Annotated in this window: 47 protein-coding genes (2 of these 47 cut by a window edge); 10 read left to right on the forward strand and 37 right to left on the reverse strand. The window is 50.5% G+C overall.

Going from position 1 to position 57,671, the window contains the following annotated elements; all coding sequences use genetic code 11:
• The 9 genes from F4Y39_16965 to F4Y39_17005 form a co-directional block, all read left to right on the forward strand.
• On the forward strand, positions 1 to 135 hold the end of the coding sequence (locus F4Y39_16965; protein MYC15414.1) for a phosphoadenosine phosphosulfate reductase family protein. Its footprint begins 678 nt before the window's first position; the window shows 135 of its 813 coding nt (coding positions 679–813); its start codon lies off the left edge, out of view; it ends in the stop codon at positions 133 to 135.
• 334 nt (positions 136 to 469) lie between these two features.
• Entirely contained in the window at positions 470 to 1,837 is a 1,368-nt protein-coding gene (locus F4Y39_16970) for a hypothetical protein (GenBank protein ID MYC15415.1), read from the forward strand.
• 3 nt (positions 1,838 to 1,840) lie between these two features.
• On the forward strand, positions 1,841 to 2,890 hold the full coding sequence (locus F4Y39_16975; GenBank protein ID MYC15416.1) for a DGQHR domain-containing protein: 1,050 nt from the start codon (positions 1,841 to 1,843) through the stop codon (positions 2,888 to 2,890).
• Positions 2,891 to 3,196: 306 nt separating this feature from the next.
• A complete protein-coding gene (locus F4Y39_16980; protein ID MYC15417.1) occupies positions 3,197 to 3,751 on the forward strand; it encodes a hypothetical protein in 555 nt (184 codons plus the stop codon).
• A 271-nt stretch (positions 3,752 to 4,022) separates the two neighbouring features.
• A complete protein-coding gene (locus F4Y39_16985; GenBank protein ID MYC15418.1) occupies positions 4,023 to 4,772 on the forward strand; it encodes a hypothetical protein in 750 nt (249 codons plus the stop codon).
• Positions 4,773 to 4,781: 9 nt separating this feature from the next.
• Positions 4,782 to 5,270, forward strand: a complete 489-nt coding sequence (locus F4Y39_16990; GenBank protein MYC15419.1) for a hypothetical protein — start codon at positions 4,782 to 4,784, stop codon at positions 5,268 to 5,270.
• Between the two features lie 98 nt (positions 5,271 to 5,368).
• The gene (locus F4Y39_16995; GenBank protein MYC15420.1) at positions 5,369 to 6,211 is read left to right on the forward strand and encodes an amidohydrolase family protein; all 843 of its coding nucleotides are present in this window, start codon (positions 5,369 to 5,371) and stop codon (positions 6,209 to 6,211) included.
• A 19-nt stretch (positions 6,212 to 6,230) separates the two neighbouring features.
• A complete protein-coding gene (locus F4Y39_17000; protein ID MYC15421.1) occupies positions 6,231 to 7,364 on the forward strand; it encodes an FAD-dependent oxidoreductase in 1,134 nt (377 codons plus the stop codon).
• Between the two features lie 12 nt (positions 7,365 to 7,376).
• Entirely contained in the window at positions 7,377 to 8,693 is a 1,317-nt protein-coding gene (locus F4Y39_17005) for a hypothetical protein (protein MYC15422.1), read from the forward strand.
• On the opposite strand, the gene F4Y39_17010 is transcribed toward F4Y39_17005, so the two are convergent.
• The 16 genes from F4Y39_17010 to F4Y39_17085 all read right to left on the reverse strand — a co-directional run bounded on the left by F4Y39_17010 (position 8,679) and on the right by F4Y39_17085 (position 33,489).
• The gene (locus F4Y39_17010) at positions 8,679 to 11,960 is read right to left on the reverse strand and encodes an AAA family ATPase (protein MYC15423.1); all 3,282 of its coding nucleotides are present in this window, start codon (positions 11,958 to 11,960) and stop codon (positions 8,679 to 8,681) included. The genes F4Y39_17005 and F4Y39_17010 overlap by 15 nt on opposite strands.
• A gap of 28 nt (positions 11,961 to 11,988) precedes the next feature.
• The gene (locus F4Y39_17015; GenBank protein ID MYC15424.1) at positions 11,989 to 12,981 is read right to left on the reverse strand and encodes a sigma-54-dependent Fis family transcriptional regulator; all 993 of its coding nucleotides are present in this window, start codon (positions 12,979 to 12,981) and stop codon (positions 11,989 to 11,991) included.
• Positions 12,982 to 13,098: 117 nt separating this feature from the next.
• A complete protein-coding gene (locus F4Y39_17020; protein MYC15425.1) occupies positions 13,099 to 14,529 on the reverse strand; it encodes an SPASM domain-containing protein in 1,431 nt (476 codons plus the stop codon).
• Between the two features lie 513 nt (positions 14,530 to 15,042).
• Positions 15,043 to 20,025, reverse strand: coding sequence for a protein kinase (locus tag F4Y39_17025; protein MYC15426.1), 4,983 nt, complete (start codon positions 20,023 to 20,025; stop codon positions 15,043 to 15,045).
• A 102-nt stretch (positions 20,026 to 20,127) separates the two neighbouring features.
• A complete protein-coding gene (locus F4Y39_17030; GenBank protein MYC15427.1) occupies positions 20,128 to 21,594 on the reverse strand; it encodes a hypothetical protein in 1,467 nt (488 codons plus the stop codon).
• Between the two features lie 109 nt (positions 21,595 to 21,703).
• Positions 21,704 to 22,543 (reverse strand): CPBP family intramembrane metalloprotease, encoded by an 840-nt coding sequence (locus F4Y39_17035; protein ID MYC15428.1) that lies wholly within the window; start codon positions 22,541 to 22,543, stop codon positions 21,704 to 21,706.
• Positions 22,544 to 22,571: 28 nt separating this feature from the next.
• On the reverse strand, positions 22,572 to 24,041 hold the full coding sequence (locus tag F4Y39_17040) for a hypothetical protein (protein MYC15429.1): 1,470 nt from the start codon (positions 24,039 to 24,041) through the stop codon (positions 22,572 to 22,574).
• Positions 24,041 to 24,931, reverse strand: a complete 891-nt coding sequence (locus tag F4Y39_17045; GenBank protein ID MYC15430.1) for an ABC transporter ATP-binding protein — start codon at positions 24,929 to 24,931, stop codon at positions 24,041 to 24,043. The genes F4Y39_17040 and F4Y39_17045 overlap by 1 nt, the downstream gene beginning before the upstream one ends.
• Positions 24,921 to 25,313, reverse strand: coding sequence for a GntR family transcriptional regulator (locus tag F4Y39_17050; GenBank protein MYC15431.1), 393 nt, complete (start codon positions 25,311 to 25,313; stop codon positions 24,921 to 24,923). The genes F4Y39_17045 and F4Y39_17050 overlap by 11 nt, the downstream gene beginning before the upstream one ends.
• Before the next feature lie 110 nt (positions 25,314 to 25,423).
• Positions 25,424 to 27,550, reverse strand: a complete 2,127-nt coding sequence (locus F4Y39_17055) for a hypothetical protein (GenBank protein ID MYC15432.1) — start codon at positions 27,548 to 27,550, stop codon at positions 25,424 to 25,426.
• 31 nt (positions 27,551 to 27,581) lie between these two features.
• Positions 27,582 to 28,469, reverse strand: coding sequence for a prephenate dehydratase (pheA, locus tag F4Y39_17060; GenBank protein ID MYC15433.1), 888 nt, complete (start codon positions 28,467 to 28,469; stop codon positions 27,582 to 27,584).
• On the reverse strand, positions 28,462 to 29,406 hold the full coding sequence (locus F4Y39_17065; protein ID MYC15434.1) for a histone deacetylase: 945 nt from the start codon (positions 29,404 to 29,406) through the stop codon (positions 28,462 to 28,464). Before F4Y39_17065 ends, pheA begins: the two co-directional genes overlap by 8 nt.
• 27 nt (positions 29,407 to 29,433) lie before the next feature.
• On the reverse strand, positions 29,434 to 30,183 hold the full coding sequence (locus F4Y39_17070) for an ankyrin repeat domain-containing protein (protein MYC15435.1): 750 nt from the start codon (positions 30,181 to 30,183) through the stop codon (positions 29,434 to 29,436).
• A 14-nt stretch (positions 30,184 to 30,197) separates the two neighbouring features.
• A complete protein-coding gene (gene mnmA, locus F4Y39_17075; GenBank protein ID MYC15436.1) occupies positions 30,198 to 31,250 on the reverse strand; it encodes a tRNA 2-thiouridine(34) synthase MnmA in 1,053 nt (350 codons plus the stop codon).
• 30 nt (positions 31,251 to 31,280) lie between these two features.
• The gene (locus tag F4Y39_17080) at positions 31,281 to 32,108 is read right to left on the reverse strand and encodes a phytanoyl-CoA dioxygenase family protein (GenBank protein ID MYC15437.1); all 828 of its coding nucleotides are present in this window, start codon (positions 32,106 to 32,108) and stop codon (positions 31,281 to 31,283) included.
• Positions 32,109 to 32,127: 19 nt separating this feature from the next.
• Positions 32,128 to 33,489: a hypothetical protein gene (locus tag F4Y39_17085; protein ID MYC15438.1), complete on the reverse strand. Its 1,362-nt coding sequence runs from the start codon at positions 33,487 to 33,489 to the stop codon at positions 32,128 to 32,130.
• A gap of 97 nt (positions 33,490 to 33,586) precedes the next feature.
• On the opposite strand from F4Y39_17085, the gene F4Y39_17090 reads away from it, so the two are divergent.
• Complete coding sequence (locus F4Y39_17090) at positions 33,587 to 34,792, forward strand: mandelate racemase/muconate lactonizing enzyme family protein (protein MYC15439.1); 1,206 nt, start codon at positions 33,587 to 33,589, stop codon at positions 34,790 to 34,792.
• Positions 34,793 to 34,851: 59 nt separating this feature from the next.
• On the opposite strand, the gene purT is transcribed toward F4Y39_17090, so the two are convergent.
• From purT to F4Y39_17195, 21 genes are all read right to left on the reverse strand, one after another.
• Entirely contained in the window at positions 34,852 to 36,033 is a 1,182-nt protein-coding gene (gene purT, locus F4Y39_17095) for a formate-dependent phosphoribosylglycinamide formyltransferase (GenBank protein MYC15440.1), read from the reverse strand.
• A gap of 13 nt (positions 36,034 to 36,046) precedes the next feature.
• Positions 36,047 to 36,241 (reverse strand): DUF433 domain-containing protein, encoded by a 195-nt coding sequence (locus F4Y39_17100; GenBank protein MYC15441.1) that lies wholly within the window; start codon positions 36,239 to 36,241, stop codon positions 36,047 to 36,049.
• Positions 36,242 to 36,309: 68 nt separating this feature from the next.
• Entirely contained in the window at positions 36,310 to 37,347 is a 1,038-nt protein-coding gene (locus F4Y39_17105; GenBank protein MYC15442.1) for a Gfo/Idh/MocA family oxidoreductase, read from the reverse strand.
• Between the two features lie 2 nt (positions 37,348 to 37,349).
• Complete coding sequence (locus tag F4Y39_17110) at positions 37,350 to 38,072, reverse strand: lysophospholipase (protein MYC15443.1); 723 nt, start codon at positions 38,070 to 38,072, stop codon at positions 37,350 to 37,352.
• 18 nt (positions 38,073 to 38,090) lie between these two features.
• Positions 38,091 to 39,329, reverse strand: coding sequence for a glycoside hydrolase (locus F4Y39_17115; protein ID MYC15444.1), 1,239 nt, complete (start codon positions 39,327 to 39,329; stop codon positions 38,091 to 38,093).
• Between the two features lie 9 nt (positions 39,330 to 39,338).
• Entirely contained in the window at positions 39,339 to 40,757 is a 1,419-nt protein-coding gene (locus F4Y39_17120; GenBank protein MYC15445.1) for a sulfatase-like hydrolase/transferase, read from the reverse strand.
• A gap of 3 nt (positions 40,758 to 40,760) precedes the next feature.
• Positions 40,761 to 41,516, reverse strand: coding sequence for a phytanoyl-CoA dioxygenase family protein (locus F4Y39_17125; protein ID MYC15446.1), 756 nt, complete (start codon positions 41,514 to 41,516; stop codon positions 40,761 to 40,763).
• 17 nt (positions 41,517 to 41,533) lie between these two features.
• On the reverse strand, positions 41,534 to 43,102 hold the full coding sequence (locus F4Y39_17130; protein MYC15447.1) for an arylsulfatase: 1,569 nt from the start codon (positions 43,100 to 43,102) through the stop codon (positions 41,534 to 41,536).
• Positions 43,103 to 43,266: 164 nt separating this feature from the next.
• Entirely contained in the window at positions 43,267 to 44,133 is an 867-nt protein-coding gene (locus tag F4Y39_17135; protein ID MYC15448.1) for a decaprenyl-phosphate phosphoribosyltransferase, read from the reverse strand.
• A gap of 68 nt (positions 44,134 to 44,201) precedes the next feature.
• Entirely contained in the window at positions 44,202 to 47,777 is a 3,576-nt protein-coding gene (locus F4Y39_17140) for a hypothetical protein (GenBank protein MYC15449.1), read from the reverse strand.
• Positions 47,778 to 47,825: 48 nt separating this feature from the next.
• Positions 47,826 to 48,791, reverse strand: a complete 966-nt coding sequence (locus tag F4Y39_17145) for an ATP-binding cassette domain-containing protein (GenBank protein MYC15450.1) — start codon at positions 48,789 to 48,791, stop codon at positions 47,826 to 47,828.
• Positions 48,788 to 49,750, reverse strand: coding sequence for an ABC transporter ATP-binding protein (locus F4Y39_17150; GenBank protein ID MYC15451.1), 963 nt, complete (start codon positions 49,748 to 49,750; stop codon positions 48,788 to 48,790). Before F4Y39_17150 ends, F4Y39_17145 begins: the two co-directional genes overlap by 4 nt.
• Positions 49,751 to 49,835: 85 nt before the next feature.
• Positions 49,836 to 50,567 carry a hypothetical protein gene (locus F4Y39_17155; protein ID MYC15452.1) on the reverse strand — a complete coding sequence of 244 codons (732 nt, stop codon included), beginning with the start codon at positions 50,565 to 50,567 and terminating at the stop codon, positions 49,836 to 49,838.
• Complete coding sequence (locus F4Y39_17160; protein ID MYC15453.1) at positions 50,564 to 51,394, reverse strand: hypothetical protein; 831 nt, start codon at positions 51,392 to 51,394, stop codon at positions 50,564 to 50,566. The genes F4Y39_17155 and F4Y39_17160 overlap by 4 nt, the downstream gene beginning before the upstream one ends.
• Entirely contained in the window at positions 51,394 to 52,050 is a 657-nt protein-coding gene (locus F4Y39_17165) for a hypothetical protein (protein MYC15454.1), read from the reverse strand. The genes F4Y39_17160 and F4Y39_17165 overlap by 1 nt, the downstream gene beginning before the upstream one ends.
• A 14-nt stretch (positions 52,051 to 52,064) precedes the next feature.
• Entirely contained in the window at positions 52,065 to 53,270 is a 1,206-nt protein-coding gene (locus F4Y39_17170) for a hypothetical protein (protein MYC15455.1), read from the reverse strand.
• A 22-nt stretch (positions 53,271 to 53,292) separates the two neighbouring features.
• Positions 53,293 to 54,411: a hypothetical protein gene (locus F4Y39_17175; protein ID MYC15456.1), complete on the reverse strand. Its 1,119-nt coding sequence runs from the start codon at positions 54,409 to 54,411 to the stop codon at positions 53,293 to 53,295.
• An 84-nt stretch (positions 54,412 to 54,495) separates the two neighbouring features.
• Positions 54,496 to 56,283: a methylaspartate mutase gene (locus F4Y39_17180; GenBank protein ID MYC15457.1), complete on the reverse strand. Its 1,788-nt coding sequence runs from the start codon at positions 56,281 to 56,283 to the stop codon at positions 54,496 to 54,498.
• Positions 56,276 to 56,629 (reverse strand): hypothetical protein, encoded by a 354-nt coding sequence (locus F4Y39_17185; protein MYC15458.1) that lies wholly within the window; start codon positions 56,627 to 56,629, stop codon positions 56,276 to 56,278. The genes F4Y39_17180 and F4Y39_17185 overlap by 8 nt, the downstream gene beginning before the upstream one ends.
• Positions 56,592 to 57,023 carry a hypothetical protein gene (locus tag F4Y39_17190; protein ID MYC15459.1) on the reverse strand — a complete coding sequence of 144 codons (432 nt, stop codon included), beginning with the start codon at positions 57,021 to 57,023 and terminating at the stop codon, positions 56,592 to 56,594. The genes F4Y39_17185 and F4Y39_17190 overlap by 38 nt, the downstream gene beginning before the upstream one ends.
• Positions 57,001 to 57,671, reverse strand: the 3' portion of a protein-coding gene (locus F4Y39_17195; protein MYC15460.1) for a lipoate--protein ligase family protein. The gene runs 103 nt beyond the window's last position; only the last 671 of its 774 coding nucleotides appear in the window; its start codon lies off the right edge, out of view; the stop codon is at positions 57,001 to 57,003. Before F4Y39_17195 ends, F4Y39_17190 begins: the two co-directional genes overlap by 23 nt.

Here is a 57,671-nt window from a genome sequence, read left to right on the forward strand (position 1 = left end):
GAATATGAACAGGTGAAGGATGGAAAGAAATTTACCTGGGTGGATGGGAAAACCTTAGACGACATTGCAAATCAGCCGCTCAAACCTTTGCCCGTGATTGATGAGACGGAGGGTTGTGCGATTTGTCATTTGTGATATTTCTATGGTGCAAAGACCATTTATACACGTGGAGATATATAACCTATGTCGAAAGAGGCTGTCCCTTCGTTAAAAGTCGGCACAGGATGGATAGAAATTGAAATCATTTCCGAGCCCGATGTAGTCTTATCATTTAGGGGTTACGCACCTATTCTGCGAGTTCGGAAGTCTAGGACAGGCGTTGAATATCTACTTTACATCTCAGCGAAGTCATTAGCGGAACCTCTTGAAGAGCTTAGAAAAAACAATGTTGGTATCTTTAAGGGTATCCGATTACGAATTCGTAAAGAGAGTATGGAAAGGATGTCGAAATATGAAATTGAGGTAGTAAATGATTAAGTTGAACCTACGACGAACCTGGTATGAAATTTCTGAGTATCTCAATAGTAATGATCCTAATCCACTGAGGATAGCTGAACTGGTCAACCGCGTTCCACCATGCTGCTGGACCTTTGAATTCACCTTTGAAGGTACTAAACGAACCAATGTGTGGATCGACTGCGATTCCACGATTGCTGATGATGACGCTCGACTATTGATCAATGGTTCATTAGAGGAAGTTTTTTTTACTGATACCCTCTATTTGCGCCAAGCAGGAAGATATCTCGCTGAAGATACCTCCAAACTCCTCCAGGAGCCACCATCTTCAAATCTAATTACACTTAGGAATTTAGACAGGAACGCGGACTATCTCCTGGCCCTAAAGGGCTTCTGGCAGTCCAATTCTACACCACCAGAGATACAGCAGAATCCGGATATTCGTTCGTATTTTTTAGAAAATACTTGGCTGGGATCACCGGATTTCGCAGATTCCGATTATTATATTCGCTGGATAGTATTCGGGACAGAGGAGTTGATCCGCCCGGAGAACCGGTATGAAACTAAATTGGGATTCGCAGATAATTTCACTACTCAAGCAAATTTGTACAATACAAACGGAGATCATATAGGTCAGGCTAGTTTTCAGACCTCTCCATCTCTTGAGGATGATGAGATATATAATACGTTCGGTCCACTTGTCCCGAAACCGAAGAACTGGCTGAATAGGAGCCGTGGGGATCCTCGTTGGATTATCGAGATTGGTAGTCAAACACTTAAGCAGGCCGTCGTCCAAGGAAAGCCCACAACCAAGCACATTAACGAGTTAGTTGAGTCTGTTGAGAAGGCTAAGGTTTCAGTTATTGATTCAGACTGTTTCCAAAATTACAAGCAAGATATACGACGAAAACAACTAATCATAGCAGCAAATAGGCTGAAAGAAAGGCAAAAACGGGCACAGACAGGAAATAAAGTCATCTTTAAAGACAGACCAGTGATGCTCGTTCCTTCAAATGAGAATGAAGTTCTTGTTTTGCTATGCAAACTAGAAGCCCTTCATGCACTCCCCTTTCATGAGTTCTTCTTGTGGGAATACACATCTCGTGCAGGAATAGATGCAATAGCCTCATACCAAATAAAAGAGACTGACGTTCAATATATGTTTAAAGCCATCGAAGTAGAGTATCATTTTGAGAACTTCTTCGATCATGGACATCCTCATAACCAAGTGGACCTTGTGATCTGTTGGGATTTTCGCGATGGCGAGGTACCTTTAGAATTACGTCAACACAGTGAATACCTATTCGAGTATCGAAACCATGAATCTTTTTTTATACTCGTACTATCTCATATACCAAACCTTCAAGTCGAGAGGAGTTAAATAATGAGCAATGAGATTACCGGAGTTGGCGAGATTACCGAAGTTATTGAGAAAACTCAAGGGGAACGAAAATATCTATTTGGCACAATAGGCTCTGACAAAATTAAGAATGTGACCTTTGTTCCAGTTATTGAGCGTAGTACTAGAACGTATCTAAATGAGATAACAGAAGAAGGCTATCAACGGCCTGGCTCATTATCTCGAATGAGGGCCTTTGCCAATTTCCTCAAAGACAACCCTAACAGCGTAGTTCCGCCGGTACTTCTTTCTGGGCGCGGAAACTGGAAATGGCAGCCTGGAGAACAGGAACAAGATTTGGGGCGGCTTATAATTCAAGACAAGGCTGCGGTCATTGACGGTCAGCATCGCCTAGGCGGTTTTGTATTTCTGTATGAAGACTCCGAGGTTGTACGTGACATATCTTTTATTCTTCTTCCTGATCTCACTGTTAAGGAGGAAATACAAGAGTTTGTCGTCGTCAATAATTCCCAAAAGGGAGTGCCCAAACCTCTGACAGCGTATCTGGAAGACGAGGAGAAAGCGCAGGTTGGATGGGCACTCAATCAAGACTCCGACAGCCCGTTTAAAGGAAGGATCACACGGGTATCTCTACAGCGGAATCATCTCTTCGCGCTCCATAGCGTGGCGAAGCAGGTTGTGCGTCTGTTCTCAATTGGGAGCATTCAAGACTTAGATGTTGATCAAAAGATCGAATTCATGTCCCGGTTTTGGACAATAATTGCTGATCAACTCCCAGATGAATGGTCGGATATTGAAAAGCTTGACGATCGTGAGACAAGAGGACGGAGAGACTTCGAGTATAAGCTCTTGGAACTCACAGGACTCATCGCCTGGGCTCACACTGGCGCACATATTTTTTCACGTAGTTATAGCGAGGCAACAGGTATGAATTGGGATAACGTGAGCCGTCTAGTGGAGGCTACGTCAGGAATTGACTGGCGCAAGACTGGAGAATACGAAGGTAGGACTGGGGAGGCTGCGGGAAGGGTTATGGCAGATGAGATGATTCGTATGTTGCCGGCTGAAGCCTGATGATAAGTAGTATTTATAAAATGTTTCATTGACCTATTTCTCACTCTCATTACTGCAAGGAAATAGGATGGGAAGACCGTATATAATAGGGCAAACCAACCCGAAGGTCCTTGCCGATGATTGACGAAACAAAAATGCAGGATGAACTGCGTCCAGAGTATGACTTGAGAACTCTACAGGTGAGAAAAGTTGGGACCGAGCGAACGCACTTAAAAAATGAAAAAGTCCGTTGGATGGGATGTCCATCGGGTTTTTGTTTTAGAGAGTATAAAACAGGATAAATAACGGAACAATAGGGGGCTAAAAGTGGAGTCTTATATCATACATAAAATTATGGAAGGGCTATCTCAACACCTAAAAGCTTTCGATTCAAAGGGAAAATTTCAAATTGCTTTTTCATCACAATTCCAGGCAACAGCACCGGCTTATCGGGTGCGCCTGGGTGTCCAGCCCATCCAAAGAGTACCCAACATTGTGGACATTTGGGCCAAAGATTATGAAACCCAAAATGTCGTCGCCATTGACTTGGCGTATCCTACCGCCAAACAAGGAATGGTGTTAGAGCCAACAGGTACAGCTGTTTTTTTACCCGACTACCCGGAGATAGACACAGCAAAATCAGAATTTCGTGAAGCTATCGAAAAACTTGAATGGGCAGTAGCGGCACAATTAGCTAATAAAGGATTTGCGATTTTACTAACAAATCAGCCAAAGCTATGGGAAGACTTCCTGGAAAAGATAACAACAACCGACCATATTACCCCTTCAAGAACTTATGATATAAACTGGAAGGATTATTCGTCATTAACTCAGGGAGAAAACCCCTGTTTTAGGTATCTCGTCGTCGAGATCAAACCCTAAACGAGATTCAGGGGTTATAGGTAAACGAAATATGCCCTCCGTCACAGTGAAAAGTTAGGCGGCCATTTGCTCGGGGTCTAACTGTTGTGTGTGTTTTAAAATAGAATTCACCCATCAGACCCTGGGTATCCCTCAGGGCCGAATATGACACCATCTCTAAAGACCTCATCCAAACCTACCCCAAAGACTTCATCCGCCTCACATTCGGACAGGACGATTTAGAAGTCCTCGACATCCTCAACACAGAGCAAACACCGTTGAAACACGACACATGGACAGCCTTATCCGCGTCCTTATCGCGGGTGAGGAGGCGTTGATCCATACGGAGTTTCAAACCACTGACGATCCGTCTATGCCACGCCGCATGGCGGGCTATATTATACGTGCGATTGAGCAGCACGACCTGCCGATTTATTCCAGTGTGATCTACTTGCGGCGCAGTGCAGGTCGGCGCGATCCAGGGTACTTTGTTCAGGAAATATCCGGCCGTCACGTTGTGATCAAATACACAGTGATTCGGCTCAGTGAGATAGAGGGACAGGACATTCTCGATGGCGGACCTTCGGGCTTGTTTCCATTCGTCCCCTTGATGAAACATCCTGTTGGCATAGATTCTGAGGCGTGGTTGCGTCACTGTGTTGACGCTGCGAATGCGCTGCCGGTGGATGAATCAATAAAGGTTGACATTTTGGACAGGTTGGTGATATTGAGTGGGTTAGAGTATGATCTGGCACTGATCAATCGTATTCTATTACAGGAGGGTCTTATGGATGCTATTATGCGCGAATCGTCGTTTGCACAATACATTATGAAGCAGGGCATTGAGCGCGGGGAGAGAGACCGCGCTATTGCCGATATCATCGAGGTGCTGGAAATTCGATTCGATCTACCTGAAACAGATCCCTTATCTGCTCGCATTGCCGCTATTGAAGATTTGCAACGCCTCAAGCAGTTGCATCGTACGGCGATTCAGGTGTCCAGTCTTGAGGCATTTCAGCAAATATTAGATGAAGCAGATTAAGGAGGTACAATGCCTGACGCGAAAACACCGCGTCACATCCATACGAATCGGTCAGCTAAGGCTGATTATCTCGCGTGTAAGGAGATCTTGAGCGGATCGAAGAACAGTGCTGAAACCACTTGTATGGATCGGTCAACTAAGGCTGACTTTCTCGCAATTAGAGCGTTCTTCTGCGGGAGGTTGTACGACGCTGAAACCATTTGTAAAGTACTCGTAGAGGAGGATCTCATGGACCTCGTCTTTGAGTCATCCTTTGTAAAACAACTCATCCAACAAGGCAGAGAGAAAGGCATCCAACAAGTCAGAGAGCAAAGGGAAAGAGGCTACGCCATAAAAAATATTATCACGGTGTTGGAGATTCGATTTGATCTACACGAATCAGAACACCTATCTGCTCGCCTTGCGACCATCACGGATTTGCAACGTCTCAAGCAGTTGCATCGTGCGGCGATTCAGGTGTCCAGCCTTGAGGCGTTTGAGCAAGCGTTGGATGCGTGACGCGATTATGTGGAATTATGCACATATCCTTCAAACTATATGAATAAGCTCGGTGGACCGGTTATCCATCGGGCTTTTGTGTCTTATAGGACTTCTTTATGATTGTTGATACGCATGTTCACATTTGGGAAATTTCGGATAAGTATCCGGTTGGTCCCACTGCGCCGACCTGGAATAGCTATCCGGATGAGTCGGGTACTGCTGAGGAACTTTTGGCCGATATGGATGCCGAAGGGGTGGATTGGACGGTGCTCGTGCAGACGAGTTGGTCCACATGGGATAATGGTTATATTGCGGATTCGGTGATTCGGTATCCGGATCGGTTTGTCGGGCATGGTCTTGTTGATCCCCAGGATCCCGATAATGCCGAGCAGGTGCGCTACTGGATCCGGGAGCGCGGTCTGGTTGGGTTCCGTTTACATCCGATGTACTATCCCGATGAAGAGATTCTGCTTACGGAGCAGAATGGTCCGATGTGGGAAGAGATTGTGGCGCTCGATGCTGTTATTCAGTTTCATTTGCGGCCTGAGGATGCCGATCAGGTCGCTGCGATTGCTCAGCGGTGTCCGGATACTGTTCTTATCTTAGACCATATGGGGTATCCGCAAATAGATCGTCCGCTTGCTAAATATCAGCCTGTTCTGGATCTGGCGCGTTTTGACAATGTGTTTTTTAAACTTTCTGATGTGGCTGGGCGTTCGCAAGAAGCTCATCCGTACGAAGATGTGCATCCCTATATTGAGGCGGCGCTGGCGGTTTTTACTGCTCAGCGTACGGTCTGGGGGACTGGTTATCCCGGGTATCACCGGGTCAAGCACAAGTGGCCCACGCTTGCTGATGAACTGCGTCTTATTCGCGAGGGGTTGCCCTTTCTGACGGATGGGGATATAGAACGCATTCTGGGCGGGACTGCGGCTGAGATATGGGGTCTGTCGGGATAATACGGAAAGAGATGAAAAAATGAGTTATGACGCTATTGTTATCGGCGGTGGTGTTGTCGGGATTTCTGCCGCGTATCATCTGGTGTGCGACGGTGCAAAGACCTTGCTCGTTGATCGGAGGGATGCGGGGCGCGCTACGGATGCAGGGGCGGGTATTCTTTCGCCCGCGACCAATACCCGCGATCCGGATCCCTGGTTGCGTCTTGCTGCGTTTGCTTCCGAATATTATCCACAATTGGTGGATAATTTGCAGGTGGAGCAGGATGGGGAAACGGGTTTTGCAACATGTGGGATGATGCTTGTCGCTGTTTCTTATGATGAGATAGAGTCTTTTGCTATTGCGCGACAACACATTTTTAATCGCCGGGATCAACGAGGTGAACCGGCTGAGGAAGATCTGTACGAGATTTCCTCGGATGAGGCGCGCAGACGCTTTCCCGCTCTGGGAGATGTGCGTGGTGCGATTTATTACCGCGATGCCGCCCGCGTGGATGGTCGGCTTTTGTCGGCTGCTCTGCATAGGGCTGCGGAGGCGAAGGGTCTTGCGGTCAAACACGCTGGGGTTGAACAGCTGTTGATCCAGGATAATGCGGTTACTGGTGTTATAACAGATGGAGAAACGATTTCTGCTGGTAAGGTTGTGATCGCGGGTGGGGCATGGTCGCAGGCGTTTGGCGATCAACTCGGCGTTCATATTCCGGTTGAACCGCAGCGCGGTCAGATTATTCATTTGGGTCTGGGCGATACGGATACGTCGTCATGGCCTATTATCAGTGCGGTGCGGGGTCACTATATGGTCCCCTGGCCGGATGGCCGCGTGGTTGTGGGGGCTACGCGGGAGACTGGATCCGGTTTTGAGGCGCGCACGACTGCCGCGGGGGTGCTCGAGGTTCTGGCAGAGGCCCTGCGGGTGGCGCCGGGTCTGGCGCAGGCAGAGGTTCGGGAGATTCGGGTTGGGCTGCGTCCGTACACGGAGGATCATTTGCCGGTGCTGGGGAGCGTTCCCAATATTCGAAATATTTATCTCGCGACCGGGCACGGTCCCACGGGCTTGCAACTCGGTCCTTATAGCGGGAAACTCATCGCGGATCTGGTTCTGGGGAAAGATCTCGCGACAGAGATTGATGCGTATCAAATTACACGATTTTTATAGGGAATATATGTTATGTCATCGTCCAATCATACCTATCAAGTCGGCGTTAGCACGGTCGATATTACCCCGCCCGTGGGGATTTATCTGGCCGGGTTCGCGGCGCGGCAAGAGCCTTCTACTGAGGTTTATCATCCTTTGAAGGCTACGGCGGTTGCGATAGATGACGGCGAGACACCGTTGCTTATTGTCGGTGCCGAGATTCTGGGTTTTTACGAGCGCACCGAAGAGGTACGAAGCAGGATTAACGCGGCTACGGGTATTGATCCGGCGCATATTATTCTCAATGGTTCGCATACGCATTGCGGTCCCTGTATCCGGGAGATGGACAGGGAGCGGCACGGGGAACTGGACGACGATTATCTCGAAGATCTTTTTGAAAATGTCGCAGAGTGTGCAAAAACAGCCTGGGAAGATCGGTCTCCTGCGCGTCTTAGTTTTGGTACGGGGAGTTGCGATATCGCGAGGTCCCGTCGAAAGGCAGATGGAAAGGGCGGTGTGGCGTGGGTGCCCTCTTTGGAAGCGCCTCATGACCACGATGTCCCGGTTATTGCGATTGAATCTCCCGAGGGCGAGTTGCGGTGTGTTATTTTTTCTTATGCCTGTCATCCTACCAGCCGTAGCGGGACGCTTATTGGGGGGGATTACGTGTGTTTTGCTTACGACCATATCGAAACGGTGTATCCCGATGTCGAGACTTGTTTTTTGCAGGGCTGTGCCGGAGATCAGAAGACGAAGCCCGTCGATCCGATGTCAAAAGTTTTTGTTCAGCGAGAGGTCGATGAGATCCGGGATATTGGTGTCGAATTGGGGGAATCCGTTATCCGTGTACTCGCTTCGCAGAACCTGCGGCACATAAGCGGTCCGATTTCTATTGCGCAGACGGTGCTGAATATAGAGACCGAACCCATTGATATGGATCTGGTCAAGTCCAGTCTGAATGCCGGTTCGGACTATGTACGGGCCTGGGCGCGACATTTGTTCGAGAGCGTTGAAAATAATATTCCGGTTGCGACCAGCTTTCCGTTTGAGATCCAGACTATGCGTTTTGGCGATGCGCTGGCTATTGTCGGGCTTGCTGCTGAGATGAATGTGGAGCACGGGTTGCGTTTGAAAAGAGAATTGGCGCCTTATTTTGAGAATCTTCTGGTGGCGGCTTATACAAATGATATTGTCGGTTATATTCCCGTCAAACGCCAGATTCCAGAAGGGGGCTACGAGGTCTGGTTCAATCAGCAACACTGGAAGCGCACGGGCCCCTTTGTTGAAGATACAGAAGACCGCATTCACGACGCGGTACACGAGATGCTCGATGTTTTAAAACAGGGATAATTGCTCGGCGGGTTTGCGTCTGGTGCGCAGATCGACAAAGTCGATCACTTCTTCGGGGATGTCGGCTACAAAGCGCGATATTTTGGGCGCGATGCGTTCGCCAAATCGCCTGCGGCTTCGGGCGCGGGTCAAGATCACTTCGTCTTGTCCGCGGGTTATGCCGACGAAAAATAGGCGTTTCTCTTCTTCGATATCCGCATTGGCGTGCGGGATTAATCCTTCCTCAACCCCACAGATAAATACCACGGGGAATTCCAGGCCCTTGGACGCATGCAAGGTCATGAGTGTGACGGCTTCGGGCCGCGCAATTTTTCCACGACGCACAAAGTCGCCATCCTGTCCCAGGGTGATGATGTCCAATAACTCCGCGATGGAATCCACGCCTTGAGCCAATAGGCTCAATCGCTCGAGGTCGATATCGTCTGATGTCGCAAATTCTTCTGCCCATTTTGCTATAAGTTCGGAAGGCGATAGGTGAGATGTTTCATCGTGGAAGCGATCTACAGCTTCTATCGCGGCGTCTAATTTTTCCTGTACAGCGTCAGATAGTCCGGTGTTTTGAGCATGACGACGCATTGTTGCGCGCGCTTCTCTGCCAGGGTCAAATGTGGGGATGGAGAGGAGGTCGATTATATCTCTGGTGGTTGGGGCACTGGAAATGTCGTCCTTCAGGACGCACTTAAAAAACGATAGGGCGTGCTGTACCGAAGCCGCGTCCAGATAGCTTTTTTGCCCGATGACGCGGTAGGGGATGCCCGCCTGTAAGAAGCACGCTTCCAGGGCGTCTGCCTGGCGTCCGGTGCGGAATAATACGGCGAAGTCGTCCAGGCTGCGTTTGCCTTCTTCGTTGGCTTGCAATAGGTCTGCGCCGCCGACCATTCGGGAGATTTCTTCTACAATGGCGATGCCTTCGCCGGTTTCGCCGGGTGTGGATAAGGCTCTCAGTTTAGGACCGTTTTCTCGCACGGGGACGTACGATCGCTCGCCAAGCAGGCTGGATGCTGCGGAGATGATCTGAGGGGTGGAGCGATATGTGTGCTGCAGGATTACTTCGTTTGATCCGGGATAATCCGCTTTTAATTGTGCAAAATATCCCGCGCTCGCGCCCCGAAAACCGTAGATGGCTTGATCGGGATCGCCGATGACGAAGAGGCCCGATCCATCTCCGGCCAGTTTTTGAACCAGTGCGTATTGTACGGCGTTGACGTCTTGAAATTCATCGACGAGTATGTGGGAAAAACGCGCCTGGACTGTTTGTAAAATGTCACCGGAGAGTACATTGTGGAGGATGAGCAAGATGTCGTCAAAGTCCATGAGGCCATAAGTGGTCAGGCGGTGTTGATAATTGGTGTAAATGGTTTGGAGTTCGGTGTCGGTGATGTCGGGTATTTCCTGTCCTGTAGCTTTGCATAGCGAGATTTGGGAGAGGGCGTCATCGACCGATGTTTCGGTGTCGATGTCGGCTATTGCTTCCTGTAAGACGGTGCGGGCTTCTCCTCGGTCAGCTATTGCGCCCAGCTGTTCGGGGGCGTATTCTCGCAGGAGGTCTAATGATAGGCGGTGGAATGTGCCCACGCGCATGGGTACGAGTTCTTCTCCTCTGGAGGATAGGGATACGATCCGTTCCCACATTTCAGTTGCGGCGCGATTGGTGAATGTTACGGCCATTATAGAAGCGGGTGATACACCGCGGTTCTGGATCAGGTCGATTACGCGATGGGTGAGTGCCCGGGTTTTTCCGGTGCCGGGTCCCGCTGTTACGATGACGGGACCTTTTTCCGTTGTTACGGCTGCTTGCTGGTGGGGGTCGAGAAGTGGGAAGTGTGAAGTGGGAAGTGTGAAAGAAGAATCTTTGGCTATTGAGTTTTCTGCGCTCTTGTCCAGGCTCGCGTTCTCTGCTTTCTCTTTCGAAGGCTCCTCGGCTGGTATGTGAAATAGCGATTCCTGTCCGCTCAGGCGTGCGCGGTCTTCGTCGGAGAAGACTTGAATTTTTCCGTACACGCCGTCGTATCCCGGGTCTATGTGAACTTCCCCTTCGCGCATGCGTCGAATGCCTTCGGCGATGAGGAAGTCTCCTGTTTTGGCGATTTCTTCGATGGGCAGTTCGCGCAAGATTTTCAATTCTGCTCCGTGTGTTGATAGCATTTGTTCGTACACGGTTTGTACGCGCTTGCTGGTGGGTCCCACCTGGAGGACTGAGCCGATGATTTCCGGCAGTGGGATCAGGTTTTCAAAGGGCATCGCCACGTCGGGGCGGTCGCCTTCTGCGCGGTCTGCGAGTTTTTCAACGCGGTGGAGTACACCAACGGTCAATTTGCGGCCGCATACCGGGCAGATTTCGTTTGCGTCGAGGGTTTGTACGGGTTTCCAGCATATGTCGCATTTTCTGTGTCCGTCAAAGTGGTATTTGCCTTCTTCGGGATAGAATTCCAGGGTGCCCGTAAAGCGCGTTGGGTCGCGGTCTTTTAATGCGTCATACATTCCTCGGAATGATAGGTCTGTGTTAAAGCAGGTGGCTTCGCGGGCGAGTTTTTGTGGGGAGTGGGCGTCTGAATTGGAGACGATTGCGTAGTTGTCCAGCATGGATAGGCGCCAGTTCATCGGCGGGTCGGAAGATAGGCCGGTTTCTACGGCGAAGATGTGGGGGAGCATGTCTTCAAAACATTCTTCCAGGGTGTCAAACCCGGAACTCGCGCCCAGGACAGCAAAATGAGGGGTCCAGATGTGCGCGGGTATGAAGAGTACCTCGTCACAGGCTTCCAGACAGATCTCTACCAGGTCCCGGCTGTCCAGGCCAAGAATGGGGCGTCCGTCGGATTTCAGGTTGCCTATTGCGCCGAGTCGGGCATTTAATCGCGCCGCAGCGTCAAAACTCGGCATTGTGACGACGTGATGTATTTTTCTGGTTTTGTCGTTCTTTTTGTATATGAGACTGATTTCGACCGAGAGCACAAACCGCATTTGTCCGCGACAGGCTTGTGGCAACTCGGCGTCTATGCCTCGCCTGAGGTCTGAGCGCAACTGATATAGCCCTTCTTCGGCGGGTTCGAGTTGGTCGCGCAGTTCGTCAAACCATACCGGATGGGTGAAATCTCCGGTGCCCACTACTGTCAGACCTTTAATGAGGCTCCACCGATACAGGTTTTCGGGGTTCAGGGTCTTGCTGGTTGCGCGGGCAAAACGCGAGTGCAGGTGTATGTCGGCGATGTATTGCATGATACGCTCAAGAAACACCCTGCAAAGAAAAACGTCAATGGGTTTTTCCATTGACGTTTTTTTAGTACACCGTGAGGTATTATTTCTGTTTGTAAGATGCCGACTTTAGACCGTATTCGGACATGCGCAATTGGAAATACTGTCGGCCAATCCCGCATTGTTGCGCTGCCTGGGTTACATTGCCCTGTGTTCGCTTCAAGGCTCTGTCGAGATACTCCCGCATAAACCGGCTGTTCGCCAGTTGTCTGGCTTCTTTAAACGGGAGGTCAAATACATCGACCTCGGCTTTGGATCCTCGAATGCGAGGATGCAGATCGGATACGCGGATAATTTTACCTTCGCTCATGACCATCAATCGGGCGACTTCGTGTTGTAGTTCCCGAACATTGCCGGGCCAGGCGTAATGCGACATCCTTTGAATTACTTCGGGGGAAAATGCGCGATTGTATTCTTTCATACTTTTGCAAAAATGCGTGATTAAAAGAGGCAAGTCGCTCAGTCGCTTCCGCAAGGGTGGCAAATGTAGAGGTACGACAGTTAAGCGGTAATAGAGATCTTCTCGGAAAGTCCCTTTTCGCACCATTTTTTTCAAGTTACAGTGTGTCGCAGTGATCAGGCGCACGTTGGACCGGCGCATGGATGCTTCGCCTACGCGGCGAAATTCCTGTTCCTGTACCAGGCGAAGCAATTGCAACTGAAGGTTGGCAGGCAATTCACCCACTTCATCGAGGAATAGCGTACCGCCTTGGGCAGATTCAACCAGTCCGATGCGCGTTTGGCTGGCGCCAGTAAAAGCACCTCGAACATGCCCAAATAACTCGCTGCGCGACATTTCAGAAGAGAGCAGACCGCAGTCAACGGTTACAAATGGTCCCCTGTTGCGGTGGCTAATGCCGTGAACATAACGGGCGAGCAATTCCTTACCCGTGCCAGTTTCTCCACTGATGTTGACGGGCAATTCGCTATTTGCCACGCGGTACGCGCGCTTTTGCACGTCTAAGAGTGAGGAATGCTGTCCAATGAGCGGCCATTTATTGAGGCCGGATTTTTTTGATTGATATATTTCTCCCATCACCAACAATCTGTCGAGACTCCCACCCAAAGAAACAAAATAAATGGCATCTAACAGAGTGTTAATCCCTATTTGGATGCCGTATTGGATACCAGTTTTTCATCAGAACTTCTTTGCTTATGATACCACTTCCAGATCATATCGTCGCTGTAACAAAGACGCATCCGCTTCTGCAATCTCCATACACATCTCCATCGCCAATTCATAGCGATAACGCGTCTGTTCACAAGAAACTGGATTTGGATACATTGGGTCACCCGTCGTCGTCCGTGCCTCCCAAAGACATCCGCCACCACACAAGTTGCGCGCCCAGCACGTCTTGCACTCAGGCCGATTATTCACATTGAACTGCGCGTCAAAATGCTGTTGCTTTTCGCGATCAATACCCGCAAACACATCACCCATCTTAAACTCGGGCGCGTCGGCCAAACTCGAGCAAAAATAAATCGACCCATCTGCTGCAATAGCCAGATACTGCTTACCACCCAGACACCCATGACAGGATTTTTGGCGCGTCAACAGTTTTTGAATCCGCGGATCAAACTCTTCACTCTCTTCACCTTTTAGAATGGCTTTGAGCGCACGGCGGCTTCGCTTGTAAATTTGCTGCTTCAAAACGGGTATGTGTTCTTCCCCAATCGCATAGGGCGCATCCGGTGAAACAACAGCCGGACCAACAAGCGCGTTATCAGTACCCAGAGAACGCAACGCATCGGCAATCTGATCCTCGTCCATATCATACGCTGTCATAACAGCCTGCAAATACACGCGTTCTGGTGCCTCAGCAGTCAATTTCTGTACATTCTTTGCCACAACATCATAAGTACCGGAACCATTGTGAAACTTGCGAATGCGGTCCTGTGTCTTACGTCCCCCATCCAGGCTGACCTTAATCTGAAAATTTTCATCAACCAAAAATTGTTTCATCTCGTCGGTCAACAACGTGCCATTGGTCACAATGCCAAAACCAACCTGCACACCCAACCGCGCTCCCAGGGATTTGGCAAATGGGACAAGCTTCTGCATCAATGGAAAATTCAAAAGTGGCTCCCCACCAAAAAAATCAATCTGGCACCGCCCAAACACCTGAGCCTCGGTAACAATCCAGCGTATGGCTTGCTCGGCAACGTCTGGTTGCATCAGCATGGCCTTACCGCCATAATCTCCGCCGTGGGCAAAGCAGTAAGCACATTGAATATTGCACGTATGCGAAACGTGCAAAGACACCTGCAAACGATCTGTCTGCGAAACCCCACAGGCTGCCATCCCTTCTATGGTCGGCACATTGGATACCAGAGGCAATGCACCATCCGAAATCAAACCCACCTGAGACAGTTCCCCAATGGCCTCGCCAATCTCTTCTGCCTCGTATTGATCGGCCAACCTCTGGACAACCTGGGCAACAGACAAACCCTCGCAACACGCTAAAATCGCCTCGAAAAGGGTATCCAATTCAAAAAACAGACCCGTCTCCACCTGATAGGCAACAGGCTGTTTTTGCTCTTCAGTATGAAAAAGATGCATGTCGCATTTCTGAATGCACAGCATGTCAAGCACTCCCTAAAATTAAATCACTCAGCTTGATCAAAATCGTTCCAATCGTCATCATCGGGAAAGGGCAGGGGAGGAACAGATGGCCAACCAGATCCGCAGCCAACTCCAAAACCGTTCTCAGCCCGATACGTAAGAATGCTACCTTCTTGATCTATTGCTCCGTTGACCAAAGTCAATTTACGTCGTGTTGCCATGTTATCCTCCTTTAATGAAAAAAATCTGCGCCATAACGGTTTACCCTTTCCATATTGCAAGATCCGTGCCCAAAATCGTCTCAGCACAAAAAAAGCACTTGAATGTGCTCAAGTGATTGAAAAGCAAAGAGATAAAATTAAAAAATCATTTATGCTAAATTTGGGAAATTCTGGCGAAAGTGCATACAGTTGGATGCACCTCTAAATCGCTTATTTAAAGAAAATTAACATAACTATCTGAATTATATAAGGATAGATAGGTGCATACAATTGGATGCACTACTGCATACAGTTGGATGCACCTGTTCAACGTCTATTTCAACTCCAAACGATTGATCTTTTTTTGTAGGCCAGCACGCGTTATCCCCAGTTCTTTAGCCGTATGCGTAATATTGCCCTCGCATTTCTCGAGCGCATCCATAATCAACCGTTTCTCATATTCCCGAACACGATCTCGTAAACGTTTTTGGTATTCGACAGAGGCACCTGACACCGCGTGGTCGACAGCTTCTGAAAACAAATCGGACGTGATTTCACCACCTTCTTCTGACAATGCTACCGCAAGTCGAACCTTATTTTCCAACTCGCGCACATTGCCCGGCCAGTCATAACTTGTGAGCGCCCTGATTGCACCCACTGTCAGCCCTCCAACCGACTTGTTTGAATCTTTTTTTGCTTGGGTGAGCAGGTGTTCGGCCAATAACGGCACATCTTCAATGCGTTGTCGCAAAGGCGGCATAGCGATCTGAATCCCGTGCAACCGATAATACAAGTCTTCGCGGAAAGAACCTTTTTCAACTTCCTTTTTTAAGTCCCGATTGGTCGCTGCAATAATGCGCACATCTACTGCGCGATCCTCTGTTTCTCCCACACGCCGCACTTCTCCTTCTTGTAACACCCGCAACAAACTCCTTTGTAACTGTGGCGAGGCATCAGCGATTTCATCTAAAAAAACCGTACCTCCATTGGCCGCCTCAAAAATCCCCTTATGATCTTCAGTCGCTCCTGTAAATGCGCCTTTTTTGTACCCAAACAACTCGCTCTGCAACAACTCTGGTGAAAATGCAGCACAATTTTGCGACAAAAATGGCTGGTCTTTGCGCGTGCTATTGTAGTGTATGGCACGCGCTGCCAATTCTTTGCCCGTACCTGTTTCGCCTTGCACAAGCACGGGTATATCACTTTGTGAAGCGCGTTCGATAAGATAGTAGATCGCCTGCATCGCATCACTTTGCCCGACCAGGTCGTCAAGCTGGTACTGCCTTTCGATCTCTTGCTGCAAATATTGCGCTTTTTCTTCCAATTGTTCGTACATCCTCGCATTGACCAGTGCCATCCCCACCAGATTCGCAAATGCTTGTAAAAACGTCTGGTCTGATTCAAAAAATGCGTTGCCTATGCCGCGATGATCCACATATAGGGCACCCATCGCACCTTCATTAAGATGGAATACGGGTACGCACAATACAGACCGAATGTGGTAGTCTATTACGCTTTGGTACCGATTGAATCTTTCGTCTATCTGGGCGTCAATGCTCAAGATGGGTTCATTTGTCTCAATAACCCGACGAATAATCCCCCGACTCAGTGCTTCTGCATCATCTGATTCTACATTGTAGTAGCGTACCGCATCAACCACAAAGCCTTTTTGGGTCTCATTTTTTATCGCAACAAGCACCCGTTCTGCTGGATAAACAGCTAACAAATTACCCAAAGTTCGATCCAATAATACTTTGACATCGCGCTCTGTGGTCAATTCCCTGCTCACAGCGTAAAGCAAGCGCCAGCGATCAACAGACAACGTATCGACTGAAATTTTAGAACTGAATGCGGCATTATTGCCGCGGCCATCTTTGTCGTGAGATAATTGATTTAATAGCACCTGTGTTTTCTCCAAAAAATAGGACATTTCCATTTCTCCAAATGCCTGTTTTGCCCCTTCGAGATACTCCGTAGCTCTTGTCATATCATCGCGCTGGAGATAAATCTCCCCTACCATCAGCAATGCCCGCGCCCAGTGATCGCCTTTGGATTCTCTTCGGCATTCAATCGCCTGCTCAAACGCCTGTTCAGCCTCCGCAATCCGCCCTGCTTTGTCTAAAGCAGTGCCAATACCACAATACACCAGGGGCAATATGCCTGTGTACATACCCGATGTTTGTTGCACACCTTCACTGGCTTTTTCTGCCCATTCAAGAGCTACTTCTGTATCTCCCGTCCTTGCAGCAGCCGTTGCCGCAATCGCATAAGCGCGATAGATATAATCTCTTCGCGGTGTTTGCAAAAAACGTTCCACAGAGGTCTCGGCATATTCCAATGCCTCGGCAAAATCACCGCGTTCCAGAGCCAATTCCCCAAGCCAGAGAAGATTCATTGCTTCCCAGTACACAACGCCTCGCTTATGCCATTCACCAATGACCTCGTGGCAAACGGCTTCCGCAAGATTGAAATTATTCAGATAAAAATAAACTCTTGGAAGAAAATTGAGTGCCCAAGTGCGATGGTGTTCAAACCCAAGTTGCCTAAATGTCTTTACAGCAGTTTCCAAATATCCCTTAGCTGTCTCAAATCGAAATCCCACCAATGCAGCTTGACCTTCTCTGCCTTGTATAAAAGCCTCATTTTGCGGGTCTCCCAGCATACTACGTTTCTCTATTTCCCGACGCATATATGCAATAGCATCTTTGTGTCGTTCAGACACATCACACAAATAAGCCAAACTAACTAACGCCTGAATTTCTCCGTCGATATCACCGAGTTTCTGATAAAGCTGTAATGCCTCCAGCATATATTCTTCTGCTATTTCTCCTCGTCTATCTAAGCTGTGAATACCACCTTCCCGATTCAAGATACGAGCCTTTAAGTCTTTCCGATCAGCAGGCAATAACGCCTGTGCCTCGTCTAAAAGTGCCAGTGCGCTATTGTGCTGACTACAATTGCACAACGCATCTGCATAATCACACAAAAAGTCGATGGCATCTGCAGGTGATTCAAAGGCGTTATCCGCTGTCCAATCCCACACAGCCTCGAACCGTATCCTTGCCTGGCGATACGCTTGTGTCTCCAATGCCTTTTGGCCTGCCCGACGCATATATTTCACAGCCTTATCCCGCTCTTCTGCCGCGGCAAAATGATCCGCTAATTCTTCCGTTAAGTCTTCTGCATGTTCCGTCTTTTCCAAAGCATTGCCAATTTCTCGATGCAACAACCGCCGCCGCACATCTTGCATACGATCGTAAATTGCCCGCCGACACAATTCCTGCGAAAATCGATATCGATCTTCATCCTTTCTACAAGCTGTCAAAAGCCCTTCTGCAATCAAGTCGTCCAATACATCCAGCAATTCTAACTCATCGCCGCGCCAAACCGTAGCCAATAATTCAAAAGGAAAATCACTCAGAAAAACACAGGCGTATTCCAGCACCCGACGTTGCACCGCAGGCAGCGTAGCTATGCGTCTGTGCAAAACCTCTGAAATATCATCGGACAACAAAGTTTCGGGAAATTCTCCCCACTGCCAATCGCCGGACCCATTCTGTCGAACCACATCGGCATTCACCAGTGTCCTTACCGCCTCCACGACAAACAGGGGTTGTCCACCTGTTTCTCTGAATAGGGATTGTAATGCATCTCGCGGTATGGATATTTCACCCAACATGGACGCCGCTAAATACCCCACTTCTTCACGGGGTAGATTTTTCAACTGAATCCGGGTCGCTTTAGCAAGTTCATTGCTGTGTATAAAATTCTCAATTTCCGCTGAAAGCGGCACCAGGTTAGGCCATCGACAGGTCAGGCATAACAAAAATGGACACGGGTCTGGATCGCGCAACACATACTGCAAAAATTCCAATGTTAATTCATCAAGCCATTGAATATCTTCCAAACACAACACAATGGGCTGTTTCTGTCGCAGACGTTTTAATAACTGCAACCAGCGCTCCATAACAGAAAACTTGTCCGATTCTGCAGGGTCGGGTAACTCTGCCACCAAATCCACCTTCCCTTGAAAAGCATCGACCAACGCACCGTATATTTGTCCACCCTCTTCCTGACTCGCCCCTTTCAAACACAGAAAATCATGGATCAAAGCATCGCCCAATAGTTCCTCAATAAGTCTCGTTTTTCCCACACCAGACTCACCGGAGATCAGAACCACACGTTGCTCGCCAGCCTGTACATCCTGCAACATCGTGCGCAACATCTTCATCTCGGATTCGCGCCCGATAAATTGCGGACGCATCACTTTTCTATGCACATCGCGCTGCTCGTCATCCGGCAGCACAAACCCCGATGATACCACACCATTTAACGCCTGCACCAGTTCCTCTGCCGACTGATAGCGATCAACAGGCTCCTTTGCCAGCAATTTCAGCACTATTTGTTGCGTCTGGGCAGGAATCTCGACATGGGCTTCACCTATTGGTGGCGGTGACTCTCGAATATGCTTCATAATAACAGATATGGGATTTTGTCCAGAAAAGGGTGGTACGCCCGTGAGCATCTCATATAGAATCACGCCCAATGAGTATAGATCTGACCGATGATCCACCCACAATCCCTTACCCTGCTCTGGCGACATATATTCTGCCGTGCCAATGGCTGTGCCTGTCTGCGTAATGGAAACGCTATGCAGATGCCTGAGTTTTGCCAGTCCCATATCCAGAATCGTGGTCTCAATCCCCTCTTCTGTTTTCAAAACCATAATATTGGATGGTTTGAGGTCGCGGTGCACCGCACCCTGCGTGTGGATATAAGCCAATCCCTCGGCAAGTTGTTGTATCAAATCGAAAAAGTGAGATGTCCGGAATTGTCCTAACAGCGCCTGATCGGCAATTATTTTTTCCAACGTCTTTCCAGGCAAATACTCCATTGTAAAATAGGGACGCTCTTCGGCAAAGCCCCAGGTGTATGTGCGGACCAGGCGCGGGTGCTGAAATCTGTTCAACACTTGAAATTCTCTGTGAAAACGGCGGTGCACAGCCTTCTGATCCACCATGGTATTCAAAATTTTGAGCGCGCACTCCTGGCCTTGCTCCAGGTCTAACACCCGATAGACTTCGCCCATGCCCCCGGTTCCCAGATGCGCCTGGATTTGGTATTGGTTGTTGAGAATCGTTCCGTTTTCAAACATACACGTTATTTTTTCAGGTATAGGAATACATACGTGTGCAAAATAATGGATACGCCAATACTTCGTGTCTCTTATTGTCGTAACCCTGGCGGCACGCTGCAAGTTATTAAATGCTATCAACGTGTATAAAAAATTAAAAAATTTATGAGAAAACAAATGCATATATGCATAATTATACAAAAATCATGCTTTCTGTCCTGCGAGAGTCGAGTTGAGCGCATCGCAATCACTATACCATCCGATTGACTTATCAATCTACTTAATCTAAATCAGATCCTGTGTGGCATAATACCGTTTGAGCCGAGCCAATAGAAACCATTGCAAAAGAATAAAACAGACAAAAAGAACTGGTGCTTCATAGGTCAACATCAAATCGGGATACCAGACGCGCATCAGACTGATAAAACCTGTGATTCCAAAAGCCAAAATTATGCCCAAGATCAGGACAGCCATTCCCCATATCTGTCGCCGCGTTCTTTGAAATCCATACAGGTCATATTTGACTTGCAACCACTGCAACATCGGTAAAAGAACGACCCACCACCCAAGGACACAGAATATTTCCAAAGACATATCTCCTTCAGACACAAACCCGACCTTTATACCCGCCAGGATACCCAGAACGCCCAGTACCAGAATAGATGCTACAAAAAAAGAAATATTTTGTACCAGCAAACTGCTATACCGAATCCACATCCGCTGGGTGCGCGAAAGTGGATAGGCATACCCTCTTTTCAGTGAAATAGGAGGAATGAAAAGATACATACAAATGCCGAAAAACACTGCAGTAAATATATCCCCGTCGATCTTGGAGTCCAACTGGTCAAAATAGAAAATCATGTGATAAACTATTTTTGACAGCGTCTCAAAATCATACGGAGACCGATCCCACAACCCGAACATATGCGTTATACTGTTAAGAAAAAAGAACACCATTGCAAATACTGCAGTAAATGCGGAAAGTGGCGATCCCCACCTACCCAGACCAGAATTTTCATACTGACCAGCACGCAGCCAGTTGAAGATGCCTGTACCGATGTGATCGAAGTGCCACAATCTGGTATTCGACTTTCGCCTGTTCATTGCATTCTTTTTCCAAAACTCCCGGGTTTGAGGAAAAAGGGTTAAGCGCAGTGGAAGAACCAGAGAAAATGGCTTACTGCGAAAAGCGGTCTGGTTAAAGGCGAAATAATGAGTTCCAATTGCGATAGCGAATGCGATGAGAGCCAACCCCAATATTTGTTGCTCTCCAAAAGCGAGTATCTCTTGCCACAAATAGGCTGATGTCAGCCCCAGGAACACGATAAAGCCACGGCACACGGAAGCCAATCCGGGATTCTGGATACCAAAATTCCAACCCCCTGAAAGGGCAAATCCGATACAATAGAGGCCCAGATTCAATAGCAAAATCGTTGACCAGGACGTATTGAGAGGTGCATAAGTCAGTGCGACCGTCCACGCTACAACGGAAAATAGTCCGACTGTTGCCGACCAGATCAGCAGACGCTTGCGAAAATGCGGCAGGGTCCAGGTGAGCATCCGATACTGGTTCTCGCCTACCATACTGCCGATAGTCCCGCCCCAAAATTCAAGAAAGAAAAACAAAACGAACACAGAGATCCGATCTGTCTGGGAAGACATCCAGACGTGGGCGAGCAACAGATATGCAAAAAATGCGATGATGATGTAAACGGGGCTTCGCAAAAATGTGAAAAACGACAGAACACCCATTATGCGCCCTCCCGTATCAGGATGGGAAATAGCTGGTCGAGGTTTAGTGCATGATGTGACGAAATCACGGTTGTGTTTTCGTCCTCAGTCAAAAGTGTCATTAGAAATTTCAACAATGTCTCTCGGGTTCAACTTCCGCCTCAAGGTGATCTGTTTCTTCGCGCTTCGCCACCTGATAAAACCACCACAATCCAATCGCGGCCAATAGTACAGCACACACCACCACCCACCACGGCAGAAAGATCAGAGCCTTTGGATTTTTAAAGCCCGGTATTCCCGATCGTGCTAATGTAATAGCCAGAAAATTGTTCAATGCGTGTCCCAGGATACAAGGCAATAAAGATCCCGTTTGAATAATCCACCAGGCGAATACAAGCCCCAATATGAAGGCCACGGGAAATTGCGCTGGGTTCAGGTGATATATGCCAAACAAAACTGCTGACCAAATTGCGGCCTGATACTTTGACCAATACGCCAATAAACCACCCACAATAATGCCTCTAAAAAGTGCCTCTTCTATGATAGGTGTTTGAATCACTGCGCCGTAAAAGGCCAACCAATAAGAGGTTTTTTTGCCGACCAACCCGCGGAGTGTATCCTTCACCACCTCGGGCGTTGGGGCCAAAGACATCATCACTTTTCCCAATTCCAGAGAGACGATAAGCAATCCAAGGATAGATACCACAAGTGGCAGTAGCAATTGCCACGAAATGGCTTTTATGGGCATGATATCAGACCACGAAGCCCAGGTTCGACCGGTTCGACGCAAAACATAGTGTACGACCAAAACAAAACTCACCAGTGTCACTGGCCAGATAGCATAAGGACTTTTGTGTAACGGCTGGTCAATAATCGTTCCCAGGATCGCAACCGGTATCCCCAAACCTGCGCTAATCAGGACCAATAATACCAGCAGCCAAATAGACTGCTTTAGATTTGGATACGCCATCTCTTCTTCCTTGTTGATAAGGTTAAATCTAAATTAGGTCCTGTGTGGCATAATACCGTTTGAGCCGGGCTAACAGGAACCATTGTAAAAAAATAAAAGAGACAAATAGGATCGGCACTTCATAGGTTAGTGCCAAGTCGGGATATAGATTACGCATCAGAGCGGCAAAACCAGCGATTCCACAAGCCAAAATCATGCCCAATAACAGGAAAACTATCCTCCATATCCGTCCCCGCGTTCTTTGAAATCCATACAGGTCATATTTGAATTGCCACCACTGTAATATCGGTAACAGAACTACCGCCCACCCAAGGACACAAAGTATTCTCAGAGAAATATCCCCTTCAGACACAAACCCGATCTTTGCCCCAGATAGGATGCCCAGAACACCCAACACCAGAATAGATGCGGCAATAAAAGAAATATTTTGCACCAGTAAGCCGCAATACTGGGTCCACATCCGCCGGGTGCGAGAAAGCGGATACACATACCCTCTTTTTAAGAAAAAAGAGGGAAAAAGCATAAACATATAAATGCCAAAGAATACCGAAAGCGATATCTTCATGGCGATCTCGAAATCTAACTGTTCAAAATAAAAGATCATGTGATAAATCATTTTCAAGAAGGTCTCAAAATCGTAAGGAGATTGATTTAACAATCCGAAGAATTTCGTCGTCATGCCAAGAACAAAGAATACCATTGCCAATGCTGCGCTAAACGCGGAAAAAGGCCATCTCCACCCATCCAGACCAGAATTTTCATACTGACCGGCACGCAGCCAGTTGAAGATGCCTGTACCGATGTGATCGAGATGCCATACCCTGGTACTCGCCTTTCGCATCATCATTGCATTCTTTTTCCAAATCTCCCGAGTTTGGAGATCAAAACCCGAGTAGAATGACCCAGCAAAGAAAGAAAATGGCTTACTGCGAAAAGTTATCTGGCTAAAGGCGAAATAATGAGTTCCAATTGCGATGGCGAAAACGACGACAGCCAACCCCAATTTGTGTTGCTCTCCAAAAGCGAGTACCTCTTGCCACATATAGGCTGATGCCAGTCCCAGGAGTGTGAGGGGGACTCGGAACTTGTAAATCAACCCGGGGCGATTCGTATCTAAACTCCAACCCCCTAAAAAAGTAAATCCAATACAATAAAAGCCCAAATTGACCAGCGAAATCGTTGACCAGGACGCATTGAGGGGAGCAAACGTCAGCGCAGCCGTCCACACTACAACGGAAAATAGTCCGACAATTATTGACCAGATCATCAGACGCTTGCGAAAATGTGGCAGGGTCCATGTGAGCATCCGATGCTGGTTCTCTCCTACAATATCGCCGATAATTCCACCGTAAATTTCAATAAAGAAAAATAAAAAGAATACAGAGAACCGATGTGCGTGGGAGGCCAACGAGTTTTGGAAGAGAAACCAGCCTACACAAGAGGCGATGATAATGTAAACAGGGCTTCGCAGAAATGTGAAGAACGGAAGAATACCCATTATGCGCCCTCCCGAATCAGGATGGGAAATAGCTGGTCGAGATTCAGGGACTGACTGGTGATATCAGCTTGATATGTCTGTTTGAATTGGTCTGCATTGCCCAGTGTCTGATTGACGATCAATTGTGCCTGTACTCCGTTCACTGTTTGCGACAGGATATAAGGTTCAGAAAATTGCTGGGGCAGATTGTTTCCTGTGACTGTCCACTTCGCGTAGGTCTGGTGCAGATCGTCCAGTGATTTGTCGGCTTTGACCACACCTTCGTCGAGGCATACGACCCAATCTACTATTTTCTCGATGTCTCGCAGAATGTGCGAGGAGATCACGATTGTGTTTTGGTCTTCTGCCAAAAGAGTCATTAGAAATTTCAACAATGTCTCCCGGGCAATGGGGTCCAGGCCACTGACTGGCTCATCTAAGATCAATAGCTCGGGATGATGACATACTGCGAGAATGATTCCCAATTTTTGCATGTTACCCGAAGACAGGTTGCCCACGCGTGCGGAGGTTTCCAGTTCGAGTTCGCGCAGCAGATGCGCTTCCAGGTCGCGGTCCCATGTTTCGTAAAATGAGGATACGTAGCGCAGATGCTGTTCGACGGTCATCCATTCAAAAAAGCGATTTTCCTGGTGTACCACGCCTATGCGCGAAAGTTCGTTTGCCCCCAATTGATCGCACGCACGTCCCAGTGTTTTACACGTACCCTCTGTGGGCAAATACAGGCCGATCATGTGCTGGATTAAGGTGGTTTTGCCCCCGCCATTGCGTCCGATCAATCCAATTACGCGATGTGTCCCAAGAGAGAGCGTTACGGAGTTGAGCGCTGTGGTGTCACCGAATTTTTTGGTCAGTGATGTGGCTTCAAATACAGATGTCTGGTCATGTGTCATGATTGTCTTCCTCCAGGGTATCTAAGATGGAGTGGAAAAGATCTACGACTTCCGCCCGATCAACCCCCAACTGCCGAACCATTGTTGCCAATTGCGTGAGTTGTGGTTTGAGTTGTTCCAGTTTTTCAGCGTGTACGGTCTGATCTCGTAAGGGTTTTACGGTTAAAGGTCGTCCGCGCCGCCGCTCGACCAATCCCTCTGCTTCCAATAAGCTATACGCTTTGCTCACTGTCATTGGATTGAGTCCCAATTGCCCCGATAACGCGCGGGTCGAGGGCAGTTCGTCTCCCGGCGCGAGCAGCCCGCTGACTACGTGGAATTTCACCTGGTCGATAATCTGGCGAAAAACGGGTATGCCATTATGGTGATCAATGGAGATCAACATGAGGTATTCTCTCAATAGGTGAATTACTGTATTACTAATATAATACACTTGTTTTAAAATGCAAGTTTTTTTTTGAAACTGTCTTCATTTTGAGGACAGGATGTGCTCTATTCCAGGAGGCGAAGCAGGTTTAAGGGATGCCAGACTTCGAGTTCGGTTCCTTCTGACAGGTGGATGGCGCACACGCTGCTTTCTGTTACGATGGCTTCTATACTGGCTTCGCGGAAGCCTTCGAAGAGAGGTTCTCCAACAGCCTGTGCGAGTTCGTAACCGAGTGGTCCGGCTTTCAGGCCAAATGTTCCCGCCATACCACAACAGGTGCCCGTTTCGATGAGGGCGACGTTTGCACCGCGCTGGCGCAAGAATGCCATTGCGTGTTCCCCTGCTCCTAGAGGACGCTGGTGGCAGGGGATGTGGAATCCAAATGCGCGTCCGCGTAGAGTATATTGCTCACTATCTTCAATATCGCTTTCGAGTAGAGAGAGGAACTCGAAAAACTCATACGTGTGTTCGGCGACAGAAACGGCATCGTCTGCTTTATCGAGCAATTTGGGGTATGAAATTTTCAGGCAATACGTTGCTGTGGGTTCTGTTGCAACGACCTCATAGCCCTGCTGTATATAGGGGAGGAGGAGATCCACGTTTTCGCGTGCAATTTTTTTCGCGTTTTTCAGGTCGCCGTAGCCGATGTAGGGGTATCCACTGCTTTTTTGCGGGGGGATGATGACTTCGCAACCGAGTGCTTCCAGGCGTTCAATTGCCGCCATTCCCAGGTCGGGGTCGTTGTAATTGGCAAACAGATCTGTAAAAAAGGCCACTTTGCGAACGGGGTTCGATACGGGAGAAGGCCCGCGTTTTGCGAAGCGTTTTACGAGTGTTTTTCGGCTGAATTTGGGTAGCTGGCGTCGCCGATCAATGCCCATCACTTTTTCCATTGCCCATCGCACCAGTCCAATGTCCATCATCCAATTGGATATGGGTGCTGTCAAGCTGCTCATTTTTGCGGCTTTTTCAGCAGCCATCAGCATTTTGTTGACGCGCGGATGCGGATTGGCTTCGCTGTCGCGGTCTTTTACTCCGGCTATCATCATTGGGATGTCGATTTCTGCGGGGCATATTTCTTTGCACAATCCACACGAGATACACAGTGGCGCGAAGTCGCCGGCTTTATCCACGCCGTGGACTTCAGCTGTCCAGGGTATGCCAATCGGTCCGGGGTATATGTATCCAAATGCATGGCCGCCGACTACGCCGTATGTCGGGCAGATATTCATGCAGGCACCGCAGCGGATGCAGTTGAGTGCGTCCGAGAATAGGGGATCTTCTTGCATCTTGGTGCGACCATTGTCCAGGATGATGATATGCGATTCTCGCGGTGCGCGTCCCTCGCCCTGCCCCAGAGGTGATCTGCCACTCATCCACGTTACATAGGTTGTCGTGTGTTGGCCGACAGCGCTGACCGGATGTGCCAGCATCATTTGCAGCGCATCTTCTACTGTTTCCACTACTTTTTCGCGGCCCATAATGCAGATGTGTACATCGGGTATGCTCGATACCAGACGGGCATTGCCTTCGTTGGTCTCGATCAGGATTGTGCCCGATTCGGCTACGCCTACATTTGCGCCTGTCATGCCGATGTCGGCGTTGAGAAAAATTGGTCGCAGGTATTTGCGCACGATTCTCATGATTGCATCCACATCGTTGGGGACGTCCTCACCTGTTTCTTTTTTAAATATTTCGGCTACTTCAACTGCGGTTTTATGGACAGCGGGAAATACCAGATGGAATGGTTTTTCGTGGACTTTTTGAATAATAAGCTCGCCAAGGTCGGTCTCAATTACTTCTAAGCCCGCGTCTTCCATCGGGTGATTGACTTCGATTTCTTCGCTTGTTAGCGATTTTGATTTTGCCACGGTCTCGGCGTTTTTCTCTGCTGATAGCTTTAAGATGTAGTCAATCGCAGCAGCACCGTCTTTTGCGAGGAAGACCTTTGCCCCGCGCGATTCGACTTTCGCGGCAAATTGATTTACCAGGTCGTCCAGCTTGTGCAGGCACCGCACTTTGATGTCGCGGACTTCTTTGCGAAATGCCTCTCCTTGTGGCAAGATATCAATTGCAGTGCGTCGGGCATCTCGCGCCCGTTTGACTGCGTTGTAGAGTTGTGTGCGTTTTGGTTTTTCTCGCAGTGCGGTTTCTATTTGTGCATACAGATTTTCGTATCTTTGGCTTGCCATGTAGAATCCTTAAAAGAAGGTGAGAGGGCTTTCACGTTTTACGTTTTTCGTCTTTCCAAACTTTGCCTTCGACCATGTCCCCTTGTCGATAAGAACCGAGGATTTTTACAAAGGTGGCGATTTCGCGCAGGTGTTCAATGGCGCGGGCACAGGGTTCTTGACGGATATGGCCCTCAAAGTCGAGTGAGAAGGCGTATTCCCAGGGTTTGCCCGCAAGGGGGCGAGATTCAATTTTGAGCAGATTGAGGTCGCGCAATGCAAATACGCTCAGACTTTTAAATAATGCGCCGGGCACATTTTTCATGGCGAATACGATCGATGTTTTTGCGGGCATTTGGATGTCTGGATTTTCAGGTGATAGCGCTTCGGATGTGACGACTAAAAATCGCGTGTAGTTTTGATGGTCGTCTTCAATGCCCGCCTGCAAAATTTCCAGATCGTAATCCCAGGCTGCCTGGGCACTCGCTATTGCAGCCGCATCGCGTGCGCCCGATGTTTTCAAAGCTTTTACGGCTCCTGCGGTATCGGAGGTCATAACTGTTTCGGCCTGCGATAAAGATGCAGTGAATTGTGTACACTGAGCCAGGGCAGGTGCTTGCGAATAGATATAGCGGATGTCTTTTAATTTTACGCCTGGATTTACAATCAAGTTGTGTACAATGCGCAATTTTAGTTCGCCGACGATCTGTAAATGATGGGCTGACAGGTGGTCGTAATTTTCGTGGATGCTGCCTATCAATGAGTTTTCAATGGGTACCATGCCATGCGTACATTCTTCGTGTTCGACTGCGGCAAACAGGGCTGAGAAATTGCGTTTCGGTACGACTTCGACATCTTTGCCAAAGTACGAGCGCGCGGCCATTTCACTAAATGCACCGGGTTCACCTTGAAATGCTACAATTTTTTTCGTATTACCCATTCATTAGTTCCTTTATATGAGATTCGACGCTGCGCGCGAGGCCGGCCAGATCATATCCACCTTCAAGGAGAGAGATTAGTCTTCCTGCTGCGTGATCTCGTGCGACAGTCATTACGCGCTTTGTCATTTCGGCAAAACCGGATTCCGTCACTTGAGTGGCCGATAAGGGATCGGACCGATGCGCGTCAAATCCAGCGGAGATAATGACAAATTGCGGTTTAAATGCGTGCATAGCGGGCAAGAATACGTCGTCGAATATGCGCAAGTACATTGCGTCATCGCTGCCTGCGGGCACGGGTGCATTTAGTGTGAATCCTTCTCCTGCGCCAATACCGGTTTCGTCAGCCCGTCCCGTGCCGGGATAATGGGGGTATTGGTGGATGCTAAAGAAGAATACCGAGGGATCGGTTTCCAATATGTGCTGTGTGCCATTGCCGTGATGCACGTCCCAATCTACAATTGCCACGCGTTCAAGGGAATATGTTTCTTGTATATATCGCGCGGCGATGACCGCGTTGCTAAATAGACAGAATCCCATTGCGTGATTGCGTTCGGCATGGTGTCCGGGGGGCCGCACGGCACAAAAAGCCGTGTGTACGCGCGCGGCGATGACCGCGTCAATGGCTTCAAATGTTGCGCCAACAGCGAGTCGGGCTATGTCAAAAGATAGTGGACAGATTCTGGTGTCAAAATCGTCCATGTACGTGATGCCTTGTGTACATCGAGATTTTACGTTTGCAATATGTTCGGGGGTGTGCGCTTTTTCCAACCAGGATGTATCGACATGTCGGGGTTCGAGTGTTATGAGGTCTTTTGTCAAGCCCGTTGCGTCCAGATGGGCATGTAGTGTTTGTAAGCGCTCGGGTCGCTCGGGATGCGCGCCTCCCGTGTCGTGTTTTTGAAAATCGGGATGCTGAACCAGTCCTACTTTGTTCATGAGTTGTTTCCCCTCAATGCGATGGCATTATAAGTTCGCGGATCGTTTCGCGCCAATTGTCATCAGCCAGTTCGCTACTTGGGTGTGTTTTCTGTCCACGGCTTGATCCAGAGGCGTTTCGCCAACGGGATTTTTGCGGTTGATATCCGGTTTTTTCTCCAGCAGCCATCTGGCGGTTTCGAGTTGCCCATTGCGGCAGGCCATTCCGAAGGCACTGTCGATACAATCTCGCGCAGATCGTGGTTCCGACCATCCGGGCAGGACGCCCGCCGTATCGGTTATATTGCCTTCCTTATCGAAAAATTTCTCAACGAGATCGAGTTGCCCCGCGCCAGCAGCGATCATCAGGTTGCAGGTTGCCCCGCGCTGGATTAGTTTTATCGCTGCGTTTTGCATGCCGAATATCACGGCTTCCCAGAGCGGTGTGCCGTTTGCAATATTCCCGCCATCGATGTCGATTTCTGCACCGCTGTCGAGAAGTATTTCAATCATTTCCGCATCGTCGCTGCTGGCTGCCCAATGCAGGGGTGTTTCGCCAGGGTCGGTTTTTCCCTCGAATTTTGCCCGCGCATTTACATTTGCGCCTGAACGTATCAAAATTTCTGCGGATTCGCGGCCTCTGGGTCTGTGCGCGGGATAGTCGCAGAGTGTGTGCAGAAGTGTGCGGGGATTGTCCGCTGTGGTTTTATTGACCAGTTGCGGATCTTCTGCTATCAGTCTTTTCAGGGTATGTACATCGCCGGATTCAACGGCAGCACGCGCCTGTTCAATGCTCATTGTGCTCTCCCGTTTCAGTGGTCAATTACCGCGCTGCCGAGACAGAGGTCGCCATCGTAAAATACAGCGAATTGTCCGGGTGCAATGCCGGAATCTTTTTCTGCTATGGTTACGGATAAGCGGTTGTCGTCTGTTGCTTCGATTTCGCAGTGGATCAGTTCTGGGCCATGACGCAGTTTCAATTGCAGGGCGGTTTTGTCAGGTGGTTCTGCTATCCAATTGGGTTTTGTGGCGACAAATTGGTTCCGCGATGTGTTCTTGTGCTTCGTGGCGTGGGATACATAGATGATGTTGCGCTCAATATCTTTTTGTACGACGTACCAGGGTCCTCCGCTCAATCCCAAGCCATACCGCTGTCCGATTGTGTAATAATAGTAGCCCCGATGGGGTCCCAGGATTTGTCCGGTTTCTCTGTCGATAATATCGCCTTTTTTTTCGCCCAGGTGAAATGCGATAAAATCGGGGTATCTGATTTTGCCCAGGAAACATATTCCCTGGCTGTCTTTTCGCGCTTGATTTGGCAGGTTAAAATCTCGCGCGAGTTGGCGCACTTCGCTTTTCATCATGTTTCCGATGGGAAATAATGCCCGCGCGACCTGCGATTGATACATGCCGGATAAGAAGTAGGTCTGATCTTTGATGGGGTCGGGTGCGCGTTTTAGATGATAAGTTCCGTTGCTCTGTGCGATTTGGGCGTAGTGTCCGGTTGCCACTTTTTCATAGCTGCTGTCTATGTGGTCAAAGAATGCGCCGAATTTGATCCGCTGGTTGCAAAATATATCTGGGCTGGGTGTGCGTCCAGCGCGCAATTCGTCGAGGGCATAAGATACGACGCGTTCGAGGTATTCCGATTGCAGGGAGATTACTTCAAGCGGAACATCGAGTTGATCGCATACGGCACGGACAAATTTCAGGTCGGCTTCCCAGGGACATTCCCCTAAGAAAGCGAGTTCGTCTTCGAGCCATACTTTTAAGTAAAATGCCGTCAGATCGTGGCCTTCATTTTTTAATATGTTCAAAGCCACCGAACTATCGACACCACCGGAGATGAGAGCGGCGATTTTCATGTTTTTGTCTTTTATAGTGGTTTTAGCTCATCACACCAATGCAGGTCCAGGGATACGATTCCATTCGAGCTCTTCACAATCGCCTTCGTAAATGGGCATTAGAGGCGCGATTTTGCGAATAGCTTTTTCAGACCAGTGATCTGGAATCGGGTGCCGGTTCGCCAGGCGGGCGCGCATGCCGTTGGGCAGTTCGTTGTATATCGGGTGGTACCACAGTGTGATGACTGTCCGCCGCTGATCCGTTTTATTGGCGTGTGCGCTGTGCAATAACCGCGAATCGCCGATGACCAGGTCGCCAGCACGCACGGGAACATCGCGCTCGTCGGGATACGACTGATAGGCCGGATGGTCCGGATCGGATACGCGCCGCAAATCTTCGGTGTGTGCTTCGGGAGTTATGTCGTGCAGGGGATGTCGGTTCAAATGCGAGCCTTCGATTAACCTTAAACACCCGTTTTCACGCGAGGTATTTACGAGATAGTACATCAAAAATACCTGCTGTGGCAGGGGCTCGTAGCTGATGGGATCATTCCATCCCCACCAATCTTGATGCCAGAATAGGGGTGGGCTGTGCGGGGGTTTGCTGATTATATAGCCTGATGAAAAGGTGGGGTGATCAAAGCCCATTTCTCTCAGAGCATTGAGTGCCTTGGTCCAGGTGACCAATTCGGCAAAAAAGTCATCATTGTAAATGCTGATCAGACTTCCCGTTGATTTCTGTGCTTCAAAATACTCGGCATCTTGCGCGTCTAACAGGCAATTGGACACCGCGTTTGTCCGCTCAACCATTTCAGGGGTGAGCACATTTTCAAATACACAGAATCCATCTTGAATTAACTGTTCGCGTTTGGAAGACATTGTATTCCTTAACGTTCGGTCAGGCTACGCGTTGTAGCATTTCGTTTACCTGGTAGCGCAGTCGGCTGTGTTCATGGTTTTGCATTGCTTTTAGCAATGGCATTACCTGTGCATCGTCAACGCGGTCCATGTGTTCCAGGGCTGTTAGTGCGTTGAAGCCGACAAAAGGCTCGGCGTCTTTTAGTGCTGTGAGCAAGTCATCGCGGGCGATTTCGGCAGCTTTGCTCCAGATGGTCAATGCGCGCGTGGCATTGTGGCGTACCCAGTCGTCGCGGTCTGAGAGTGCGCTGCGAATAGCGGGTAGCGCGTTGAGGGCCGGTAAGCCAATGTCGCCCAGGGTATCTGCAGCTGTTGCGCGCACCCAGTCGTCCGAGTGTGTCAATGCACGGACGACTGGATCTACCGCGTACCTACCTGTTGCTGATAGTGCTGCGGGTACTTGTTCTCGAAGTGCTTCATCTGGTCCCAGCAATACGTCCATCAATGTGGGCACTGCGCGGTTGCCCAATCGCCCCAGGGCGTATGTCGCATCTATCACGACACCTGGATCATCGCTGTTCAGGTTGTGCATCATGTCATCTACGGAGACAGGTGCGTCATCATCCCATTCAGGCAGGGGTTCACCGCGCATCCAGCGCCACATAAATTCCCATACGTGGGGATGACGCAGTAATACGTCGGATGGATGATCGGGTTCTATCCGATGTGCAAGGGTGTCGAAATCGGGATCAAAATCCGATGCGGCCTGCCAACTCGGCGCTGTTGGTTCTTCGGTGCGTTTGAACAAGAATTTCATCATGTACCGATCACGGTTGCTTGTGTTGCTGGATACGCGATGGAACAAATCAAAATGTACGAGCAATACATCGCCGGGATCGACAACCGCAAATGGGAATTCGTAATCGAACTCATTTTTGGGTTTCGCGCTGTAATACTGCGTTCCGGGAAGCACGCCAGTGGGTCCCATTTCAATCGGCGTCTGGTGCGGATAACAAATCGCCATTACGGTTCGCGGGCGATGGTGACGCCGCCACGGTCGACTCCAGCCGGCGAAGCGACGCGTTGAACCGTCCTGGTGAAAATTTCGGCCTTCTGTACCTGCGGTGTTGCGATGGCAATGTCTGTGGCAGTGCATCACATAAGAATCGCCGAGGAGGCTCGATAGCGCGCCGACCATTGCTTCGTCATCAAAAATTTCGCGCAATCCCGGTGCGGCGTGCAATATGTCATTGCCCGGGTTTCCCTCTGCCATGGCTTTTTTTGCATCTGTCAGTATTTGTGCGTGGATATGCGGCGCGACATTTGTTTTGACGACGCAATATCCCCGCGCTATGAAATGCAATATCGCCTCGTCGTTTAATAAATGTGATTGTTCAGCCACGGCTGCCTCCTGTTAAATTTTTTGTTAGAAATTAGCAGGTTTCCGTCCTATTTTCATATCTGCCCGTATTTTTTACAATACACCCCAGGAGCCGCAAATGAAAATTACCGATATTACCTGCGATATTCTCTCTACCGCTCGCCAGCAGGGTGCGACGCGATATGAAGATACCGCAGGATTAAAATTTCCGCAAGTCGCGCCCCAATCCACAGAGACCTTTCCCGGTAGAGCCGATACGCGACATCTCTGTGTCTATCCTTCGGGGCGTTCGACAGCGCTTATTCGCGTGCATACAGATAACGGTATTGAGGGCATTGGCGAAGCCCACGCTCCGGCTGCGCCCCGCGTTGTCAAAACGATTGTGGAAGATTTGTTGAGTCCTGTGCTCATGGGGGAGGATCCGCGCTCAATCGATGTCTTGTGGGAGCGCATGTTTTCGACGATGCGCCTGCGCTCTCATACGCAGGGGTTTACGCTGGAGGCGATTGCGGGGATCGATATCGCGCTTTGGGATATACGCGGTAAGTATTACAACGAACCCATCTGGCGGTTGCTCGGCGGTGCTTATCGCTTGCAAATTCCCGTGTATTCATCGGGGACGCCGGGTCAGACTATTGAATCTCGTTGCGAGGGGATTGAAAGGGTTCTGGATGAAGGCTTTTCTGTGGTGAAAACGTCCTGTGGACGAGGGACGATAGACGAACAAATGCACGTTGTCAGCGAGATGTCCCGCGCTGTGGGAGATCGCGGCAAGTTGCTTGTTGATGCGCACGGCGGATTCGATATTAAAGATGCTCTTCGCTTTGTCCGATTGCTCGAAGATCTCGGCAATGTAGAATGGTTTGAAGATGCTCTGTTGCCCGAAGATCATCAGGGGTATCGGCAGCTGACCCAATCGACTTCTGTTCGAATCGCTGTTGGGGAGACGGACTGCAACCGCTATGTTGTGCGAGACCGGTTGCTGAACGAGGAATGCGATCTCATTCTGCCGGATGTTTGTCGGGCCGGGGGTATTTCTGAGACGCTGCGTATTGCACAATTGGCCGATGTGTTTGGCGTCTCATGGGCGTCTCATGTGAGTACCAGTACTCCCGTTCATCTCATGGCGGGTCTGCATGTCGGCGCGGCGACACCCAATTGCTTTATTTCTGAATGTCCCAGTGGTTTTGCGCGCGGGCCTTTTGGCAACGGGCTTCTTACAGAACCTTTGTCGCTTGAAAATGGGCATATTACTTTGAGTGAAAAACCCGGTTTGGGTATTACGCTTAATGAAGATGCTGTTGCTCGGCTGATTTTATCATAAATAAAAACTGCCGCGCAATAAGCACGACAGTTTTATACATTACAAACCAGAAGAGTCTCTCAGAGCGAGATACTGACCGCCTTTGCTCCCGCTTTTGCCTTTTTGCGCGCTTCTTGCAGTGTTGCGCCTCTCGCGAGGACGACTCCCATTCGCCGTTCCCCCTGTACTTCGGGTTTGCCAAATAAGCGGATTTCTGTATCGGATTCGGCGAGTGCTGCGCTCAGGTTGCCGAATTGCACCTGTTGTGAATGTCCTTCTACCAGGATTACATGCGAAGCCGAGGGACCGTGGTGTTTGATGTTTGGCACTGGCAATCCCAGGATTGCCCGCGCATGCAGGGCAAATTCAGACAGGTCTTGCGAGATCATGGTTACCATGCCCGTGTCATGTGGGCGGGGTGATACTTCGCTGAAGTAGATGTCGTCGCCTTTTACAAATAATTCTACTCCAAATATGCCGCGGCCACCCAGTGCGTCGGTGATGGCCTTGCCCATCCGTTGTGATTCTGCAAGTGCGGCCTCGCTCATTGGTTGTGGTTGCCACGATTCGTGATAGTCGCCATCTACCTGCCGATGTCCTATTGGCGCGCAAAAACTCGTGCCTCCTTCATAGCGCAGGGTCAATAGCGTAATTTCATAATCAAAATCTACAAATCCTTCTACGATGACCGCATCTGCGCCTCCGCGCGCTCCTTCCTGTGCATAGGTCCACGATTTTTCGGCGGTGGCCATGTTTTTTACGGTGCTTTGTCCCTTGCCCGATGAACTCATGATTGGTTTTATGACACACGGTACGCCGATTTCCCGAACTGCTGCGCGGTATTCTTCTAAATTTGACGCAAACCGGTAAGGTGAGGTCTTTAGTCCCAGTTCTTCGGCGGCTAACCGACGGATGCCTTCGCGGTTCATTGTCAGGCGAGCCGCTCTGGCTGTTGGGATTACTGTGAATCCTTCGCTTTCCAATTCGATGAGTGTGTCTGTGGCGATTGCCTCAATTTCGGGCACGATTAAGTCGGGCTGTTCTTTTTTTATGACTTTGCGCAGGGCAGCTCCATCCAGCATGGTAATGACATGCGACCGATGCGCTACTTGCATCGCGGGCGCATTGGCGTAGCGATCTACGGCGATTACTTCAACGCCATAGCGCTGGAGTTCAATGACAACTTCTTTTCCCAATTCGCCAGAGCCACACATGAGTACTTTGGTTGCGGTGGGTGAAAGCGGTGTTCCAATGATTGGCATATATTCCTTTCATTCATTTAAAAGCTGCATATTGTAATGCCTCGTGTATGTCTTCTGCCTCTAAATAGGGATATGCCTTGAGTATGGTTTCTTCGGTTTCGTGAGATGCCAGAAGTCCCAAAAGACGCGACACGGGAAAGCGCATCCCTCGAATACAAGGCTTACCGCCAAATACGTTGGGATCAGTTGTAATACGTGTAAATTTCATGGCACCTCCGTTTTATCCCTGCTGTGCTCCTACTATTTAATTCATATTAATTCATACAACAGCTATCTCTATCCACTTAACACAACTATCTCGCGGTCACTGCCCGATAGGGGTAGATCAACATAGGCTGCGTTTTTGTTATGAGAAGCGTGGAAAGCGACAATGGCTTCGAGTGTATGAACGGCTTCTTCGGGGTTATAAGAAAAGGGGACGCGATCATCCAGATAGGCGACGATTTCCGATACGGCGCGGTCCATTCCCGAATCGCTATCCTTATGGGGCGGCCACTGTTCTGTTTCTCCAGTCCAGTATTCAAGTGTGATGCCTTTTGCCTCAATAATTGCTCGTCCCTTATGTCCGTTAATTTCCGTGCGCGGCGGTGCGGTGGAATAATCGGGTGCGCTCACTGTTACCATTAGTCCATCGTTCATACGCATGACGCCCCATCCTCCGGGATCGCGAAATTCATCGCCGCGACAATCTGGCTTTCCAGCCAGATCAAGCGTTGCAGAGACTGATTGGACGCGATGCCCGGTGAGCATCAAGAGGGCATCAATCGCATGGGTTCCCACATTGCCCAATCGTCCCGTCGGCCATTGGAGAGAAGCGGAAATAAGTGTGCCCAGTTTTCCTTCGGCAATTAGCGCGCTGAGCCGGCGATAATTGGGATCAAATCTTCGCTGATGGTTGAAGACCAATAATCCGTGTTTTTGTGCTTCGAGCATGTGTTGGGCATCTATTGCGGTCGTCGCCGCGGGTTTTTCGCAATAGATGACGGGAATTCCACGTTCGGCACAGGCTATGGCAATTTCCGCGTGGGTAGGGGTGTAGGTCGCTATGCTGACGATATCGAGTGTTTCGTTGGCGATCATTGTGCGCCAACTCTCATAAGTTACAGCACCCGTGCGCGCTTCATAGCGCTCGCGTCGCCCCTGGTCGCGGCTTGATCCGGCCACGAGATCGATGTGCGGATGGTTTTGATACGCAAAAGTATGCGTGCCGTCCATACTGTCCACGCGCTGACCCAATACATCTCCTGAGACTTGATCTGCTCCGCCGATCATTCCCAGGCCGATTACCGCGGCTCGGTATGTTTTAGAAGACATTATTACTCCTGTTTTGCAATCCAATTTATAACGGCCTGTATCATGGCGGGTGTTGCGTCATCGCTGAATACGTGATCTGCACCGGGTAGTACTACCAGTTCTTTTGGTTCGTTGGTGTGTTCAAAGATTATCTGGGAGTCTTCAATGGGTACCACGTCGTCCTCTGTGCCGTGTACGAGCAACCACGGGATCGAGATTTGAGACGCGCGATCTACGACGGTGTCAATCGCTGTCAGGTCGTCCATATATGCGCTGGATAGCGGGCAATCCGGGTCGTCCCACATGTTGCCTTCATCGGGGGTGACATCTCCAAATTCGCGCTGTGCAAATCCCTTTGTATCTACCATGCCCGCCAACGAGATGAGTTGTTGAATGCGCGTATCTGTGCTCGCCCGCAATACTCCGACTGCGCCTCCCATGCTGTGTCCGGCATAACAGATTGTATATCCGTCCAGAACGTCCAGCACGGAACCCAGATCATCTACTTCTTTTGTTATGGTCGAATCTTCAAATCGGCCTTCTGAATCCCCATTGCCGGCAAAAGAGAAGCGCAGGACGTTGAGCCCTTCGGTCTCCAATGCTTGTGATAGCGCGACCAAAAATGGCCTGTCTTTGTTGCCGGTTACGCCGTGGCCCAGGACTACGATGTGTTTGCTTTCGGGATTTCCACTGTGAAAAGCATAATCGAGTTTTTCGCCGTTTTTATTTCGGATTTCTCCAAACATGATTTTCTCCAGCTATCTTTATTCAGGTGCTTCGTCAAATTCGAGTTTTACTACTATTACGGTGTTGGTCAGTTCATTTACTGGCAGGTTTTGCAACCGCAAATAGGGTTTGTGTTCTATGTGATTGGTCGGTACCAGATCCACTGTGAAATCCACAGGTTTACCTGTGTTTAGTAATGCGGCACTTTTTGGTGCGACGGCAATGGGATCGAGTTTTACGCCGCTTGTTCGCGGGTCGTTTACCAAGTGTACGTAGATCACATTGTCCCGTCGCGTCAATAATATATCGCGATTGCGCGTCAGGTGCGACGCGGGTTCTACGTCTTTGACCGCTTCTTCCACGGCGCGATACCATTTTCCTATGCGTTTCAAGATGCGTTTAGATGTTTCTGGAATCGTTCCGTCGGGTTTGGGGCCTACGTTGAGTAAGTAGTTTGCGTCGCGCGCGAGATACCGATCAATGCTCCGTATCAAATGGCGATCTGTATAATAATCCTCATCTACCCGATAGCCCCAGCTTTCAATTCCCACGGACTGACACGCTTCGGTCAGTCGATCAAATGACTGCTGGGTATCTATGCCTTGCACATGATCGCGCTCGGGCGTTCCAAAATCACCGGGGTCAAATCCCCGATTGTTGATTACTGCCGCGGGTTGTAGCGACCGAATCATCGCGTTGATAGATGGATCGAAGTGTTCATCCACGTTCATATCCCACCAGAATGCGTGCAATTTTCCGTAATGGGTACACAATTCCCATACCTGCGCCTTCAGAAATTCGAGGTATTTCATCAAGTCGGGATCATCTCCAGGCTTGGGTTGGGGCAGTTCGTGATGTCGTCCCTGATTGGGGTAATTGGGGTGGTGCCAGTCGGCAATTGAATAATAAAAGCCCAGGGGGAAGTTGCGCTTGTGACACGCATCGGCGAGCATTGCCATCAGGTCTTTTCCGTACGGCGTATTCATTGTGTTGAATGCCGTGTGCGCTGTATCCCACAAGCAGAATCCATCGTGGTGTTTGGTTGTGACGATGATGTATTGCATCTCGGCTTCTTCTGCGAGATCTAACCACGCGTCGGGATTGAAGTTTGTGGGATTCCACTGCTCGGCTAATTTCACGTATTCATTTGCGGGCATGCGTCCGCGCCATTGATGCTGTTCTTGCCATCCGGGGATTGCGTAAATTCCCCAGTGGACGAACATACCAAATCGCTTTTCCAAAAACCAATCGCGTTCATCGCCAAATTGAGTTGCCATTCAATACCTCTAATTTCTTCTTCCTGGCCAGTCTCCGGTGACTTCTTCAAATGGCGCGACGGGTTCAAATGCCTCGTCGTAATCCCCACCGTTGTGGCTGGCTTCGCAGGAGCGGAGCCATTGGCGCAGGGTCTCGCGGGTTTGTCCCATCCGCTCGCGTTGCTCGTTCGCCAAATTGGTCGTTTCTGCGCGGTCTTCAATCATGTCAAAACACAGATCTTCACTGCCGTCGCTCGATAAATTGGTCAGGCATTTATAGCGATTGTCGATCATTGAGATGGTCGGCGCGTCAAACATTGAGTTTTTTCCGCTGTTGAATCGATATGGAATGGGAACGGGACGTTCTGTCATGTTTCCCTCAATCACGGGCAGGAGACTGATGCCGTCAATGGGGCGATTATCGGGCATTTCATATCCCATGACCTCGGCGATTGTGGGAAAGTAATCCAGTGTGCTGCACGGCATTTCCACTGTGCGCCCGGGTTCTGCATGACCCGGCCAGTGCAATAGCGCGGGTACGCCCACGCCGCCGTCAAACAAAGATCGTTTTCGCCCGCGCAATCCGCCTGTTGATCCCCGGCTGCGACCACTTTGACCCGTGCGGCCTTCTGGCCCGTTGTCCGAACAGAACCAGATCATGGTGTTGTCGGCTACGCCCCATGCTTCCAATGCGTGATATAACCGCCCCACCTGATCGTCTATGGCGGTAATACAGCCGTAATAGTGCTGTTCATCTTCGCTGTATTCGGAATACATTGCGCGATATTCCGGTCCGGCAACGACGGGGCTGTGGGGTGCGTGAAACCAGATTGTCGTAAGGAATTGCTCACCATTTTCAACAGCTTGTTCGATAAATGGTATTGCGCGATCCATCAATACCCGGGAGTCGCATCCTTCCAGATTTTCCGTTGCCAGTTTTCCATTTTCGTAGTACGGAGAGGCCCAGGGACGGTCCAAACGCTTTCCGGATCTCTGGTTAATATCTACTGCTGGATCCCAGGTGGGAACCGCGTATTCCGTGGCAAAAGACGCATCGTAATCCCGCTCCCAGGGTGGGGCGTAATTGCGCGCTGGATTGCGATTGGGTTTGCCCGAATAATTCGGGTCCAGGGTTCCCAGATGCCATTTGCCAAAGTGTCCGGTCGCATAGCCGAAGGATTTTAACATTCGCGCCAGTGTTATTTCCTGTGTGGGCAAGTGTCCGCGATTGGCATGTGTTACGCCATATCGAAAATAATGCCGCCCGGTTAAACACGTGCCCCGCGTTGGGGAACACACTGGTCCTCCCGCATAAAATCGCGTGAACCGAATCCCATTGCTCGCCAGGCGGTCTAAATTTGGCGTTTTGATCACGTCGTTCCCGTTAAATCCCACATCGCCATATCCCAGGTCGTCGCACATCATTAAAATTATGTTGGGGGTGCTCATTTTTCAGTCTCCATAAAATTTCACTACGGGTGGAAAATGATCATCTGGCGGCAATGTATCGGGTGCCAATTCCAGGGGATCTGTGACGACATGTTTTTTGCCGGTGTATTTTGCCGCTGCATCGACGAAAATTATCACGTATCCCACCCGCCAATCATCAGTTTGATTCGGTCCCGCGGTGTGAAATGTCATTCCGTGATGAAATGTGCAATCTCCCGCTTGAAGAGGATGCGTTACTCTGGTGCGCCACGCGATTTCCGGTGCGAATTCCCGCCATGCCTCCTGGTTATTTGTCGCCATGTCCGGTACGTCTTTCATTTCGTGCGATCCCTGTACAAATGACATGCATCCCATTTCTACGGGTGTATCCTGTAGCGCGATCCACGCCGATAGAGCATTGGAATTGCGATCATAGGGCCATTTCACCAGGTCTTGATGGAATGCTGTTGGTACTTCGAGTTCTGGCATTTTTGCCAAAATGTGATCGTGCCAGATCCGCAATCTTACACCCGCAATTTTCTCTGCGACTGCGGCGACATTCGGGTGTTGTGTCAAGTTTCGCAATACCTCGTCTTCTCGCCATACGTTCACTTTTTGGTTAAATGGACGGTTTGGATCTTTTGGCATGGCTTCCAGTATATCCAGAGATGCCTGACGAAATTTTGCAACTTCATCCGGTGAGATGATCTGCGGGATTTTTATGACGCCATCGCGCCGGTATGTTGCCAGCATTTCATCTGTGATATCTGTTGGTGTCATGGTGTTTTCCTTTTTACTTATCCACGCTTTGCGAGGATATTATCCCAGGGCTCAATCCCACAACGCTCTGCCCAGGCGTCGTAAATTGCCGAGAGTTCGGATACGACATCGGGATTGTCATTTGCCAGATCGCCGAGTTCCGATCTGTCGGCTTCAATATCGTATAGCTCCCAATCGCCCGGGTAGCGCTTGACCAGTTTCCACTTGCCTTTGCGAACTGCGCCATTGCCTTCGTGTTCCCAGATCAGATATTCTTTGCCGTTGTCCTGGTTATCAAAGATCGGTGTCAGCGATGCACCTTCGAGTGGCAAAATCTCGTGTCCATTATAGGTCTCGGGATACTCGGCGCCCGCTATATCGAGACAGGTTGCCATGACATCGGTAAGCTGGCCGGGTTGCTCGCGCAATGTGCCGTGATCTGTTACATGAGCGGGCCAGTGTACGATAAAGGGCGTTGCAATGCCGCCTTCGTGAACCCAGTGCTTGTACAGGCGAAATGGCGTGTTGGATACATTGGCCCAGGGTACGCCGTAGCTCTGGTACGTGGTTTCGTCACCCGGCATGATGTTTGGATCGTTGCCGCGTTGGACTGGCCGTCCATTGCGCGTGGTGGCCGGTGCAATCGCGCTGCGTCTCATGCCGCCTCCCAGCTCTTCGGCACATCCCCCATTGTCGGCTAAAAATACGATCAGGGTGTTGTCCAGTTGCCCGGTCTCTTCGAGGGATTGGACGATGCGCCCAATGCCCTGATCCATGCGATCGACTTGTGCGGCATAGACTTCCATGCGCCGCTGCTGCCACGCCTTGTGATCGGCTTCTTCCCAGGGCACTTGAGAAGAGTCGCGGTCGCTCAATCCCCATCCGGGTTTTAAGATGCCCATTTCGCGCATGCGCGCCAGACGCTCTTCGCGCAGTTGATCCCATCCCGCGGCAAAACGGTCTTTGTATTTTGCAATATCTTCATCATGCGCGTGCAGGGGCCAATGGGGTGCGGTATATGCGGTATATAAAAAGAATGGCTGATCTCCGTTTGTCTGCGCGTGTTCGCGGATATAATCCGCTGCCTGATCGCTGATGGCGTCGGTCAAAAAGAAATCCTCTGGAAATTCATCCACTGTAATTTGCTCGTTGTCTCGTGTGAGAGTTTGTGGCTTCCAATAATTGGCGGCACCGGTAATGATGCCAAAAAAGCGATCAAATCCGCGCTGACAGGGCCAACTGTGTTTGGGACCGTCTGCATCTGTATGCCGCGTAATATGCCATTTGCCGCTCATATAGGTCGCATATCCCACGGTCTTGAGTACTTCGGCAATGGTTACGCTCTTAAAGTTCAGATCGCCCCGATACCCTTCGTATTCCCGGTCATCCATCATGTGTCCCACACTGGCTTGATGGGGGTGCAATCCCGTGAGCAGCGATGCCCGCGTAGGGCAGCACCGCGCTGTGTTGTAAAATTGGGTGAATCGCAACCCATTGGCAGCAAGTAGATCTAAATTTGGCGTGTGGATTTCACCTCCGTAACATCCAATATCAGAATAGCCCATATCGTCGTTCATAATCAGCAAAATATTTGGTCGCTCTGGCATTCGGGAACTCCTTATGTGAAGGGATTAAAAACGATCAGGGGTTCAAAATACAAAATACGAAGTCTTTTCACAATGCCCGCGTGCAGGGGTGAAAATAAAAACTGATTCAGTGACAGAGCGGGGTACAACTGGCTGGTGTTCAAGCCAGTTCATCGGCTGAGAGGTTAGACGTAGAGTATTACACCCAGGGTTAGTAACCACAGGGCGCAGGCGATCAGGAGAGGGATATCGCCTAATACAGTGGAGGTGGGGTTGCCTCCCCCATCTTTTTTGTAGATGAGATAGAGGTAGCGCAACATACCGTAGATCACAAAGGGTATGGTGAGGTTGAGGTATTTGGTGCCGAGTTTTTCAATGACTTCGGGCGACATGGTGTAAAGTGCGTAGGATACCAGTGCGCCGGCTGTGACGATGGCGATCATCTGGTCGAGAAATTGTGGGGAATATTCTGCGAGGATGCGGCGGTGGGCGCTGGCATCTCCTTCGAGCAGGGCGAGTTCATGCCGGCGCTTGGCAAAGCCGAGGAAAAGAGCCAGTAGCATGGTACAGAGGATGAACCAGGAGGAAATGGCGACCTGAATCGCCACTGCACCGCCGATGGCGCGCAGAAGAAATCCCGCGGCAATGATCATCACATCGAGTATGACGATGTGTTTGAGGTACAGCGTATAGGCGATGTTCATTACTGCATAGATAAGGAGGACGATGCCAAAATGGGGATGCACATAAAATCCCCCGATCAGGGCGGTCAGAGCGAGGAGGACAGCGGCGATGGCGGCGACAGAGACGCGGAGAGCACCCGAAGCTATCGGGCGGTTGCGTTTTAGAGGATGCTGGTGGTCGTTTTCTTTGTCTCGGATGTCGTTGAAAAGATACGCTGCGCCAGATATGAGGCAAAAACAGAGAAAGGCCAGACTGCCTTGCAGGAGATCGCTGGGTTCAAAAATGCGTTTGGTAAAAACGAGTGCGGCCAATACAAAGACATTTTTGACCCATTCGCGCGGGCGCATCGCGTGGATGAGTTGGAGCATAATCGTTAGAACAGCGAAAAGTGCCCCACCGGTTTATAAGGCGGGGCACTTGATTGCGAGAGATGGCTTTACAATGACAGGCCAAAATAGAATCGCATCCCGCTTACTTCTTCGATAATGTCGGGATTGTTGCGGGACGGGACTTCGAGTTTGGTGGGACGGGCAACTATGAAATAGCCGAACATGGGCAAGCGGTAATGTGAAAACACCTGGAATCGAATTTCGGCGCCGTAGTCGAATAGGAAAGAGTCTTTGAATTTGTCCCACCGCCCACTGTGTACTTCTTCATTTACGTCAAAAATATCGCCGATGCTGGCGGCATTGGATGTGCCGCCAAACTCAAAGAAGAGCGAGGCGTAAACTTTGTCAAAAAAGAGGGGCGGCAGTTCCGCGCCGATGTGCTTAAAGATGGGCAGGGTCAGCGTGGTGCGACCAAAGAGGGCTTTGCCGCCTGCGATTGTGAAATACGGATAGCCGCGCAAGGTGCCCAGACCACCGAGATAATAGCGCAGGGGGTAATAGAATACGCCTTCAAATGTGCCGCCTTCTTGTTGTACTTCTTTAACGTAGCTGTCTTTGTAGGCTCCAAAGACCTGTAGGGCGAGTGTTGAGCGGCCAACGAGCGGGATAAATTCATTGAAGGAGGCGATGTATTCGTTGAATCCCACGTTGACTTTATCGCCCCGGAAAAATGCGGGTGACAGGTCTTCGCCGATTGCATCCGGGACAAAGTCCTCGTTCAGATCTGGCGTGCGGGCCAGCGAATCTATCACGGTTGCGTTGATGCGCCGATAGCGGAAGGATAATGCGCGACCGCCCGATGGGTTGATGTAGAGGTCGGTGGCGGGTTTGAGGGTGATGTAGCTCCAACCGCCCATCCATTCGTTACTTTTGAAGAAGTCGAGTTCTTTGTAGAGAAAATCGTCGAGAAGGGTTTCCTGCGATGCATAGCCCGGACCGGGAATCTGATCGGTGATGTCTTCAACCTCACCTGTCCCCAAATTGGTCTGAAAGACGCGAGAGCTGTCGTGGAGGACCTGAACGGCGTGCAGGTTTTCAGAATACTTGCGGTAGCCATAGGCCAGACTGAAATAGTGTCCGCGGCCTACCCCCATTTCGGCGCCTACCGTAAAATCGGAGAATACATCCTTAAAATCGTCTTCTTCTGTGACCGTGAGGTCTAAGTGCTGCGTGACATTGGGGATTAAAACCTGTTGTCCTTCGTCGTTTTGGGTGATCAATGTGCCGGTCAGTGTATCGCGCACGGTTTGGACGGTACCCAAATCCACGATGCTGTTGATGGTTTGCCTGCTGCCTCCAAAGAAGATGCGGGGGACATAGGTGCTTTGTTCAGATAGAATGGGGGTGAGGCTGTTCTGGTAGTAGAAGGCGAATTCCGAGTTGAAGTCTTGTTGCCGTCTGAAGTTTTTGCCGATTAGGGCGGTGGTTACAAAAACGTCGCTGCCGAGCAGGTCGCCCCAGGCCCATTGAACACCCGCGCTGATTTGATCCAGGCCGAATCGGTTGCCGATAAATGTGGGGCCCAGCAATGCGATGGGTGTGATGCCGTAGGAGACGAGGCGCGTGGAATACCTTCCGATGTCGTGAAGGTCGGTGATGGATTTGCCGGTGTAAATTTCGGCATAGTCTCGCGCAATACCCTCGGGGGGATCAACGGCAACGGCCTCGGATAGGGGAATGCGGTAGAGGTTGTAGTTCGCTGCATGATACCCCGCGTAGATCACGTCTTTGGCGTCGGGGGAAATCGTGGGCAAAAACGCGCCGCCCACAACATTGGTCAGTTGCTTTTGTTCTCCGGTGGCCATGTCGTGGGTGTAGAGGTTGAAGATGCCCGTGCGGTCCGAACTGAAGACAAATCCACTGCCATCGGGCAGCCAGACGGGATCGCGTTCGTCGGCTGTGGAGTGTACGATGGCTTTGAAGTTGGCATTGTTGGCATAGGCGAGGCTGTCGGGAAATGCCTTGAGGCTGTCGGCTTTTGCCTGCTGGAGGCTGTCGAGTTGTGTGTCAACTTCTTTTTTTTCCAGCGAACGCCGGCCTTTTTTCTTTTCCCAGGTTGTGGCATTCACGTCGATGATGGCAATGTCGCGGTCTTCGCCCGTGCGGAATATGCTGAAGAGCAGGTGTTTGCCGTCGGGCGACCATTTTGGGCCAAAATACTGTGTGGCGTCGTTGTTATTTGTGAGGTACCGCACATCGGTGCCGTCGGTGTTTACAAGGCCGATGTTCGCCGTGCCATCTCTCATGGTTACAAAGGCGATTTGTTTGCCATCGGGGGAGAGGGTGGGGTCTTTGCCGCGCAGCCCCACGGTGACGCGGGTTTCTTTTTTCGTTTTGATGTCATAGGTGAAGATGTCCCAACGCGCGCCTACGGCTTTGATGTACATCAGGCTGTCGCCGCTGGCTGTCCAGACAAAGCGATTATCGACGCGGTCGGCTATTTTTGTGACTTTTTTGGTGGTGAGATCCATCACTTTGAGCTCGGTGATGAAATAGTCGCTGTCGTCGTTGGAGATAAAGCCCAGCTTGTCGCCTTGCGGGGAATAGACCGGGTGATAGTCCAAATTGCCCCTATCGACGATCAATTCGCCTTCGCGTTCGCCGGTTTCCTGGACACCGCTTTGAACCGCGCTGTATTGTTCTTCGATATGCGCTTTCCAGTCGCGGTAGAGTTGTTTGGCCGATACGCCAGTGGCTTTTTTTAGCGAGGAGTTGAAGTTGATAATGGGTCTGTGTTCAAAAATTTGTCGGACAACAGGGGGACCAAAGCGTTCGCCAATGTAGTTGAGCATGGCATATCCCTGATTATAGACCATTTCGCCGTGGAAATTGCCCTTGCCGCCGAGTTGCCCCATGCTGGGGAGGGAGAGCAGATCATTTTCGAGCGCGGCCATGCGCAGGAGCATATCGCGGTGTGTGTCCCAGCGGTCGTCGCCGTATTCGGTGGCTTCGTATTGCGAGATTCCTTCGGCAAAACCCGAGTTGACGGCGAGGTGATACAGGCCAAGTGTAAAGCTGAAATCGGGATTTTCATTGGCGCGAGAGGCGTTGACTATGCCAATTTGGAATGGCAAGCCCTTATAGGCGGCTTTCAGAGTTACGATATGGGCGAGTTCATGGACAAAAACATTGCGTACCCAGTCACTGGTGCCGCGGATTTCCCAGTCGATGGGGTTGGTCCAAAAGTGGATGTAATTGGCGCTGTACACGGCAAAGGCATTGCCCAGATAATCCGCCTGATCGTCAACGACGACGTGGATGGGTGCAATGCGATCGACAAAGGTAGGGTAATGGCGCATGAGATTCGAGAGAACCTCATCGCAGAAATCGGCAATGTGACGGGCGGTTTTTTCGGCTGTAGAGAAGTAGATATTGAAATATCTGGTGCGGATCATTTGAGCGCCAGCCGTACGCAGTCCCAAAAGCGATGGAAAAAAGCCGTCGGCTGTTTCGGGCTTCCAATAGGTGTAGCTTTTCTGATCGGGAGACGGACGGTTCAGCGGGGTATTGGCGAGGTCAACCCCAATGGCTTTGGCAGGACCTAAAGAGGGGGGCTGTGCCTGGACGGTGTGGGATATGAGGCCGGTGAGGCACAGCAACGTTAATATTTTGAAGACCTTCACTTATGACTCCTTGAGATGGTGGATGGTTTGGCACACGGGTTCTGCGCCTTAGTTGTGCCGCAAGATACAGGCCACGCTGTGACCGGGTTCGATGTCTAAGAGTTCGGGTTTGCGGTGGGCGCAGTCCGGCGTTGCTTCGGGACAGCGCGGATGAAATGCACAGCCCGAAGGTATGTTGACCGGGCTGGGAACATCGCCTGTTAAAATGGTGCGCGATCCCCTGACGCGCGGGTCGGGTATGGGGATTGATGAGAGCAATGCGCGTGTATAGGGATGCTGCGGATTGTCGTAGAGTTCCTGGCTTTCTGCCAGTTCGACAATTTTGCCCAGGTACATGACTGCCACGCGGTTGGAGATGTGTTTGACCACGCTCAGGTCGTGCGCGATAAAGAGATAGGCGAGGCCGAACTGTGTCTGTAAATCCTGGAGCAAGTTTACAATTTGTGCCTGAATCGATACGTCGAGTGCAGACACGGGTTCGTCCGCGACAATGAATTGCGGTTTTACAGCCAATGCGCGGGCAATGCCAATGCGCTGTCGCTGTCCACCGGAAAATTCGTGCGGATATCGGCGGGCGACGTCAGGAGATAAGCCCACGGTGTTGAGCAGGTCGGCGACTCGATCTTTTGTTTTGTCGCTGTGGATTTTCAGGGGTTCCGAGAGGATGCCGCCGATGGTGAGACGGGGGTTTAGCGATCCGTAAGGGTCCTGAAAGATGATTTGCATGTGCCGGCGCAGTGTTCGAAGTTGTTTTTTTCCCAGGGAGAGGATGTCGGTATTTTTGAATCGCACGGTGCCTGATGTTGCATCAATAAGGCGCAAGATAGCGCGTCCCGTTGTGGTTTTTCCGCATCCGGATTCGCCGACCAGGCCGAGGGTTTCGCCGGGAGAGATATCGAAGCTCACGTCATCTACTGCTTTGACATGCCCGGCGTTGCGCCCCCAGAGTCCCTGAGAAATGGGGTAGTATTTTTTTAGTTTTTGAACTTGAAGAAGCACTATTTCTCGCCTTATGCCATCCAACATGCGGTCTGGTGATCGCCGTCAATTGGTTGCAGTTGCGGTGTGGTTTCCCTGCAAATTGAATCGACTTTTTCACATCGATCTGCAAATCGACATCCCGGTGGAAATCGCGTGGCTTCGGGCACTGTGCCCGGAATGGTTCTGAGGCGCTTATTCGCGATATCCAGACGGGGTACTGATGCGAGTAAACCCTGCGTGTAAGGATGCCTGGGGTTGTGAAAGATCGCATCTGATGGTCCGGTTTCTACAATTTTGCCTGCGTACATGACCGCGACCTGATCGGCGGCTTCGGCAATAATACCCAAATCGTGTGTGATGAGCAGGACGGCCATGCCGAGTTGTTGTTGCAAGTCGCGCAACAGGTCCAGGATTTGCGCCTGAATAGTGACATCGAGTGCTGTTGTGGGTTCGTCGGCTATCAGCACTTTGGGATTGCACGAGAGGGCCATGGCGATCATGACGCGCTGGCGTTGTCCGCCCGACAATTGGTGCGGGTATTCGTTTGCGCGTTGCTCGGGATCGGGCAGGCCCACGAGGTGGAGCATTTCAACTGTTTTTTTTCGCGCTTCTGTTTTTTCTAATCCCTGATGCCGCCTCACGGCTTCATCAATCTGGAACCCACAGGTGTAAACCGGGTTGAGGCTGGTCATGGGTTCCTGAAAGATCATGGCAATGTCATTGCCGCGTATGTCGCGCATTTCGGTATCCGAAAGGGATACCAGGTCTCGGTTTTGAAAAAAAATATGCCCACCTTCAATGCGGCCAGGATGAGGTACCAATCGCATGATTGACAGCGAAGTAACACTTTTTCCGCACCCCGATTCACCAACAAGGCCGTAAGTTTCGCCCTTGTTGAGTGTGAATGATACACCATCTACCGCCCTCGCTGTTCCGCTGTCTGTGTGAAAATGCGTTTGGAGGTTGTCAACTGTCAGCACGGAATTGGGCATGTAAGATTTTTCTTTGGACTTCTATACAGGTTTGAACGTTCCCGTTTTTTTGCAATGAGTGAATGGACACGCGCTGCTCCCCAAATCAAAATAGAGGCAATTCGAGCACGAGCCAGTCTTCAAGTAAGAATCCGACGCGCCCAATCAGCAGCGAGAGACGCGCCATGATGGTGTAGCCAAATGATGCACCGAACGAGATCATGAGGAACCAGATACCGATTTTGGACGCCACGCCCACGGGGCCAGTGTGTTCGACAGAGTAAAAGAAATACACGAGTACTGTAACGACACCGACCAGAATAATGAAGAGGTCTAATCCAGCCCAGGTGGCTGTTATGGGTTGCATGGTCGGTTCTAGTTGAGCCAAAACATTGGCCGCAATGGTGCGCGGAATAGCCAGCCCCGATCCCAGGCCAACCACAAACGCGAATGCGATACGACTGAGCCAGCTAAATTTTGCTGAGGAGAGTTGGGTGAGCATAAAGAAACCGAGCAATGTGGGGACAATGAGCCACAAGTTGTTCATGCTTTCGCTGCCGAGTTCGGAGAGGGGATTCACGACATCGACCAAAAGCACGTTGTACCAGACCTGTGTGAGCGTGTACGCGGCTGCGACTCCTACATAGAGATTTTCGGCAAATTTGAAGAGGGGGTTGTCTTCGTAGAGAAAGCTGTAAAGCGACAGGGTAATGCCAGCCGCAATAAATATGCCAAAGCCGGCCCAATCCAGAGAGAGCTTGTCTGAGCCAAAGAGGTAAATATTGATGGCGGCAAAGAGGAACAAGAAGGCAATAAAAATTATATGATCGCGTTTCACTGGACGCCCCCTTTCTGGCGGCCATAGAGGAAGTACATCACATTGCCCAATATGATGAAGGCGATGATGATGAGATGAACAAAGGATTGTGCACCCATGCCTGCGGTGGCTTTGTCCGATGTTTCAATCAGGGTTTCATATTCGGCGGCACCGGCCAATCCGCCCATCATGCCGTTCATTTGGCCCGATTGCAAATAGGGGTATTGATCGGGTGCCATAACAGCAGTACAGCCAATGCCAAATTTGAATTTGTAGCGTTCTTGCCCGAAAGGTATCCATATCCCATCGGGTGTGTTGCCCGATGCCAGGCAGATCACATAGTCGAAGTCCGCCAATCCCTTTATGTTTTTGGTGACAGGTAATTCGGTCGTATCGCTACCTTGCAAATCTTTTTGAAATGCATCGTGAAAGTTTCTGCCCATATTGATGACCAGAGAACCCCCACCCGGTTTATAACCCAGATACGTATAATCCTCACCGTATTGTGTGACAAATTCTTTTGATGCGGTATCAAATGCTTCTTGTGCAAGCCCCACAGCAGTTGGCCAGTGAGACATTCCAACAACTTTGACATTTTTGCGAAAACAGTGGCGCAAAACTGCAAGGGCCATGGGCTGTACTTCGGGCATGGAGCCGGGACCGTAGTCAAAGGAGATGAGAATGGTGCCGTTTTTTGCACTCACTTCTTCGATGGTGTCGTAAATCGCTTTCACATCTTTTGTGATGGGAATAGGCAGGCGCACGGCTGCCAACGATGGAAGGATGATGCCGAGCGCGACAAAAATGAAGATGATGCGGCGGTCGATATTGAGCAAAAATTCTTTCATTATTCACCTCCGCCGAGATAAGAGCGTTCGATGCCAAAGATGATACGCAATGCCGTGGCGACAGCACCAAGGCTGACGCCGAGCAAGATGCCGCGTTTGGCTGCCAGATTGGGCACATCCATCATCCACTGGGCAATTTCGGGAAGTCCATGGTAAATTGACGCGCCAATGGGTACACGGCCGATCATCACGATAATGGCGGATACGAGCAGGATTGCCGCTTCGGGCGTGCGGGCTCGAAAAGTGCGATAGGCTGCCGAGGCGATGAAAAACGCGAGTATGGAGAACATGGTGGCATCGGCAGGTACCTGGACGTATTTATACATCCAGTCAAAAGGTCCCGAATTGAGTACCTGTGGCTCGAATGGACCTATACCATCATTGTAGATTGCAAAGAGAGTTGTAATTACAAAACCCACGAATACCAGGAAACTATATCCCCATGCAGCTTGCTGGCGTTGAACGCGGTTCCAGTGCAATCGCATCAGGCTATAGATGCCCAATATCATAGCAAAGGCAGCGACAATTCGATCCCAGGTTGCCAATTCTTGTTCGAGACTTTGAGCACCGCTGTATGGGATATAGAAAACGAGAATGCCAATCATACCCAGGACAAAGGCGATGATTAGCGGAAGAGTACGTCTTAAAAAAAGCATGAAAGAATCCTCTGCTAATATGCCGTGAAAATATGCGTGAGTGTTTGACTTCCAAGAGTCGCCAGGATCGTGCCCAAAATCATGACGATTAAGAGCACTGCTTTGCCGATGTCTTGACCTTTGAGGCTACCCAGCAATTTGGGTTCGCGGGCGAGATACGCGCTCGCTGCATAGAGTTCTTCGCCCATGAGCGTATAGTCACAGGTGGTAATGAAAAAGGGCAGTTGGGTGTAGGAGTCAGTACCCGCGATTTGGATTGCGCCTATGGAAGCACCTGTTTCTGCCAGCAAGAGCGATTCTGCGTAGAAATAGCCCATCATGATATTGGTAGCTGGTCTGTCGCGCACCATCATGCCGTCGAGAGCTGCGGCATAGCTGAATTGCTCGGTGGCAACCATAAAGACCATGTCCTCTGAGTAGGCATCGGGCCGACCTGCGTTGAGATAGGATTCTTTGACGACCTCCTGACTCACAGCCATTACTACGGGATCATTGTTGGCCACGCGCAATTCGGTGTTAAATTCGGCAGTGCGATTTGCCACGCGCGCGAGAACATTGATCGCCGCAATGGTAGAAACACTACCCATGGGATGCAATCCGTGTGCAAAAAGCACGGGTTTGCCCATTTCAGTTGCGCGACCGAGGGCTTCGTTAAGGGCTTCGAGACCGGCGATGCGGCGGATGAAGAGTTCGCGTTTTTGGGCGAGGAAAATGCCGCCTAAAATGATGAGGGAGAAGATCGTGCCGATGATGAAATTATTGGTTTTGAGGAAGTTGAATAAATTTTCAGACGCTTCTGCGCTTGCGACTGCAGAGGGAAATGATTCGCCAGAGGGAGATAGGGATATAACCTGTACATAATAGGTTTTGCCGTTTTCGATGGCGATCTTTTTAGACGGATCGGTGGGATCAGTATATTCAGCGATTTTGGCAAAGTGCATTTGGGATGTTTCTTCGCCATGCCCAAAAGTGCCTGGATCGCTGGATTGCAGGTTGCCCGATGGGTCGATATTGGTTGCGTGATGAAAAGGACCTGTTTCAGTTTCGCTAACTACAATTTTGTACATTGCCCCGTCGGGGAGTTCCGCGCGATTCCACACAACGGTGATGCTGCCTCCCGAGTCGTTGGGGGTGTCTTCAGCTTTGACACCGGTGGGTTGTTGTGCATACAACTGTGCCGTGCAGAGTACGAGTGTGATGCAACACAAAAAATATCTCATACGCAATCTCCCGATGGGTCGTTTACTCTTGGATGAGTTCGACGTTGGCACGCGGGACAGTGGCGCGTTCGCCATTGTCAAATTCGACTTCGAGTACGCGCACATGGGTTTCGGATTCGACTGTTTGCAATTCGGGGGGCAGTGCCGTGACTTTGCCCACCTGACCAAAATAGGGTGCGCGAATCACGCGCAAGAGTGCGCCTTCGATGAGGCCTGGATTATCGGATTCTTCGGTTTGTTCGTGGATGCTGGATTCTGGAATGATGATTTCGGGACGCAGAACACCTGCGCGGATCTGGGTGGCGCCCGAGACAGAGGCTTCTTTGCCGTTGTTTTCGCTCAGTATGTCAAAGGTTTTGTGCGCCATTGAGATGGAGCCAAAGCCTTCGGTGAGGATGACGGTGAGGCCGATATTTTCGGTGCCGGTGATGGCTACGCCGAGGTCGTAACCGAGCAGGTCGCGCAAGTCGGCGTCGCGGATGCCGCCGCCAATGATGCCAACGGCGCCGATTTCCCGCGCTTTGTCGATCACATCGAGAGTGAGCAAATTGCCGCCTACGACGATTGTACCTGCGCACGAGTCGTCGATTTGGTCGGGGGTTAAAATTTGGTCTGGCTCTTTGGAGATGACGTGCAGAGGTCCCCAGGTTTCACCGCCTACGCCAAAGATGCCCTGCACAAATGCACCTGTGGTTTCGACAATGACGCCTTCTTCGGGCAGGATTTCAACTATATTGCCATCGATGTATGCCTGTACCTGAACGGGGCGCGGAGGGGCGCGAAAGATGACCTGTCCAGTGATTTTGGAGATGCTTTCGAGGGTGCCACTAATAGGTGCTTTAACGGTGGTTTTGAACCATTTGATGAAGGGGCGGGTTTCGGCAATGGGTTCGCCTACTTCGACGGGGTCGCCTTCTCGTTTGAGCATGTAATTGGGCAATTCTTCTGGTGTGCAACTCAGGATGTTGACCAGATTGAGGGTGGTGACGTTGCCGGGCAAGTGCGTGTGGGCAACGACCTGATCGCGCGTCACGCTATCGCCTTGTGATACGACGACTTCACCTTTGAGGGGGAGTTGGCGCTGGCGTTGAAGAAGGGTCTGTGGGGTAACGCGAAGACCGGGTGTGTATGCGTGTGCCATAGAGTAATACCTGGGTTACGGATAACGGAATATACAATGCGTGGGTTACTTTACAAGAAAATAAATTAAATTACGGCCTTGCTCTTACCGGGGGTAGAGGTCGAGGGTCTCGCTCCACTGGCTTATCTGATCGGCGCGTTCGGATTGATTTTCGGCAAATACAATGGGGCGCCCGCGTCCGTCGAGGATCAGCCCGGCGGTGCCCCCTTTGACTGTGGTGTTCAGTTCTCGGCCCGGCCCGGCACCTGCGTCTGTGTTGCGCTCGGGCTGTAAGGTGAGGTGTGCTTCCTGACCTGCTTCGAGCGGGAAATGTAGAAGATCGCCAATATTCAGGGTGCCCGATTGGGTTCCGTCGGGAAGGCCGATTTCGTATTGCGCACAGGATGTGCCGATTTTGCCCTGGGCGATGGGTGCGATACAGGTGCCGAGGTAAATGAGGCAGTCGCGTTCAAAAACCTGCGTGGCGGCGATTTCGTTGACCGATGAAAGCACGCCGAGGTGTGGCATCATAAAGATGCTGTCAACGGCGAGGCGCGTGATGCCTTCGGGCTGGAAGGCGTCAATGAGCATAGCGGCTGTTTGCATTCGACGCGGAGCGTGAGATAGAACGCCGCCGCTTCCGACGAGGAGATCGAGGTCGCGCATTTTGATGAGGCTTTCGCCGCCTTCGGATTGGTCGAATACATCGGACAGGGTGCGCTCTGCCTGTACGCCTTTGAGACCCACGGCCAGTGCGCGGTGCTGGACAAAGGCCAGGCGCAAGGCTTCGCGGGCAATGGCCTGTTCGACCTGAAGTTCTTCGAGCATTTGCGGAATTGTGGTGGGGCGGATCATTTTGTTTTTGATGCGGTCTCGCAGGTCGGCTTCGTCGATTTTGAAAGGCACCCAGCGCATGACATCGTTGAGGCCCGCTTCGGCGAGTACGTTGGATACGCTGTAGGACATGCCGAGATTGGCAGATACCGTGCGGTTGAAGATATCGTCAAAGACGCTGAATACGTCGGTGGTGGCGCCGCCTATGTCAACGCCCACGACATTGATATTTTGTTGTTTGGATACGGTTTGCATCATGAGGCCAACTGCGCCGGGCGTGGGCATGATGGGTGCGCCTGTCCAGGAGATGAGTTTTCGATAGCCCGGTGCTTGCGCCATGACGTGTTCGAGAAAGAGGTCGTGGATCACGTGGCGAGCTGGTCCAAGGTTTTCTTCTTCGAGCGTGGGGCGGATGTTTTCCGTGATGGTGAGGGCAGTTTTGTCGCCCAGGGTGCGTTCGATTTCCTGCGCGGCATCTTTGTTTCCAGCGTAAATGACGGGCAGTTGGTATCCCGATCCAAATCGCGGTTTGGGGTCGGCTGCCGAAATGAATTCGGCCAGTTCGACAACGTGCGAAATGGTGCCGCCATCTGTGCCGCCCGAAAGGAGCACCATATCGGGGCGCAACTGGCGAATGCGTTCGATTTTTTCGTGGGGCTGCCGCCCGTCGTTGGACGCGAGAATGTCCATGACAATTGCGCCTGCGCCGAGGGCGCAGCGCTGTGCGCTTTCGCCGGTCATGGCCTGAATGACGCCGCCGACCATCATTTGCAGGCCGCCGCCTGCGCTGCTGGTAGAAATGTAGATGTCAACCCCGCGATGATCTTCTGCGGGTGTGATGATGGTTTCGCCGTCGAGAATTTGCCTGCCGGAGAGTTCTTCGACTTCTTGAATGGCGTTGAGTACGCCGCGCGTGACGTCTTCATAGGGGGCTTCAACTGTGGTAGGTGCTTCGCCTCGATAGGTCTGGCGATAGACATCGCCCTTTTTTTCTATCAAGATGGCTTTGGTCGTGGTGCTGCCGCAATCGGTAGCGATGATGACGTCGAGTTTATCCATGGTTTTTGTTTTCCAGGGTTTCAATATGGCGAATGAGACAGGGAATGCTTTCCCGCTTTTCCAGAAAGCGCGTGAAGCGGTCAAACTCGGCTGTTGAGGAGAAGATGATGGATACGAAGGGCGACAAAAAAGTCAAAAGTTGGCTGCCAATATAGTTAAAGGGTCGCCCGGTTTCAAGTAACATAATAGCTGGCGCTGTGAGTCTGCGCCTCACGATGAAGGCGGCGGCTTTTTCGGCGAGAACTTCATCGTCTTCAGTGATAGCACTTTCGGGGGGAGAAACGGCAAAGGCATGGGTGCAATAATTTTTAAGTCGGGTCAATAGCGATGTGTTTTTGGACGACATGGTAGATCTCAGCGGGGTTTTTCGAGCGCAGGAATTGACCTCGAAATGTGTCGAGGCGATGCGGTTTGGCAAAAGGACTTAAGAAGACGCCGTTGGGATGGCGTGCGGCGCGGCGAAAATTTGTCCACAAATACTGCCTGCGCATACCGATATGTGAAATGGTAAAACCGCGAGGGTCGATAACATAGCGCGTTGTGAAAAAATAGCGGGTCATCGCCGCGGTGAGCAATGCGAGTGAAAGAAAGGCGAAAGAGATGCTCTGAAAGCTCACGCCGACAATAAACGCGACGCCCAGGATGATGAGCACGAGTAAAACAGATTTTGCCAAAGGCTCTTCGCGCAAGGGATGCGAGGTCCAGGTCTTTGAAGAATCAATACTTGTCATTCCATTCATAGGTTGCGTATTTCTCGGCGATAAGGCGTTGGGTTTCGGCGATTTCTGTTTCGCTGAGTGAGGCTTCAACAAGTTGGATGTTAAAGGTATTTTGAATGCCTTGCCGGATGGCTGTGGCCGCTGTGTCGAAATTGATGGGGTATGCGAGAGCTTCAGAGAGCGAGGTGGTGTGGCGGTCGAGTTCGCGTGCAAAACGCTTTTGCAGGCCTGGTTTGTCGCCGGGCAGAAGGTCGGCGATTTGTTTGTGCTCTGCGCCGAGCAGGAGTGATCCGTGTTGCAAGAGCATTGTACCGATGCGCTGTTGCGCGCTGCCGATGAGTTTGCGCCCCTTAAATGTGACTTCGTATTGCGCCGTACTGGTAAAACAGGGCGCGGTGAGTTCTTTGCCGCGCGGTGAGGGCTGTGTTTGGCGACGGGATTCAAAGGTCGCATCGACGCCGAGAGCGCGAATACCCGCCAGGAGGCCTTCGCTGATTTTGCGATAGGCTTCGTTGATATTGCCCCCCATCACGGGATTGTCGGCAGGGCAGACAACGCTGTAGGTCAGTTCGTTCCAGTGCAAGACAGCGCGGCCACCGGTGGGACGACGGACAATGTCGATACCGCGATCGCGAACTTTTTGGGCATCGACTTCGCGGCTGATGCGCT

The sequence above is a fragment of the Gemmatimonadota bacterium genome, assembly GCA_009838845.1.
Classification (GTDB): Bacteria; Latescibacterota; UBA2968; order UBA2968; family UBA2968; genus VXRD01.

Bases quoted from the DNA above. Each gene is read 5' to 3' on its own strand.
- F4Y39_17110 (MYC15443.1), bottom strand. From the start codon at position 38,072: ATGTTTGGAGAAATCCGAAATAAAAACGGCGAAAAACTCGATTATGCT.
- F4Y39_17010 (MYC15423.1), bottom strand. From the start codon at position 11,960: ATGGAAAAACCCATTGACGTTTTTCTTTGCAGGGTGTTTCTTGAGCGT.
- F4Y39_17040 (MYC15429.1), bottom strand. From the start codon at position 24,041: ATGGGTATTCTTCCGTTCTTCACATTTCTGCGAAGCCCTGTTTACATT.
- F4Y39_17190 (MYC15459.1), bottom strand. From the start codon at position 57,023: ATGAATGGAATGACAAGTATTGATTCTTCAAAGACCTGGACCTCGCAT.
- F4Y39_17115 (MYC15444.1), bottom strand. From the start codon at position 39,329: ATGGCAACTCAATTTGGCGATGAACGCGATTGGTTTTTGGAAAAGCGA.
- F4Y39_17065 (MYC15434.1), bottom strand. From the start codon at position 29,406: ATGAACAAAGTAGGACTGGTTCAGCATCCCGATTTTCAAAAACACGAC.
- F4Y39_17150 (MYC15451.1), bottom strand. From the start codon at position 49,750: ATGCCCAATTCCGTGCTGACAGTTGACAACCTCCAAACGCATTTTCAC.
- F4Y39_17020 (MYC15425.1), bottom strand. From the start codon at position 14,529: ATGCTGTGCATTCAGAAATGCGACATGCATCTTTTTCATACTGAAGAG.
- F4Y39_16995 (MYC15420.1), top strand. From the start codon at position 5,369: ATGATTGTTGATACGCATGTTCACATTTGGGAAATTTCGGATAAGTAT.
- F4Y39_17160 (MYC15453.1), bottom strand. From the start codon at position 51,394: ATGAAAGAATTTTTGCTCAATATCGACCGCCGCATCATCTTCATTTTT.
- mnmA (MYC15436.1), bottom strand. From the start codon at position 31,250: ATGAAAATCGCCGCTCTCATCTCCGGTGGTGTCGATAGTTCGGTGGCT.
- F4Y39_17135 (MYC15448.1), bottom strand. From the start codon at position 44,133: ATGCTCCAACTCATCCACGCGATGCGCCCGCGCGAATGGGTCAAAAAT.
- F4Y39_17080 (MYC15437.1), bottom strand. From the start codon at position 32,108: ATGTCTTCCAAACGCGAACAGTTAATTCAAGATGGATTCTGTGTATTT.
- F4Y39_16975 (MYC15416.1), top strand. From the start codon at position 1,841: ATGAGCAATGAGATTACCGGAGTTGGCGAGATTACCGAAGTTATTGAG.
- F4Y39_17170 (MYC15455.1), bottom strand. From the start codon at position 53,270: ATGAGATATTTTTTGTGTTGCATCACACTCGTACTCTGCACGGCACAG.
- pheA (MYC15433.1), bottom strand. From the start codon at position 28,469: ATGGGTAATACGAAAAAAATTGTAGCATTTCAAGGTGAACCCGGTGCA.
- F4Y39_16990 (MYC15419.1), top strand. From the start codon at position 4,782: ATGCCTGACGCGAAAACACCGCGTCACATCCATACGAATCGGTCAGCT.
- F4Y39_17025 (MYC15426.1), bottom strand. From the start codon at position 20,025: ATGCATTTGTTTTCTCATAAATTTTTTAATTTTTTATACACGTTGATA.
- F4Y39_17070 (MYC15435.1), bottom strand. From the start codon at position 30,183: ATGAGCATTGAACAGGCGCGTGCTGCCGTTGAATCCGGCGATGTACAT.
- F4Y39_17100 (MYC15441.1), bottom strand. From the start codon at position 36,241: ATGAAATTTACACGTATTACAACTGATCCCAACGTATTTGGCGGTAAG.
- F4Y39_17120 (MYC15445.1), bottom strand. From the start codon at position 40,757: ATGAGCACCCCCAACATAATTTTAATGATGTGCGACGACCTGGGATAT.
- F4Y39_17015 (MYC15424.1), bottom strand. From the start codon at position 12,981: ATGGGAGAAATATATCAATCAAAAAAATCCGGCCTCAATAAATGGCCG.
- F4Y39_17125 (MYC15446.1), bottom strand. From the start codon at position 41,516: ATGACACCAACAGATATCACAGATGAAATGCTGGCAACATACCGGCGC.
- F4Y39_17175 (MYC15456.1), bottom strand. From the start codon at position 54,411: ATGGCACACGCATACACACCCGGTCTTCGCGTTACCCCACAGACCCTT.
- F4Y39_17165 (MYC15454.1), bottom strand. From the start codon at position 52,050: ATGCTTTTTTTAAGACGTACTCTTCCGCTAATCATCGCCTTTGTCCTG.
- F4Y39_17090 (MYC15439.1), top strand. From the start codon at position 33,587: ATGAAAATTACCGATATTACCTGCGATATTCTCTCTACCGCTCGCCAG.
- F4Y39_17000 (MYC15421.1), top strand. From the start codon at position 6,231: ATGAGTTATGACGCTATTGTTATCGGCGGTGGTGTTGTCGGGATTTCT.
- F4Y39_17030 (MYC15427.1), bottom strand. From the start codon at position 21,594: ATGGGTGTTCTGTCGTTTTTCACATTTTTGCGAAGCCCCGTTTACATC.
- F4Y39_16970 (MYC15415.1), top strand. From the start codon at position 470: ATGATTAAGTTGAACCTACGACGAACCTGGTATGAAATTTCTGAGTAT.
- F4Y39_17045 (MYC15430.1), bottom strand. From the start codon at position 24,931: ATGACACATGACCAGACATCTGTATTTGAAGCCACATCACTGACCAAA.
- F4Y39_17055 (MYC15432.1), bottom strand. From the start codon at position 27,550: ATGGCAAGCCAAAGATACGAAAATCTGTATGCACAAATAGAAACCGCA.
- F4Y39_17035 (MYC15428.1), bottom strand. From the start codon at position 22,543: ATGGCGTATCCAAATCTAAAGCAGTCTATTTGGCTGCTGGTATTATTG.
- F4Y39_17180 (MYC15457.1), bottom strand. From the start codon at position 56,283: ATGGATAAACTCGACGTCATCATCGCTACCGATTGCGGCAGCACCACG.
- purT (MYC15440.1), bottom strand. From the start codon at position 36,033: ATGCCAATCATTGGAACACCGCTTTCACCCACCGCAACCAAAGTACTC.
- F4Y39_17105 (MYC15442.1), bottom strand. From the start codon at position 37,347: ATGTCTTCTAAAACATACCGAGCCGCGGTAATCGGCCTGGGAATGATC.
- F4Y39_16985 (MYC15418.1), top strand. From the start codon at position 4,023: ATGGACAGCCTTATCCGCGTCCTTATCGCGGGTGAGGAGGCGTTGATC.
- F4Y39_17130 (MYC15447.1), bottom strand. From the start codon at position 43,102: ATGCCAGAGCGACCAAATATTTTGCTGATTATGAACGACGATATGGGC.
- F4Y39_17185 (MYC15458.1), bottom strand. From the start codon at position 56,629: ATGTCGTCCAAAAACACATCGCTATTGACCCGACTTAAAAATTATTGC.
- F4Y39_17005 (MYC15422.1), top strand. From the start codon at position 7,377: ATGTCATCGTCCAATCATACCTATCAAGTCGGCGTTAGCACGGTCGAT.